Genomic DNA, 57,671 nt, shown 5'->3' with positions numbered 1-57,671 from the left:
CCTGCCCCAACCCCCGTGTCATCATCCCCCGCCGCATGATCCACGATATCGTGTGGTCCTCGGTGGACGTGGACGTGCGCAGCTTCGGCGTGCGTATGCCTCCCAACACCGCCGAGCATCCCACCTACGGCATTATGGGCCTGATGCACATCGTGCCTCCCGCCGTGGCCTGGCTGTGGCGTCTGGTGGCCCCCCGCGGCTATAAGAACCCCAGCATCAGCGGCGGCGGCGCCCTGGCCAGCGAGGGCGTGGGCTCCTACTGGCCCTTCGCCACCGGCCAGCGGGTCCGGCAGGCCAACCTCCTGCTGGAGCAGATCATCAACTGCCCCGCCACCCGCTATGTCCTTATCCCCAACCAGTATATCGGCGTGTGGAAGGTGGGCTTTGCCGCCGAGTGGATCTCCCGCGAATACCTGGCCCGCCGCGGCGGCGTCAACATGAAGAAGGACCGCCTGGTCCCCGCCCGCTGCCCCCTGGTGGGCTACGCCCTCAATGAGATGAAGGTGGACGGCCAGCACATCTCCCACGAATTCCTCCAGCCTGAGACCCAGGACACCCTGGGCATCAAGGGCTATGATGCCGGCGCTCAGATCCTCTACGATTTCTTCGCCAAGGAGCTGGCGGTGTACGACGTGGAGGAGCTCCATCCGGTGGGCAAGGAGATCCTGGAGTGCTTCAAGCGCAACGGCTCCGTGCAGGAATACTGCGACATCATTCCGCTGGGTCTGGAGTAAGACCTGCTTTTCAAACAATCACCGCCGGGCCCCCATCCGGGTCCCGGCGGTTTTTTTGCGCAAAAAAGAGCGGGCGGTCCGTACAGGACCGCCCGCTGGATGGTTTTTACTGCGGCAATATCGAGGGCTCCTCCCCGTGGGGATGGTCCCCTCCCTCGGCCTCCGGAGGAAGGATGATGACCCCTCCTCCTTCTCCGCCGTCATCCGGCGTCTCGCCGTTGGGCTCCTCCGACGTCTCCGGCCCCGTCACCACGGGCCAGGTGCTCTCGTCCTCAATGCTGAAGCCGGGCCACTGCTCCTGGGTGGGCCAGGTTGCCTCGTCCCCCGGATCAAAGGTGGCCGGGTCGTATTCCTCCGGCTGGGTGACCGCCTCGCCGGTGTGGACCGTACAGCTTCCCTGGGCTTGCAGATAGCCGAGGAAATAGGCGCTGTCGGCGCCGTATCCGCCGTCACGGCTGTAATTGAGCACCGCGATGGTCTTGACGGTGGATTCCAGCCCCTCTTCCGTTCCTCTGGGGCAGTATTCGCCGGCCAGATGGTAGAGGCCCTCCACACCCTCCACCGGGCAGGCGGTACACACCTCCACCTCCTGGTGAAGGTCGCAGCTCTCGCTGGGAATGTCGTCGGCAAAGAGATAGACCGTGGTCACACGGCTTCCTCTGGGATCGTTGGCGCAGGCGCTGGTGGCCCGCTTGCCGCTGTCGGCGCAAACCTGTACGCTCTGAAGGCCGGAGGGCTGGTCGAATTCCTTGTTTTCCAGTCCCTCGTGGATGGGCTCCATGACCAGCTTCCAGAGGGTGATGGCCGGGTTGCTGCCGCTGTAATAGATGCGCTCCGGCGTCTCATAACCGGTCCAGACGGCGGCGGTGTAGTAGGGGGTATAGCCCACAAACCAGCGGTCGTTGTTGCTGTTGGTGGAACCGGTCTTACCGGCAATGGTCATGCCGCTCCAGTTGGCCGCCGTACCGGTGCCGCCGCTCTTGGTCACCACGTCGGTGAGCATATCGTTGATATACCAGGCGGTGGTCTCCTTCAGCACGGTCTGCGGCTCGCTGGCGGTATTGTCCAGGATGACCTCTCCGTCGGCGTTCTCCACCCGGCTGTAGGTTCTGGGCTCCACATAGACGCCGTTGCGGGGGAATACCGAGTAGGCCGCCGCCATCTCCAGCACGCTGACGCCGTCGCTCAGACCGCCCAAGGCCAGGTTGCCCAGCTGGTTATAATCGTCCTCCTCCAGGGTGGTGATGTGGAAATTCTCTTCCAGGTATTCCGCGGATTTGCTCAGGCCCAGCAGCTGGAGGGCACGCACCGCCACCGGGTTGGAGGATTGCTTCACCGCATCGGCCACATCCATCAGGCCGTAATACTTGCCATAGGAGTTGGAGGGCCAGTTGCTCCCCCCCAGCCGCATGACGGGCGTGTCGTCAAAGGTGGTGGCTGGCGTGATGAGGCCGGTATCAATGGCGGGGGCGTACACCGCCAGGGGCTTGATGGAGGAGCCGGGCTGCCGGTGGGCCATGGAGGCCATGTTGTAAAGGGCGTTGCCCTCCTTTTCCCCCATGCTGCCCACCAGCGCCACCACATTGCCCTCCGTGTCGATGATGGCAATGGCCGATTGGATCTGCTGTCCGCTCTCCGACACCAGGGGGAGGTTTTCCCGGTTTTCGTAAACCTCCTCCGCCTTGGCCTGGATCTCCGGGTCCACACAGGCGTAGATCTTCAGACCGCCGCTGTAAACCATATTGCTGGCCAATTCATTGGAGTAACCCAGCTCTTCCACCAGGTCGTCGATGACATCGGACACCACCTGCTCCTCATACCAGGACAGGATATTGGTGGCCGCTTCACTCTCGCTCTCTCCCTGGGTGAAGTTCAGGCCGGCGTCTACCTGCGCCTTGGCCTGGTCGTATTCCGCCTGGCTGATCTTGCCCTGCTCCAGCATGGCGTACAGCACAAGGTTGGCCCGGTAGGCGTTGTTCTCCGGATAGACATAGGGATTATAGGCGCTGGGGTTGTTGGTGATGCTGATGAGGGAGGCGCACTCCGCCAGGCTCAGCTCCCCCACATCCTTGCCGAAATAATACTGGGAGGCCGTGGCCACGCCGTAGCACTTTTTGCCAAAGTAGATGTAGTTGAGGTACATCTCCAAAATCTCGTCCTTTTCGTGGTTGGCGTCAAAGTCCAGGGCGCGGAAAATTTCCAGGATCTTGCGTTTGACCGTTACGTCGTCATAGGTGGTCATGTTTTTGAGCAGCTGCTGGGTGATGGTGGAGCCGCCCTCGATCTTGGCGCCGGTAAAGAGGCTCAGCACCCCCTTTGCCGTGCGGATCCAGTCCACGCCGCTGTGGGTATAGAAGCGCTGGTCCTCAATGGCCACGGCGGCGTCCCGCAGGTATTGGGGGATCTCGTCAAAGGAGACCCACACCCGGTTTTGTGTGCCGTAGAGGCTTTGCAGCTCCACGGCCTGTCCGGTGGTCTTGTCGGTATAATAAATCGTGCTGGACAGGGCGGTGGAATAGGACTGGGCTTCCACATGGGCGTCGGGCAGAATCACGGTTTTGATATAAACTGCCGCAAAACAGGCCAGGAAAGCACAGGTCAGTATTCCAACAAGCAGCAAGGTGCCCACGACCTTACCGATTGCGGCCACCACGCCCCGTCCCTTCTTTTTTTTGGAATTTGTTGTTGCCACGCTGACACCTCCGAGTTTGCGCCTGGGCGGTGATCCGCCCGCAGAATACCTTCAAACAGTCCTATTATAAACATCTGTGCCCAAAATGTCCACCCTAAACCGGTACATTTTGCCGTACCTTTCGCCTTGGTAAAAAATTTACCCTTCCCATGTCTTGCAATTTGATCGGGAACGGGTTACAATAGGTCTGGAAACAAATCGCCCCGGCGGTTTGTATCGCCCCCTTCTCCGGGGCGCAGACCATCGGAAAGCGGTGAATACACATGAGCGAGGAATTCGGCGGCGACTTTATTACCCTCACCGACGAGGAGGGCAATGAGTTTGAGCTGGAGTATTGCAGTACCATCGAGTACAAGGGGCAGGTCTATATGTCCTTCCTGACGGTGACCGAGGGCGACGAGGATACCCCCGACTCCGACGAGGAGCGCGAGGACGAGGGCCTGGTCATCCTGAAGGTGGTCAACGTGAACGGCGAGGACCAGCTCGCCACCCTGGACAGCGAGGAAGAGCTGGCTGAGGTCTATGACCAGGTCATGGAGGACCTCTTTGCCGAGGACGAGGAATAATCCGCCCGTACACGGCATACCATCCCATCGTACCGTTTTCCTGCTCGGTGCGTGACGGGCCTTATTTAAACCCACATCTCTTAAACGGGATGTCGCCCTCACAGCGTGGTTTGCAGGCCTCCCGGCCCTTCAGGGTCGGAAGTTGGAAGCAATGAAACACTGTGGAGACAACCCACCTGCCTTCATTGTGCAGGTTTTAAATGGGTTCGCACGGCCAGAGCGGGGCTCTCCCCACGGACGTAAGTCCGTGGGGTTCTTTTTTACCCTTCTTTCTCCGCCGGGCAGAAAAGCCGGGCAGCCAGCAGCGCGCACACTCCGCCCGCCAGCTTGGCGCATACAAAGGCCGCCACCACCTCTCCCGGCTCCACACTGGCGATAAAGGCCATCTGTCCCCCCAGCGCAAAGGCGCCCGACACCGAAAAGGCCGCGTTCATCACCCGGCCCCGCCGGTCCATCCGGCCAAAGAGAGGGAGCATGGACAGGCTGGTGGCCAGGCTGAGGATCAGCCCCACCGCCGCCTCCTCCCGCACCCCCAGCCAGCGGGCCAGCGCCTCAATGGGGCGGCGGCACCAGGCCAGAATGAGCCGCGCCGCCACCATGGCCCCGCACACCACCGCGGTGATCTTGACCACGATGAGCAGCGCCTCCTCCACCAGCCCCTGGCTGCTCAGCGCCCACGCCGGCACAAACAGCCCCAGCACCACCACTCCGAAAAGGACAAAGCTGGCCAGCCGGATCCCATTGCCCACCGCCAGCAGCACCCGTGTGGCGGGCCGCCGGGCCTTGACCAAGGCCAGGCAGAGCAGCGCGCACACCACCACAATGGGGGCGCAGCACACCGCCAGCTCCCCCGCCGGGACCCCAAGCAGCACGCCGCCCACCGCCAGCGTGGCCGGAAGGGTGATGATTCCCACCACCAGACCGGCCATCAGGTCGGAGCGCGCCTCCTCCCCCACCGCCGCCAGGGAGAGAGGGAGCACAAAGCTCACCGCGCACCCCAGGGTGGAGGAGACGATCACGCCGGAAAAGCGCCCCACCGCCTCCCCGGCTGCCATGCCCCTGGCGATGGACCAGCCCCCCAGATCGGGCGCCAGCACACAGCCCACCAGCACCGACGGGTCAAAGGGCAGCACAGCCTCCAGCGCCTCCACCCCCGCCGCGTTGGCCTGGAGGGCGGTGATACCCAGACAATAGATCCCCACCAGCGATACCGCCAGCCCGCCCATGGAGGCGAGCCCCTGTCCAAAGGGCTCCGCCAGTCCCAGCCTGCCGCCGGTCCCCTGGTCCAGCAGCCCAAACGCCGCCAGAAGCAGCAGCGCCCCAATCAATCCGTTCACACTTCTTCCTCCTCCGGACAGCAAGAAGGGCCTGCCGCGAACCTTCCGGTTCACAGCGGGCCCTTGCAGCCTTCTTTTTCTTATTTGGTGCCGAAGATCCGGTCGCCGGCGTCGCCCAGGCCGGGCACGATGTAACCGTGGTCGTTGAGCTTCTCATCCACCGCGGCCACATAGATGTCCACGTCGGGATGGTCCCGGCGGACCCGGGCAATGCCCTCGGGTGCGGCGATGATGTTCATGAGCTTGATGCGCTTGACATCATAGTTCTTGATGAACTGGATGGCCGCGGAAGCGGAACCACCGGTGGCCAGCATGGGGTCCAGGATGATGACGTCCCGCTCGGCGATGTCGTTGGGCATCTTGCAGTAGTACTCCACCGGCTCCAGGGTGTCGGGGTCGCGGTAAAGGCCGATATGGCCCACCTTGGCGGCGGGCAGCAGGTTGAGAATGCCGTCCACCATGCCCAGACCGGCGCGGAGCACCGGCACGATGGCGACCTTTTTGCCGGCCAGCGCCTTGAACTTGCCGGTGGTGATGGGGGTCTTGATCTCCACTTCCTGCAGCGGCAGGTCGCGGGTGGCCTCGTAGCACATGAGGGTGGCAATCTCGGTGACGACTTCACGGAACTCCTTGGAGCCGGTTCTCTCATCCCGCAGGATGGAGAGCTTGTGCTGCAGCAGCGGATGATCCAGAATGTGTACCTTTTCCATATCCATGGTTAATCTTCCCCTTTATCTTGGTTTGGCCGCCTGCGCGGCCTGCTGACGGGCCAGCCGCTCCCGCTCCGCCTGCGAGAGGCGGTGATAGAAGGGCGTCAGGCCCTGAGCGTCGGTCAGCTGTCCCTTCCGGGCCTGCTCCAGCGCGCAGCGGGCCACCCCCCAGGCTGTCTGAAAGCGGAGATGGGGAGGCGCCAACATCACGTCTATCCCCTGTTCCTTGAGGGTAGTATAACATAAATCCGCGCCGTCTCCAACTAAAATTTGCGCCGTTCCCGCCTTTTTTAATTCCTCCGTCAGTTCCTCCAGGGCGATGGCCCGGTCGGGCGCCAGACGGGTGAGGCCGCCGTCCGCCGTCGGGGCAAAGCGGGCGTTATAGACCTGATGGCGGCGGGCGTCCATCACCGGGCAGATCTCCCGCCCCGTATGGGCCGCCGTCCAGGCCATGGCCTCCAGAGTGGACACCCCCGCGCAGGGCTTGTCCCCCGGCCAGGCCAGCCCCTTGGCGGCAGACACCCCAATGCGCAGCCCCGTAAAGGACCCGGGACCCGCCGCCACCGCGATCAGGTCCACCTCCTCCAGGGAAACGCCGGCGGTGGCCAGCATCCCCTCCAGCATGGGCATCAGGGTGCGGCTGTGGGTCAGTCCGCAGTGTTCAAAGCTCTGGGCCAGCAGGGCCTCGTCCTCGCACAGCGCCACCGAACAGGCGGTGGCCGACGTTTCCAGCGCTAAAATCTTCATGCTTCTCCCTCCGGTCCGGTGATGCGGATGATCCGCGTGTCTTCCCCGTCGCCGCGGCGCAGGTCCACCCGGACGGTATTTTCCTCCAACGCCTCTTCGATGTTCTCGCTCCACTCCACGGCGCACACGCCGCCCCTGGCGAGATAGTCCTCCCAGCCGATGTCGTACAGCTCGTCCGCCGAGCCCAGCCGGTACATATCAAAATGAAACAGGGGCAGTCTCCCCCCCTCGTATTCGTTGACGATGGTGAAGGTGGGGCTGGTCACCCGCTGAGCAATTCCCAATCCCCTCGCCATTCCCCGGACAAAGGCGGTCTTGCCCGCTCCCAGGTCGCCGGTGAAGGCCACCACCGTCCCGGCGGAAAGTCCGGCGGCCAGACGGGCTCCGATGGCCTCGGTCTCCTCCGGACTGTTGGACTGGTATTCCATGGCGCAGCGCTCCTCTCTTGGGCTCAAATCAATGGGACTTGATTATAGCACATCCTACCTCAAAACGCAAAATGTGTTTACGCCGGCTTCAAAAGGTGATATGCTATTACATGTATGTTTTCCCGCTTTATGATATGAAAGGAGGTCCCTTCCCTGTCCTGGTTCAGTGATTCGTTCAAAGCCTTTCTCCGCAAGGGGGATCTGGTGCTGCTGGGTCTGTGCCTGGCCGCCAACAGCTTCGGCCTCTTGCTGGTTTTCAGCGCTACCCGGTATCTGTCTACCAATGCCAATCCCAACCGCAGCATCATCATCCAATCCATCTGTATGCTGCTGGGCGTCCTGGTTTACATCGCCATGTCCTCGGTGGATGTGGAGCTGTTCACCGAAAAATCCTGGAAATTTCTTCTTATCTTTAACGTGCTCTTCAACCTGGCGGTGCGTGTGCCCGGCCTGGGGGTGGACAACGGCAGCGGCAACCTGAGTTGGATCCATATTCCCGGCTTTCCCATGGACATCCAGCCCGCCGAAATCGTCAAGCTGACCTTTATCTTCCTCCTGGCCTATCAATGCGCCAAGCTTCAGGAGCCGGATATCAGCCGTCCCTCCTCCGTCTTTTCCATCGCCGGCCATACCCTCCTCATGGTGGGCATCATCGCCGTGGCCTCCGGCGACTTCGGCATGGCCCTCATCTACTTCTTTATCTTCGTGGTGGTGGCCTGGTCGGCGGGCATCAAAAAGCGCTGGTTCCTCCTGGCCTTCGTGCTGGCCGCCCTGGCCATCGGCGGCGTGGTGGCCCTCCTCATCCTCAAGCCGGAATTGCAGGAGATTTACTTCATCCGCCGGGTCAAAGTGGTCATTGACCACCTGACCGGCAACCAGGAGACCCTGCTGGAGCAGACCCAGGGCATCGGGATGCAGCAGACCCGCAGCATCCTGGCCATCGGCAGCGGCGGACTCACCGGCATGGGCTTCCTCCAGGGCCTCCAGACCCAGAGCTCCTCCAACTGGGCCTTGAACGCCCGGTCCACCGACGAGATCTTCGCCGTGTGCGGAGAGGAGTTCGGCCTCATCGGCTGCCTGGTCCTGCTGGCCCTGCTGGCCGGCATCATCCTGCGGTGCATTTGGGTGGCCCGCCGGGCGTGCAGCATCCAGTCCGGCCTGCTGGTCATGGGCGTGGCCGGGATGCTGCTGGCACAGGTATGCATCAATGTGGCCATGTGCCTCTACATTTTCCCGGTGGTGGGCATCACCCTCCCCTTCGTCAGCTACGGCGGCTCCTCCCTCATCACCATGTACGCCTCGGTGGGGGTGGTGTCCAGCGTCAAAATGCGTTCCCTCCCCAGCTGGCTGAGAGACCGCAGCAATCTCTGAGTGCTTCCGCGCATAATCTCCTTGGAATGGACAAGACTAGGGACATCCCACTCTTTCCTTCCAAGGAGGTTTTTGCTTTGAACGCTATTTTCTCCCCCCGCCGGGCCGCCGCGGCTCTTTTGGCCGTTCTGGCCCTGTCCCTCCCCGCCGTGGCGCTGGCCGCCTCCGGTGAGACTTCCTCCGGCGAGGCGTCGGTATCCGCTTTTGCCAAAAACGCCGTGGGGATGGACGCCATCACCTTCTCCGCCGACGACTTCCGGGTGGATGCCGCCGAAGGAATCGCCCTGGACGCCATCGTCCTGGACAGCCTGCCCGACCCGGCCGCCGGCGTCCTCACCCTGGCCGGCTCCCCCCTCTCCGCCGGGGAGACGGTGGCCATGTCCGCCGTGGACAGCCTGCTCTTTACCCCCTCCGGCGGAGCGGAACAGGCCGCCTGCTTCACCTTCACCCCCGTCTTTTCCAACGGCAGCGCCGGTGAACCGGTGACGGTGGACCTCTACCGGCTGTCCAGCGCCAACGGCGCCCCGGTGGCCCAGGACCTGACCCTCTCCACTTACCGGGGCGTGGCCCTCACCGAGCGCTTTTCCGCCATTGACCCGGAGGGCGACCTGCTCACCTTCCAGCTGGTCAAAAAGCCCGCCCGGGGCGCTGTGACCCTGCCGGAGGATGGCTCCGACACCTTCACCTACACCCCCTACGAGGGCAAGACCGGCAAGGACACCTTCACCTATATTGCCATGGACGCCGTGGGCAATACCTCCGCCCCCGCCACCGTCACCATTCAGATCCAAAAGCCGGACACCAAGGTCACCTACGCCGACATGGACGGCCACCCGGCCTATAACGCCGCCCTGTGTCTGGCCGCCGAGGGCGTGTTTGTGGGCGAATGTATGGGCGACACCTACTTCTTCCAACCAGACGCCGCCGTCACCCGGAGCCAGTTTGTGGCCATGGCCATGGATGCTCTGGACGTGGAGACTTTGGAGGATGTGACCACCACCGGCTTTGCCGACGACACCTCCATCCCCCTGTGGGCCAAGCCCTATGTGGCCTCCGCCCTCCGGTCCGGCCTGGTTTTGGGCGCGCTGGACAGCGACGGCCAGGCCGTCTTTCAGGCCGATTCCCCCATCACCCGGGCGGAGGCCACCGTATTCCTCAACCGGCTTCTTAATATCACCGACGTGAGCACCGAGACCTTCGCCGCCGCCCCCGCCTGGGCCGCCCAGTCGGCCGCCAACCTGGCCAGCTGCGGGATGCTGGACGACGACGCCGTCCTCTCCGACACCCTCACCCGGGCCCAGGCCGCCCAGCTGCTGGCCGACGCCATGGCCGTGGAGGAGGAGAGGGACTCCGGCTGGCTCTCCTTCTTCTCCTGGGGTTAAAGCCCCTTCGTGCAGCGGCCCGGACGGGAACTTTCTCTCCGTCCGGGCCGCAAGCTGTCGAAGAAGTGAAACGCAGTGCAAGGGGAAATGAAGTGCTTGCATAAAAGCGGGCGACCACAAGGGTCGCCCCTACGAGGTAAGTCGGCGTACCTGGGGGAAGTGCAGAAGGGGGGGTATCCCCCCTTCCCGCGTAGGGCCGCCCCCGCGGGAAATCGAAAAACAATTCTAGTGACGACGGACTCTTTCCACAAACTGCGGCCCGGACGGGAAGTTTTCTCTCCCTCCGGGCCTGTTTTTTCGTTTCTTCCCCTTTGCCGCCGTTTGTGCTATACTACTGCCAAATCCATCTTGTGAGGTCCCTTTATGAAAGAATACGTCATCTCCAAAAACGACGCCGGGCAGCGTCTGGACCGCTGGCTGGCCAAAACCGTCCCCCTGCTCCCCGGTCCCCTGGCCCAGAAGTATATCCGCCTCAAACGGGTCAAGGTCAACGGCAAAGGCTCCAAGCGGGACGTGCGCCTGCAAATCGGAGACGTGCTCCAGCTCTACATCAACGACGAATTTTTCCAGCAGCCCAGCGAAGAAAACGCCTTCCTCTCGGTCTTTCAGCCCCGGCTGGATCTGGTCTATGAGGACGAACACCTGCTGCTGGTCAACAAACGCCCCGGACTGGTGGTCCACCCCGACGAGACCGAGCGGGTCAACACCCTTATCACCCACATCCAGGCCTATCTTTACCAAAAAAAGGAGTGGAGCCCCTATCGGGAGCACTCCTTTGCCCCCGCCCTGTGCAACCGCATCGACCGCAACACCGGCGGGATCGTCATCGCCGCCAAGGACGCCGAAACCCTGCGCATCATGAATCAAAAAATCCGGGACCGGGAAATCTCCAAATACTATCTGGCCATCATCCACGGCAAAATGAACCCCCCCAGCGGAAAACTGGAGGGCTTTCTCCTCAAAAATGAGGACAAAAAGCAGGTCAAGGTCTTTGACCACCCCATCTCCGGAGGCAAAAGCGCCGCCACACTCTACCGCACCCTCCAGAGCCGGAACGGCCTTTCCCTGGTGGAGTGCGAGCTGCTCACCGGACGCACCCACCAGATCCGCGCCCAGTTCGCCGCCGCCGGCCACCCTCTGCTGGGGGACGGCAAGTATGGGCGGGAAAAGGACAACAAGCGCTACGGCCGGTCCTTCCAGGCCCTCTACTCCTACCGCCTCTCCTTCGATTTTACCACCGACGGCGGTATCCTGGACTATCTGAACGGAAAATACTTCCAGGTGTCCCAGGTGGACTTTGTGGACGAGTATTTCCCCAACACCTGAGCGCTATCAGCGGCGCTCAAAGAGCTTTTCCACCGGCACCCCCAGCGCGTCCGCGATGTTCAGCAGGGTGGGCAGGCTGGGAATGGAGTGCGCCGTCTCGATCCGCTGCATATGCTGCTGCGTAATGTCGATGATCTCCGCCAGATTTTCCTGCGTTAACCCCTGCTGTTTGCGGTAATACAGGATATTCAGCCCAATTTGGACATAAGTTTTATAATGCTTCGTATCCATACCCGGTCCTCCAGTCTGTTATGATTAGTGTATCGGGTATGGCTTTTTTCTTGCACATTTTGAAATATTCTAAATACAACTTATTATATTGTATTTAGAATTTATATATGGTATTATTCAATATGAGGTGATGTACCATGGATGAGGAAAAGCCCTACACGGCAGCCGGTTATATGAAAAAATACGCCCACCTCTTCTACCCCGAACCCGCCTTTGAGCACTACCTTCAGGAGAACCGCCTGGAGCCCCGGGACGAGGAGGAGCGCCGCCACCTCTATCACGCCTTTTACCAGGGCTGGCACGCCCACGCCCACCGGCTCCTCCACCCCACGGAGCGGCACGACGGCTGGCTGATGCTCCGCTGAAGGCAAAAACGGTAAAAAAACGGATTCATATTGACAATCACCGCAGAAAAAGATATAGTTGTTCTACAAAAGGGCGTACCCTGTCACAGCCGTGGGTACGCCCTCCATTTTCGCCGAAATGGGGGAGGAGCTATGGCAAAGGAGCTGATTCGTCTCTCGGATCTCTTCATGCAGTTTGATGACGACATCATTTTGGACCATATCAACCTTTATATCAACGATCAGGAATTTCTCACCCTCCTGGGGCCCAGCGGCTGCGGGAAAACCACCACCCTGCGCATCATCGGCGGGTTTCAGACGCCCACCTCCGGCGACGTCTTTTTCGACGGCCAGCGGATCAACGACGTGCCGCCCCACAAGCGCAAGATCAACACCGTCTTTCAGAAATACGCCCTCTTTACCCATATGAATATCTTTGACAACGTGGCCTTCGGCCTGCGCATCGCCAAGGTGCCCGAGGCCGACATCCGCCGCCGGGTGGACGAGGCCCTGGCCCTGGTGAACCTGTCGGGCTACGGCAAGCGGAGCGTCCACTCCCTCTCCGGCGGCCAGCAGCAGCGGGTGGCCATCGCCCGGGCCATCGTCAACCGCCCCCAGGTCCTCCTGCTGGACGAGCCCCTGGGCGCTCTGGACTTAAAGCTCCGCAAGGACATGCAGGTGGAGCTCAAACGCATCCAGCAGCAGGTGGGCATCACCTTTATCTACGTCACCCACGACCAGGAGGAGGCTCTCACCATGAGCGACACCATCGTGGTCATGGACAAGGGCAACATTCAGCAGATCGGCTCCCCCACCGACATCTACAACGAGCCGAAAAACGCCTTTGTGGCCGATTTTATCGGCGAGTCCAACATCATCGACGGCATCATGCTGGCCGACGGCGTGGTGAAGATGTACGGCAAGAAATTCCCCTGCGTGGACAAGGGCTTTGCCCCCAACGAGCCGGTGGACGTGGTCATCCGGCCGGAGGACATCGACATCGTCCCCCCCGCCGAGGGGCAGATCACCGGCACCGTCACCGACGTGACCTTCAAGGGGGTCCACTACGACATCATCGTGGATTTCAGCGGCTTCAAGTGGCTCATTCAGACCACCGACCTCTCCCCGGTTGGGTCCCGCATCGGCGTGAAAATCGACCCGGACGGCTTCCACATCATGAAAAAGAGCGCCTATTCCGGCCGGTACGGCGATTATAGCTCGTACAGCGCCGAATACGACGCCCTCAACGACGCCCCGGCGGAAGAGGAGGCGCGCCATGAAGAATAAGCTGCTGGCCTGGCTGTCCGCCCCCTATATCCTGTGGATGGCCCTTTTTGTGGTGGCCCCCCTGGTGGTGGTGGTCATTTACGCCTGCACCACCGCCGACTGGGACCTCACCCTCCAGAATTTTACCGGGATGTTCAACTATGTCACCGTGTTTGGCCGGTCCTTCCTGCTGGCCGCCATCGCCACCCTGGTGTGCATCCTGGCGGGCTACCCCGCCGCCTACCTGCTGGCCCGCAGCCGCCCCGGTTTCCGGCGCATCGCCAATATGCTCATTATGCTGCCCATGTGGATGAACTTCCTCCTGCGTACCTACTCCTGGATGTTCCTCCTGGAGCGCAACGGCCTGGTCAACACCGTTTTGCGCAATCTGGGCGTTTTCTCCCTGATAAACGGAGTCAATGAGGGACTCAACGGCCTGCTGGGCACCGCTCTCCCCACGGACGTGGCCTATTTCGGCTTTCTCGGCTCCTACGGCACCGTCATTTTGGGCATGGTCTATAACTTCCTGCCCTTTATGATTCTGCCCATCTTCTCAGTGATCGAAAAGATTGACCCCAAGGTCATCGAGGCCGCCCAGGACCTGGGGGCCAACAGCCGCCAGGTCTTTTCCAAGGTGATCTTCCCCCTCAGTCTGCCGGGGGTGCTCTCCGGGGTAACCATGGTCTTTATCCCATCGGTGTCCACCTTCGTCATCTCCCGGCTGCTGGGCGGCGGCAAAACCACCCTGCTGGGCGACCTTATCGAGATGCAGTTCACCGGCAGCGCCTACGACCCCCACGTGGGCTCGGCGGTCTCCCTGGTGATGATGGTCATTGTGCTGGTATGTATGGGCATTATGAACCGCTTCGGCGAGGGTGAAAGCGAGGCGGTGCTGCTGTGAAACGCAACGGTATCGGAAGCCGGCTCTTTTTGGGTCTGGTCTTTCTCTTCCTCTACGCCCCCATTCTGGTGCTGGTGGCCTTCTCCTTCAACGCCGCCAAGAGCAGCACCGTCTGGACCGGCTTTTCCCTCCAGTGGTACGTGGAGCTTTTCCAGGACTCCTATGTGCTGGAGGCCCTCCAGACCACCCTGCTGGTCTCTCTCCTGGCCACCGCCGTGGCCACCGTGGCCGGCACCGCCGCCGCCATCGGCTTTGCCAACCTGAAAAAGCGCTTCCGCTCGGTGTGCCTGACGGTGAACAACATCCCCCTCACCAACGCCGACATCATCACCGGCGTGTCCATGATGCTCCTCTTCGTGGCGGCGGTGGGCGCGTTTTCCGACCTGTTCGGGGTGAGCATCCAGCTGGGCTTCGGCACCCTCCTCATCGCCCACATCACCTTTGACATCCCCTACGTCATCCTGTCCGTCATGCCCAAGCTGCGCCAGCTGGACCCCAACATCTATGAGGCCGCCCAGGACCTGGGCGCCAGCGGGTTTTACGCCTTTCGCAAGGTGATCCTGCCGGAAATCATGCCCGGCATCCTCAACGGCGCGCTCATCGCCTTTACCATGAGCATCGACGACTTCGTCATCAGCTATTTTACCGCCGGGTCCGGGGCCAACACCCTGTCCATGGTGGTCTATTCCATGGTGCGCCGCCGCATCAGCCCGGAAATCAACGCCCTTTCCACCATCATGTTTACGGTGGTCATCGTGCTGATGGTGGTGGTCAATCTCCGCCAGAGCCACCAGGACCGGCGTCTGGCACAGGCCATCCGCGCCGAACGGCAGGCGGCCGACAGCCGGAAAGGAGGATAACGCCCTTGAAACGTGTTCTTGCTCTGGCCGTGGGGACGGCCCTGCTGGCCCTCTCCCTCTCCGGCTGTACCGGCACCGCTGACGCCCCCTCGGCCAATGAAGTCAACGTCTACAACTGGGGCGAGTATATCGACCAGTCCGTTCTGGACGACTTCGAGGCCCAGACCGGTATCCACGTCAACTACCGCACCTTTGACAGCAACGAGACCATGTATTCCGTCCTCAGCGGCGGCGGCGCAAACTACGACGTGGTCATCCCCTCCGACTATATGATCTCCCGCCTCATCGACGAGGATATGCTGGAGCCCATCGACTTTACCAACGTGCCCAACTTCGCGGACATCGACCCGGCGCTGAAAAATCCCGACTACGACCCGGAAAACCTGTATTCCGTCCCCTATATGTGGGGCTTGCTGGGGGTCATCTACGACACCACCGTGGTGGACGAGGCCGACACCGGCAGCTGGGACCTCATGTGGAACGAGAACTACGCCGACGATATTCTCATGTTTGACAACTCCCGGGACGCCATCGGCATCGCCCTCAAGCGGCTGGGCTGCTCCTACAACACCACCGACCCCAACGAGATCACCGCGGCGGTGGACCTGCTCATCGAACAAAAGCCCATCTTGCAGGCCTACTGCATGGACGATATCTTCGGCAAGCTGGAGGGCAAAAACGCCTCCATCGGCGCTTATTACTACGGCGATTACCTGACCATGGCGGAAAACAACCCCGCTCTCGCCTTCTATATCCCGGAAGAGGGCACCAACCTCTATGTGGACGCCATGTGCATCCCCAAGGGCGCGCCCCACAAGGAAAACGCGGAGCGTTTTATCAACTTCATGTGCTCCACCGAGGCGGGACTCAAAAACTGCGAGGAGATCTGGTACTCCACCCCCCTGCTCTCGGTGCGGGAGGCGCTGGACCCGGAGGTCTCCGGCGATCCCCTGGCCTATCCGGACAGCTCCATTTTGGAGCAGTGCGAGTCTTACACCAACCTTCCCGCCGACATCCTGGCCCTCTACACCACCGAGTGGCTGAGGCTGAAAACATAATAGAGGAAGCTTTCTTTTCAGGACTTACCGGCCGGGCGCTTGATGAAAGCTTTCTTTGCCTACTTTCTTTCTCGAAAGAAAGTAGGGAGAAAGAAAGTAGGAGAAAGTAGTTGCGTTTTGGCGGGAATTGTCGTACACTTGCCTTAGAATTTCTGAAACAAAGGAGCGTTTTTTTATGGAACTCACCGTGGGCATGCAGGGCCATGCCGAAACCGTCGTCGTTCAGGAGAACACCGCCGCCGCCATGGGCAGCGGCCTTCTCCCTGTTTTTGCCACGCCCGCCATGGTGGCTCTGATGGAGGCCGCCGCCGTCAACGCCATCGAGTCCAAGCTGGATGAGAACTCCGGCTCGGTGGGCATTCGCCTTTCCATCACCCACGACGCCGCCTCTCCCATCGGCGCCCACATCCGGGCCGAGGCCACCATCACCGCCGTGGAGGGCCGCAAGCTCACCTTCGCGGTCAAGGCCTTCGACGACGCCGGCCAGATCGGCGGCGGCGTCCATGAGCGCTTTATCATCTTCCCGGAAAAATTCATGGCCAAGGTCCAGAACCGGGGGGCGAACTGACCATGTCCATTCAAAAATGCCGGGACTATTTCCGGTCCCTGGGTCTGGAGGACCGCATCCAGGAGTTTGACGTATCCAGCGCCACGGTGGAGCTGGCCGCCCAGGCTGTGGGCTGTCCTCCGGAACGCATCGCCAAAACCCTCTCCTTTCTGGTGGACGACAAGTGCGTGCTCATCGTAGCCGCCGGCGACGCCAAAATCGACAACCCCAAATTCAAGGCCCAATTCCACACCAAGGCCAAAATGCTAACTCCGGAGCAGGTGGTGGACTTTACCGGCCACGCGGTGGGCGGCGTGTGTCCCTTCGCCCTGCCGGAGGAAAGCGAAACCACCGTCTATCTGGACCGCTCCCTTCAGCGCTTTTCCCTGGTCTACCCCGCCGCCGGCAGCTCCAATTCCGCCGTGGCCCTCTCCCTGGACGAGCTGGACCGCTGCGCCCACAGCGCCGGCTGGATCGACGTATGTAAAAATTGGTCCGCGGTTTGATCGCTTCGGATGGTGTTATACTCAGGAGGTAAGGAGGTCTGTCCAATGTGGGCGTATTTGAAAAATCTTAAGCTCAACTTTATTCTGGCTTCCGTCTTTTATCTGATCCTGGGGGTGGTACTGGTGGTCTGGCCCGCCACCAGCAGCCTGGTACTCTGCCGTCTGTTGGGCGGCGCGCTGCTGCTGTACGGGCTGTTCAACCTGGTGGGCTTTTTGGTCCGGGACTCCGGCATGGGCGCGTTCCGGCTGGAGCTCTTCCTGGGGGTGGTGGCCACCGGCGTTGGCATCTTCTTTTTGGTCCAGCCGAAGCTGGTCCTCTCCTTCCTGCCCATCGTCATGGGCGTCTATGTGGTCATGGACAGCGCGGTGGCCCTGAAACGGACCTTGGAGCTCTACCGCATGGAATATCCCCGCTGGTGGCTCTCTCTGCTGCTGGCTGTGGTGGGGATCATTCTGGGTCTGGTGCTGGTCCTCCGCCCCTTCTCCGCCACCACCGTCTTTTTCCGGATGGTGGGCGTGGTGTTCCTCTATCTGGGCGTCTCTGATTTCTGGTCCCTCTGGCGGGTTAACGCCCTGGCCCGGGAACTCCGGAAACGGCGTCCCATCGACGTGGACCCCATCGACATTTCCTAATCGAAAACGCGCGTCTCCTCCCGTCCGGGCAAGGGGGGCGCGTTTTTTCTTTCCTTCCACACCATTCCGTTGTTTTTTTCCAAAACCGGCGCTATACTGAATCCTGACCATCCACCCTGTACCCTGATATGAAAGGAGCCGTTATTTTGGCAAAGAAGAAAAAGCTGCGCCTGCCCACCTCCCCAGTGGGCAAAATCTGCTTCAATCTGGCCGTCACCCTGCTGGTGGGGTTCATTTATTTCTATGTCTCCCTCCCGGCAATCAACCTGCAATCGGAAGAGTTTTACGTCTTTGTGGGCATTCTGTGCTTTGTGTACAGCCTCTGCGCCCTGGTCACCTCCGGCTTCGGCCTGACCGCCCAAAGCGACAGCGGGAAAAGTATGCTGCGCCTCTATCTGGGCTTTATCAAAAAGCAGTGCCTGCCCATCGGCATTCTTTTCCTGCTGCTGCTGGCGGTGGCCCTCATCGGTCAGCTGGTGTCCCTGCCCCTCTTCCGGGCCGCCGATTACCGCAATCTGCTGACCGTCTCCAACGGGGATTTTGCCACCGACATCGCCGAGATCTCCTTCAACGAGATTCCCACCCTGGACAAAAATTCCGCCGAGTACCTGAGCGACCGGCAGATGGGCACCCTGAGCGATATGGTCAGCCAGTTCGAGTACTCCTTCGACTCCTCCCAGATCAACTACCAGGGCCGGCCCGTCCGGGTGGCCCCCATCGCCTACGCCGATTTCATCAAGTGGTTCACCAACCGGGAGCAGGGTCTGCCCGCCTATGTGATGGTGGACATGGTCACCCAAGAGGCCACCGTGGTCCGGCTGGACGAGGGAATGCACTACTCCTTCTCCGAGCCCCTCAACCGCAACATTTACCGCCACCTCCGGTTCCAGTATCCCACCTATCTCTTCGGCACCCCCCAGTTTGAAATCGACGAGGAGGGCCAGCCCTACTGGATTGCCCCCCGCATCGTCAAAACCATCGGTCTCTTCGGCGGCGAGGATATCAAAGGCGCGGTGCTGGTAGACGCCGTCACCGGCGAGAGCCAATACTATGACCTGGCCGATATCCCCACCTGGGTGGACAACGTCTACACCCCCGACCTCATCTCCCAGCAGTACGACTATTACGGCACCATGGTCCACGGTTTCTTCAATTCCATCTTTGGACAGAAGGACGTGACGGTCACCACCTGGGGCTCCAACTACATCGCCCTCAACGACGACGTCTATATGTATACCGGCGTCACCTCGGCCAACGCCGACCAGTCCAACCTGGGCTTCCTCCTCTCCAACCAGCGCACCAAGGAGACCCGGTTCTACCAGGCCCCCGGCGCCACCGAGTCAGCCGCCATGGCCTCCGCCGAGGGCGAGGTGCAGGACCTGGGCTATACCGCCACCTTCCCCCTGCTCCTCAACATCTCCAACCAGCCCACCTACTTCATCCCTCTCATGGACGCCACCAACCTGGTGAAAAGCTACGCCATGGTCAACGTGGCCCAGTATCAGATCGTGGTCACCGGCTCCACCGTCTCCCAGTGCGAGCAATCCTATATCCGCACACTGGAGGAGAGCGGAGTGGTACAGTCGGAGGACCTGCCCCAGACCGAGGCCTCCGGCGTCATCGCGGAGATCCGTTCGGCGGTGCTGGACGGCAACACCTGGTACTATATCCGCCTGGAGGACAGCCCTCTCTTTTACGCCATCCAAGCCAAGGACGACCAGAACGTGGTCCTCCTCAACGTGGGGGATCCCGTCACCATCCAGCACGAGCTGGGGGAGGAAAACGCCGCCATTTTGAACGGCGTATCGGTCACAAAGCAATAACCCTTATCCCCGGGAGCGGTCTTTTTGGACCGCTCCTTTTTTGCGCTCTGTTGACAATATCGAGGGTCGATGTTATAATATCAATAGACGATATCGAAGAATGATATTAGAGACGAGAGGTGAATTGCCATGGGACGTAAAACGCTGGAAACCCTGTCCGAGGGGATGTTCTATGTCCTGATGGCCCTCCTCCACGCCCAGCGGTGCGGCACCGAGATCGCCGCCTTTGTGGAAGAGCGGACCGGCGGACGGGTCCGGCTGGGGCCGGGGACCTTATACACCATTCTGGGCAAATTCGAGGAAGAGGCCCTCATCCGGGAGACGGCGGTACAGGGCCGCAAACGCACCTACCAGCTGACCGGGGAAGGAAAGGAACGCTATCAGGCGGAGGTGGACCGTCTGCGCCGCTGCCTGGCCGACGCGGAGGAGGAATCCCTATGTTAGAAAACTTCTACGCCTATCGTCTCATGGTTTCCGTTACGCCGGCGGATCTGGAGTACTACACCGGCTGGCTCAACGAGATGGCCGCCAAGGGACTCTATTTTGTCAAGGCTCAGGGTGAGCTGGTCACCTTTGAACGGGATACGCCGGCCCAGGTGCGCTACCATCTGGAGCCAAATTCCCCCTTTTCCCATCCGGAACGGGAGGAGGATTACCGGGAACAGGGCTGGAAATGTCTGGGGCCTGTGGGCCGTGATTTCACCCTGTATCTGTCCAAAAACCCGGACGCGCCTCCCTTTCACACCGACCCTGTGGCCCAGAGCTATACCCTGGATCGCCTCATAAAAATATGGACATCCTGGTTTTTGCTCCTGGTCCTCCTGATCGCGGAGGGAATCTTCCGTGATCTCTGGCGGTACCATTTCTACCACTTCACACTCTTTGATCCGTTGATCCTGTGCTCTGCCGGCTATTCCCTTTTCAAGGTCCTGCGCCTGCGTAAACGGCTGCGGATGGGCATTCCCCCATCCGACGGCACCGACTGGCGGCGGGCCTCCCTGGGGAGGCGGCTGCTCCTGCTGGCCTGGCTGGCGTACCTGGTCTATCTCGCCGTCTCTCTCTGGCTCTGAACCGCTTTGACTTCCACACCGAAAGCGGGTATACTGAGAGAAAAAGGGGGCGTCTATCATGGACCGGGTGATTTTGCACTGTGACCTGAACAGTTTTTACGCCTCGGTGGAGCTGCTGGACCACCCGGAGCTGCGGGAACAGCCCGTGGCGGTGTGCGGCGACCCGGAGAGCCGCCACGGGGTCATCCTGGCCAAAAACGAGGCCGCCAAGGCCTTCCGGATCAAGACCGCCGAGACCGTGTGGCAGGCCCGGCGAAAATGCCCCGGTCTGGTCCTCCTCCCCGCCCACCACGAGAAATACCGCCATTACTCCCAGGTGGTCAACGCCATTTATGAGCGGTTCACCGATCTGGTGGAGCCATTTTCCATCGACGAGAGCTGGCTGGACATGACCGGCTCCCTCCACCTCTTCGGCGGCGACGGAAAAGCCGTGGCCGATGAGATTCGCCGCCAGGTACGCGCCGAGACGGGGCTCACCGTATCGGTGGGAGTGTCTTTCAACAAGGTCTTTGCCAAAATGGGCAGCGACTACAAAAAGCCGGACGCCACCACCGTCATTACCCGGGAAAATTTTCAGGAGCTGCTCTGGCCCCTGCCGGTGACCGAGCTGCTCTTTGTGGGCCGCACCGCCGCCCGGACGCTGGCCGGTCACGGGGTCCGCACCATCGGCGACCTGGCCCGGCTGGACCGGCAGACCCTGACCGAGCTGCTGGGCAAGCAGGGCGGGACGCTGTACGACTACGCCGCCGGGCGGGAGCACGCTCCGGTGGTGCCCCGCCGGGATCTGCCGCCCCCCAAAAGCGTGGGCAGCGGCGTCACCTTTCCCCAGGACCTGGTGGGCTGGGCGGAGCTGCGCTCCGGCGCGGCCATGCTCTCCGACCATGTGGCCTCCCGGCTGCGGGAGGCGGGCATGAAGTGTACTACCGTGCAGATCACCATCCGGGATCCGGCCTTTCGGGACATCTGCCGCCAGAAACGGCTGGCTGCCCCCACTTATGTCAGCCGTGACATTCTGGACGCCGCCTTTGCCCTGATGCAGGCCTCCTGGAACCCCGCCGCGCCGGTACGGGCGCTGACCGTCACCGCCCAAAGCCTTTTGCCGGAAGGAGAAGCCGCCGAGCAGCTGGACCTCTTTGACGCCGGCGCCGCCCGGCGGCGGGAAAAGCGGGAGCAGCTGGAACGGACGGTGGATCAGATGCGCAAAAAATATGGGCAAAACGCCCTTTCTCCCGCCTCCGCCCTGGAAAAGGATAAAGATGGTTCAATAAAGAAACCGCGCCTCTGAAGCGTCCAGAGGCGCGGTTCCGTTTGTCTCTTCGTGTCATGGTTTCGGGCAAAGCGCGTCCAGCAGTCCCCGGCAGCCCGCCGTCACATCCTGCCAGGTGGCCTCAAAGTCCCCCGTGTACCAGGGGTCCGCTACCTCCTGGCCGGGACGCTGGGCGTAATCCAGCAGCAAGTGAATCTTATGCGCCTCATCTCCGCCGCAGATGCGGTTCATATTGCGGATATTGGCGTGATCCATTCCAATGAGCAGGTCATACCGTCCATAATCCTCCCGGCAAAGCCGCCGGGCGGCGTGTCCCTTGCAATCGATCCCATGCTCCGCCAGCTTCCGCCGGGCGGGCGGGTAGACGGGATTGCCGATCTCCTCATAACTGGTGGCGGCGGAGGCAATGTCAAATTGCTGCTCCAGCCCCGCCTTTTTGACCAGATCCTTCATCACATACTCGGCCATCGGGCTCCTGCAAATATTGCCGTGGCACACGAAAAGCAGTTTTCTCATCTTCACCTGTCCCCCTCGAAAGCGCTCAATACCATCGGATATCCTATTTTACCACACCTGGCCCCTTGTTACAGCATACTTTTTATCTTTCATAGCGATATCGTCCTTGTGGCCACCGCATTCCGAAACGCCTGGTCATGCTCCACAAAAATCATGGTGGGGGAAAACTTCCGGATCAACTGTTCAATTTGTATGCGCGAATCAATGTCGATATAGTTGAGAGGCTCGTCCCACACATAGAGATGGGCCTGCTCACAGAGGCTTTTTGCAAGCAGCGCCTTCTTTTTTTGCCCGGCCGAAAAATCCTCCATCTTCTTCTCAAACTGTACGCGCGTAAAACCCATTTTGCGCAGAATCGCCTTGAACAGACTTTCGTCGATGTGATGCTCCGCCGCGAAATCCGATAAAAGCCCCCTTAACCCCGATGTATCCTGCGGCACATAGGACAGGATGAGCCCGGATCCGATCGTAAGCGTCCCACGGTATGCGATGGGCTGTTTCATCAGCAGCTTCAGCAGGCTGGTTTTCCCCGCCCCATTCCTGCCGTCCAGTACGATGCGTTCTCCCCGCTTTATCTCAAACGATACCGGACCGCAGATCCCCGCTCCGTCATAGACAGGCTCAACCTGGGCAAAGGTGACCAGCCGATCCGAAACGTAGGTCAGCGGAAAGAGCTTTAACTCCTCCGCCGTTTCCGCATCCTGAAGAAGTCCGGCCCGCTCCTCCGCCGCACGCTGCCGCCGCGCCTCAATGGACTTTGCCCGTTTCATCATCTTGGCCGATTTGTGCCCGATAAAGCCCCGGTCAACCGGACTTGTCCCATATTTGGAGGCCTCGATTTGCTCCGACCACCCGGCGGTCCTTCGGGCCGCCTTTTGCAGCTCGGCGATCTCTTTTTTTCGCTTCTCATTTTCCCCGCGCTCAAAGGCCTGCCGGCGTTCAAAATTGGTAAACCAACTGGAAAAGTTGCCGCTTTGAACTTCAATCTTGCTCCGGTTGATGGACAGAATGTGGTCCACACAGCCATCCAGGAAGCAGCGGTCATGGGATACCAAAATAAACCCCTTTTTGCGCTTCAAATACGCGGATACGATCTCTCTGCCCCTTGCATCCAGGTGGTTGGTCGGCTCATCAATGAGCAGGAAATGACGGTCCTGCAAAAAAAGGGCCGCAAGCAGTACCTTCGTCTGCTCACCGTTGGAGAGGGTGGAAAAGGGCCTCCAAAGCGCCTCCGCGCTCACCTCCAGACCGGACATCTCCCGCAGCAGCTCCCACTCCTCGGCCTGGGGGCAGACCTCCGAGAGCACCTCCGCCGTCATCCTGCTCTTGTCGGAAACGGGATAGGGAAAATAGTCGAAGGCTACGCTGGCCTGTATCCTTCCCCGGTATTCATACTTCCCCAGCAGCAGGTGGAGAAAGGTCGTTTTCCCCCTGCCGTTCCTCCCGATGAAGCCCAGCTTCCAGTCCGTATCTATCTGAAAGCTGACCTCCTCAAAGATATTGTCATAGCTGGACGGGTAAGAAAAGGTGAGATTCTCAACGCGAATCAGTGACATGGCGCATCCCTCCATCGTTCCGTACAAACGGACATAAAAATAAGAGCCGCAAGAAGGTCAATTCTTGCAGCTCTTTCCGGCATGACAGCGCCGCCCCGTCAAACGGGCGGTCCGGTACAGCAGAGCGGTCGAACAGACAATTCCTTTCTTGCAATGGGCGTAATAACGCCGTGACATCACCGCGTTATTGCATCTTCCAATTTATCTGCAAGAAATGGAAATCATTCTTTCACCTCACCCGCCAGACTTCCCTGTCAGCATATCACAAACACGTCCGATCGTCAACCCAGCTGTTTCATCCTTTCCATCAATAGCCGTTGACCAGGGCGTCCAGCACCTGGGCGGCCACGTTTCCCGCCGTATCGGCGCCGCTGCCGCCCTCTTCCACCAGCACCGCAAAGGCATAGGGGGCGTCCTCATTGCGCAGAAAGCCCGCAAACCAGGCGTTGGGCGCCTTTCCGCCCCCCACTTCTCCCGTACCGGACTTGGCGCAGAGGTCCATATTGGGAAAGCGTCCGCTGCCGTAGGTCTGCCGGACGTTATTGGCCATAAGGTCGGCCAGCGTCCCGGCGGTGCCGGCGTCAATGAGCGTGCCGGTCTGCTTCTCCACGAAAAGCTCGGGCAGCATTCCGCCCTCCGTTTTGAGCACCAGCCGCGGTACCGCCGCCGTTCCGCCGTTGCCGATGGCTCCCATCCAGACCATCACGCCGCAGGGGTTGACCAGGTCGTTATACTGCCCCACCCCCGCCCAGCCCAGCTGGTTGTCGTCCGCCCCGGTCAGATCAAAGCTGCCGGCGGCGGTGGAGATGCCGTCCACATCATAGCGGCTGGTGAGCCCCGCCTTCTGCACATAGGCGGTCATGACATCGCTCCCCAATTCGGCGGCCAGCTGGGCAAAGACCCCGTTGCAGGAGTTGGCGAAGGCCCCGCCAATGTCCATCTCCCCATGGGCATGGGGACAGGTCACCGCCTGCCCCCCCACCTGGGTGGAGCCGGTACAGGTAAAGGTCCGGTCAAAGAGATCGGGGATGTTTTCAATGGCCGCGGTCAGGGTTACGGTCTTGAAGATAGAGCCGGGGGTAAAGACGCCGGACAGGGCGCGGTTGAGATAGACCCCGTCATAGGCCGGGTCGTCGTCCGAAATGACAGGAGGATCGGCCGGGTCATAGGTGGGGGTGGACATCAGGCACAGGATCTCCCCCGTCTTGTAGTTATACACCGCCACCGCGCCCTTTTTGCCCCCCATGGCCTGGTAGGCAATGTAATTGAGACGGGCGTCAATGGTCAAATAGAGGTCGTTTCCCTCCCCGGTCAGGCTGTACGCCCCGGTGAGCAGATTGTAGCCCGACAACCGGTCGGCAAAGGCAACCAGCGCACCGGTGCCGATCTTGCCCTGGGCGTCTCCCACCACGTGGAGGGTGGCCTTGCGCACCGTGGCGTTTTCATAGTAGCGCCGGTTCCCGTCCTCATCCACCCAGGAGAGTACGTCCCCGTCCCGGTCCAGTACCCGGCCCACCGAAAGCTGGCCGCTGCTGTTATAGAGATGCCGGTTGGCCGCAAAGGAGGCCCACTGTCCCCCGTAGAGGGCAAAGCGCACCACAAACAGCAAAATGCCCGCCGTCAGCAGGACCACCAGCGCCAGACAGATCACCGCCCGCTTTTCGATCTTTTTCATGATTCGTCCTCCCTTACGTCAGCGGCGGTTCCCGGCGGCGGGAAAGCTCCTCCCCCTTCTTCCTGTCCTTCCGGCTGGGCAGGCGAATGGCAAAGCTGGCATTCTGCCGGGTGTCCGTGGCCTTCAGATAGGCCAGCAGCCCCCAGGCCGCCATCATGGCCGAGCCTCCGTTGGATACAAAGGGAAAGGTCACGCCGGTCAGCGGCAGAATATCCACCGCGCCCAGCACGTTCAGACTGGTCTGAAACACCAGCAGACTGGTGGCGGCGCAGGCCGCGATGACATAGAAGCTGGACCGCCCCGCCCGGCAGGAGCGCACCGCGAATACCGCCAGCGTGATGACGCACAGCACCGCCAAAAGGGCGATAATCAGCCCCCACTCCTCACAGAGCATCCCGAACACCAGGTCGGTATCCCCCGCTCCCACGTTGTGGAGCCAGCCGTTGCCCGGTCCGACCCCCACCAGCCCGCCGGACGCCGCCGCCGACATGGTGCGGCTCTGCTGAAAGCCGCTGCCCTCGGTGGTGGTCTGCCAGGCCTTGCCCCAGCTGGCAAAGCGCCGGAGAATATAGGGCTTCATGGACAGGATCACAAAGACGCCGAACACCGCCCCGCCGCAGATGAGGGCCAGCGTGGCCCAGTCGCCGGAGCGCAGATAGGCAATGACCAAAAAGGTGACAAAGAAAATGGCCGCTGTACCGAAATCGCTCATATAGGCCAGACAGAGCAGGCTTGCCCCGGTGAGCACCATGAAAAGGCCCAAATTTCGTTTGCGGAACAGCCGCTCCAGCGTGGCCGCGCCGGCAAAAATATAGCAGATTTTGGCAATCTCCGAGGGCTGGAAAGAAAACCCGCCGATGGAGATCCAGTTGGTGGCCCCGTGGTTCACCGCTCCGAACAGACAGCTCAAGAGCAGCAGGAAAACCGCCGCTCCGGCCATCAGCCAGCGGATGCGCTGGACCCGTCCCAGGTTGCGCATGAAAATGCCCAGCACCAAAAAGAGGATCAGACCCAGCACCAGGGCCAAAAACTGCTTGAAAAGCGCGGCGGTATTGGAGGAGGACGTCACCGCCAGCGAGAGGGTGGAGAGGAAAAAGGCGATGATCTCCATCTCAAACCCCACACGGCGGGCCGCCCGCAGCACCAGAAAATAGACCCACATCAGCCCTGTCAGGCATAAAAAGGTCATGGGAATCACGGCCGACGCCTCCGCTCCCTCGCTGACGATGAGCTGAATGGCCGTCAGCACCTGAAACAGCGTCAGCAGCACCAGCGCTCCCCATGGGGAGGCCGGCCGCTCCTCGGCCTGACGGCGGCGGCGGCGCTCCGCCTCCTCCTCCGGCGACACCGAGAGGAGCACCGTCTCCACACCGCCCAGGCCGATCACATCCCCGTAATCCACCCGGGCCTTGCCCGCCACCGCCTTTCCGTTGACGGTGACCCCGCCCTTGGAGTCCAGATCATGAACGGTCCAGCTCTCATCCTCTCCACGGATCAGGGCCGCGTGCTGCCGGGAGACCACGGGATAGTTGAGCACCACGTCGGAAGCCCCGCTCCGCCCCAAAATGTTCTCCCAGTGGGTCAGCGGCTCCTCCCCGCCGTTGGGCAGGGTCAGATAGGCCCATACCTCCGGCACATGGGTCACCCGCAGCATGGAACGAATGGCGCCCGCCAAAATCCCTACCGCCAGAATCGGAAATATAAAGCGTACAATGGCCGTATACCAGGCCCACACCATGGGATATTGGCCCAAAGCGGCGGTGAGCTGGTCCATCAGCGGCTGAAATGCCGAAAATACGCCGTCCATATCGTCCTCCTTTCCGTATGCTTCAGGAGAGCCGCGCCTCCTCCGTCCGGCGGCGGTGCAGCGCTCCCCTCCAGCACGGCGGATAGAGGAGCAGCAGCATGGGGAAGAGCTCCAGCCGGCCGGCCAGCATATCAAACATCAGTATATATTTGCTCAGGGGCGAAAAAAGCCCGAAATTCCCCGTGGGTCCCACCAGCTCCAGACCGGGGCCGATGTTGTTGAAGGTAGCCGCCACGGCGGTAAAGTTGGTCACCAGATCCTTGCCCTCCAGACTGAGGCCCAGGACCGAAAAGCTGAAGATCAGCATAAAGGTAATGAAAAATACGTTGATGCCCCGCACCACCTCATGCTCCACCGGCTTGCCGTCAATCTTGATCTTCCGGATGCTCTTGGGAAACACATAGGTGTGGAGCTCTTTGAACATGGTCTTAATCATCACCACGATGCGGGAAACCTTGATGCCGCCGCCGGTGCTCCCCGCGCAGGCGCCCACAAACATCAGCAGCACCAGCACCGAACGGGCCGTCTGGGGCCACTGGTTGAAGTCCACCGTGGCAAAGCCGGTGGTGGTCATGATGGACACCACCTGGAAGGATGCGTGGCGCAGCGCGTCCCAGAAAGCAAGCCCCGTGTCCCGCAGGTCAAAGAGCACCAGCAAAATGGCCCCCAGCAGAATGAGGAAATACTTGCGCACCTCCTCGATCTGAAAGGCCTGCTTCCATTTGCGGAAGAGCAGCAGATAATAAACGCTGAAATTCACCCCGAAAAGGGCCATAAATACCGTTACCACCCACTGAATATAGGGGCTGTAACTCATCATGCTGTCATTCTTGATGCCAAAGCCGCCGGTGCCCGCCGAGCCGAAGGCCGTGGTCAGCGCGTCAAAAAGCGGCATACGGCCGGCCAGCAGAAGGAGCACCTCCAGCACGGTCAGCGCCAGATAGATGAGATAGAGGATGCGCGCCGTCTGTCCCACCTTGGGCCGCAGCTTGCCCACCGACGGCCCCGGGCTCTCGGCCTTCATCAAATTCATGTGAGAGCCGCCGGGCATCTGGATCACCGCCAGCAGAAAGACCAGCACACCCATGCCGCCGATCCAGTGGGTAAAGCTGCGCCAAAAGAGCATACAATAAGACAGGCTTTCCACATCGGAAAGGATGCTGGCGCCGGTGGTGGTGAAGCCGGAGATGGTCTCAAACAGGGCGTCGGTAAAGGACGGGATCTCCCCGCTGAGCCAAAAGGGCAGACAGCCGATCAGACTGAGCACAATCCAGCAAAGGGCGGTGGATACACAGCCCTCCCGAATATAAAACACGTTGCTGGACGGACGCCGCCGGGTGATGAGCAATCCCAACAGCAGCGCCGCCGCCACCGCCGCGAAATACCAGCCCTCCCCCTCGCCGTAGACAATGGCCACCGCGCAGGGCAGCGCCATCAGCAGACCCTCGATCACCATGACCCATCCGATCACATAGCGGATGATGGACGTATTCATGTTGTTCTCCTCCCCCTCAGGCCAGAATGTCCGCCAGGTCCCGCAGACCGGTATGGGTGGTAACCACGATCACCGAGTCTCCCACCCGGATGCACTCGTCACCGCCGGGAATGAGGGTCTTGCCCGCACGGTTGATGCAGGCGATCAGGAGGTGGTCCTTGAGGGGCAGGTCCTTAAAGGGAATATTGACCAACCGGGAGTCGGGGTGGGCCACAAACTCGATGGCCTCCACCCGGTTGTCAAAGAGATGGAGCAGAGTCTCGATATTGCTCCCCCGGGAGGCCATGCGGGAGCGGACATAGGCCACGATGGCGTCGGTGGTGATGAATTTGGGACAGACCACGCTGTCCAGATGGAGCCGCTCGATGGCCTCGGGGAACATGATGCGGTTGATTTTGGTCACTACCTTGGCGTTGGAGATGGCTTGGGTGTGCAGGGTGAGCATGATGTTCTCCTCATCAATGCCGGTGAGGGGCACCACCGCCTCCACCTGCTCCACGCCGGACTCCCGCAGCACGTCCGAGTCGGTGCCGTCGCCGCAGATGATGGTGGCCTTGGGCAGCAGGATGCTCAGCTCCTCGCACCGGCTCCGGTTGGACTCGATGATGCGCACCTCCACCCCCAGACGCAGCAGCCGCTGGGCCAGATAGTAGCCCGCCTTGCTGCCGCCGATGATGAGGGCGTCCCGCACCTGATGGGTCTGAAAGCCCACCCGCCGCAGGAACTGCCGGGAGTCCCGGGAGGGACAGATAAAGCTGACCACATCGCCGGTCTGGAGCTGGAAGGAGCCGCCGGGAATGTAGACCTCTCCCGCCCGCTCCACCGCGCAGATGAGCACCGCCCCCGCCAGCTGCTGGCTGAGCTGATAGAGCTTTTTGCCGTGGAGCATATTCCCCTTGGGGATGCGGATGCGGATCATCTCCGCGTGCCCCCGGGCAAAGCTGGTCACACCCACCAATGACGGCGCATTCGGAGGACCGCTTGGCCACAATGCAGCAAAGCAGGTTCAGTTCGTCCGAATGGGTCACCGAAATGAGGATATCCGCCTGCTCCACCCCCGCCTCGATCTGGGTGCTGAAGCTGGCGCCGTTGCCCACCACTCCAATGACGTCAAACAGATTGGTCACGGTTTGGATCTTTTCGGGATTTTTATCAATGACGGTAATATCGTGGCCCTCTTTGCTGAGCTGTCCCACCAGGGAGATGCCCACCTTGCCGCAGCCTACGATAATGATATTCAGTCCCTTTTTCTGTTTGGACGGTCTGGCCATAGTCGACGCCCTCTCTCTTCGATTCGTTCCGGTCCCCGCTTATGGTATAGCGTAGCACATTCCGCGCCCGGTTACAATCATTTTTCACGTCGGAATGGATTTCCAGCCTGTCTGCGGCTCTTTTTGCGCACACTAAGGACAACTCTCAACGGAAGGAGCCCATCCGCCATGCACACATTCTGGAACCGCCGGCGCGGTCGGGTGCTGGCCGTCAGCTTTCTGACCGCGGCCTTCGCCGTGGCCATCGGCTGGGCCGTGCAAAGCCACCACAAAGCCGCCTACTATCAGCGCCTGCTGGCCCTGGACAGCCAGCGGGCCTTCGCACAGCTGTCCACCGCCGTGGGTGAGCTGGATACCGCCCTGCAAAAGGTCCGCTACGCCTCCTCCTCCACCCTCTTCTCCGCCCTCTGCGCCCAGGCCTTCGCCCAGGCCACCGCCGCCCAGACCGCCCTGGGTCAGCTCCCGCTGAGCTATGTGGAGCTGGAGCAGACCGCCTCCTTCCTGGCCAAGGCAGGGGACTACGCCATGTCCCTGGCCCAGCGCGGCGACAGTCCCTCCGACGAACAGCGGGAAACCCTGGCCGCCCTGTCGGACGCCGCCGCCGGCTTGGATGTCCTCCTGCGCGATCTGGAAAGCGACCTGCTGGGCGGTGCCCAGACCCTCTCCTCGCTGGAGGAGGTCCAGGAACGCCTGGCCCAGGCCACCGGTGACGAAGCCGCCGCCGCCGGCTCCGCCTTCCAGACGGTGGAGTCGGAATTTCCCGAGGTGCCCACCCTCATCTACGACGGCCCCTTCTCCGATCACCTGTCCCAGCGGACCCCGCTGGCCCTGGAGGGTCTGCCCGAGGTGGGCCGGGACGAGGCCCGGGCCATTGCCGCCCAATTTCTGGGTCTGGACCCTATGCTCTTCGCTCCCGTCTCCCAGGGGGAGGGCGCCCTTCCCACCTGGGGCTTTGAGGCGGCGGTGGACGGCGGCTCCCTCTATGTGGAGGTCACCCGCCAGGGCGGTCAGGTCCTGGAGGTGCTCAGCGCCCGGCCGGTGTCCGACGCCGCCCTCTCCCCCCAGGAGGGCGTGGCCCTGGCCAAGGATTTTTTGACCAGCCGCGGCTTTCCCGGCCTTTGTGAGACCTATTATTTCATCCAGGACAATACCCTCACCGTCCATTTCGCCTATCAGGACGGGGACGTCCTCGCTTACCCCGATCTCATCAAGGTGGCCGTGGCCCTGGACAACGGGGATGTGGTGGGCTTCGAGTCCCAGGGCTACCTGATGAATCACACCCAGCGCAGCTATGAGACCGACCTCCTCTCCCGGGAGGAGGTGGAACCCCAGGTGGACCCGCAGCTCACGGTATTGGCCCACCGGCTGGTCCTCATCCCCACCGGCGGACAGGATGAGATCCTCTGCCACGAGTTCCGCTGCGAAAACCAGCGGGGCGAACATGTGCTCCTCTATTTCAACGCCGTCACCGGCCGGGAGGAGCGTATCCTTCTGCTGCTGGAGGACGAAAGCGGCACGTTGGTGCTGTGAAAAAACGCAAAGCGGGCAGCCTTTCCAAAAGGCCGCCCGCTTTCCAACTTAAGCGTCAAACGGGGGGAGATCCCGGGGCTGGGCGATGGCGTCATCCTCAAAGTCCAGCTCCTCCGGCACCGGCTCCGCCGCCATGGGGGAGGCGCCGGACGGCATGTGCTGCTTATATTGCATCTCCTGCCACTGGGCCTTGGTGATGAGCACCTGCCGAGGCTTGGAGCCCTCGAAGGGTCCCACCACGCCCTTTTCCTCCATCTGGTCCACCAGACGGGCGGCCCGGGAGTAGCCCAGCTTCAGCCGCCGCTGGAGCATGGACACGCTGGCCATACCGGTCTCCACCACCACCTCAATGGCGTTGGGCAGCAGCTCGTCGTACTCGTCCTGACCATCGCTCTCCGGGGCGGGTGCGCCGCTCTTCTTGTCCTTGGCGGCGGCGTTCTGCTCGATCTCGTGGAGGACCGCCTCGTCGTAGTCGGCCTGGCCGCCCTTTTTGACGAAATCCACCACTGCCGCCACTTCTTCGTCGGTAATCATGCAGCCCTGCACCCGCTGGGGCTTTCCGCTGCCCAGGGGGAAGTAGAGCATATCGCCCCGGCCCACCAGCTTCTCCGCGCCGGTGGTGTCCAGAATGATGCGGGAGTCCAGGGAGGACTGGACCGCAAAGGCGATGCGGGAGGGAATGTTGGCCTTCATAAGGCCGGTAATGACGTCAGCGGAGGGACGCTGGGTGGCAATGATGAGGTGCATCCCGCTGGCACGGCCCATCTGGGCCACCCGGCAGATGGATTCCTCCACCTCTTTCGCGGCCACCAGCATCAGGTCGGCCAGCTCGTCGATGACCACCACCACCGACGGCATGGTCTCCATCCCCTCGGTGCGCTTAGCCAGGGCGTTATAGGACTTCAGATCCCGGACCCCTACCTCGGAAAAGCGCTTATACCGCTTCATCATCTCGGTCACCGCCCATTGGAGGGCGCCGGCGGCCTTTTTCGGGTCGGTCACCACCGGGATGAGCAGGTGGGGAATGCCGTTATAAATGCCCAGCTCCACCATCTTGGGGTCCACCATGATGAGGCGTACCTCTTCGGGGCTGGATTTATAGAGCAGGGAGACAATCAGCGAGTTGGTACAGACCGACTTACCGGAGCCGGTGGTACCGGCGATGAGCAGATGGGGCAGCTTTGCGATGTTGCACACCACGCAGCGGTTGCTGATGTCCTTGCCCACGGCAAAGGAGACCTTGGAGGGGCTCTCCCGGAACTCCCGGGAGTCGATCACGTCCCGGATGGGCACCGGCGCCACCAGCTTGTTGGGCACCTCGATACCCACCATGGAGATCTTGTCCGGAATGGGGGCGATGCGCACCCCGGTGGCCCCCAGCGCCAGGGCGATGTCGTCGGTCAGGTTGGTCAGCTTGTTCATCCGCACGCCCTGGGCCAGCTCCAGCTCGTAGCGGGTCACCGAGGGGCCCCGGATGGCGTCCACGATGGTGGCGTCGATGCCAAAGGAGTGGATGGTATCCGAAAGGCGGATCTGGTTGGCGTTGAGCTCTCCCGCCACGTCGTTATCCGACAGTCCGGGGCTCTGGGTCAGCAGATCTACCGGCGGATATTGGTAATCCTGGCCGCCCTGGGCCAGCCCCGCCGACAGATCCCGGCTCACTTCCTGCGCCGCCTGGGCCTTCTCTTCCTTCTTCCCCACCGCCGGCTCCCGCTCGATGGGGATGCCGGCCAGCGTGTCGCGCTGAGGACGGGTGGGCGCGAAGGGCGCCGGCGGGGGGATCACCGGATCAAAGGGCAAAGACTCTTCCTGCTCCTCCGGCGCTTCGTCCTCCTCCGATCTCGCGGGAGACGCCGGCTCCTCCCGGTGCGCTTGTTCGGCGCGCGCCTCCTCCGGTTCGGGCTCCGTGGGCAGATCCCAGTCGTCCTCTTCCTCCGTCAGCGGTACGCGGGTCTCTTCCTCCTCCGTCTCGTCGGGACGCAGCAGGGCGTCCGGCGCGGGTACCGACGCTTCATGGTTGAAAAAGGAGGATTCCTTCCGCTGGAACAGAGCGGCCGCCCCCTTCGCCTTCGGTTCGCGGTCCGGCTCCGGTTCCGGCTCCGGCTCCGGGCCGTCATCCACCGGGATGTCGATCTCACTGCGGCGGACTTCCCGCTTCTTCTGGGGCTTCTGCGTCCGGCGGGGACGCTCGGGAAGGGGCTGCTCCTCATATTCCGGATGGGGCATTTCTCTGAAATAATCCACCACATCGCTGAAGGACAGCCTGCACGCCGCCAGCACCATCAAAGCGCCCGCCAGAACAAAGAAAATGGTGGCGCCGATTTTGCTGAACAACCCGGAAAAGGCCAGTCCCAGCAGGCCGCTGAGCACGCCGCCGCTGGACATCTGACCGCCCTCCCGCCAAAGAGTGGGGATCAGCGACCAGCTCCAGGCGTATTCCCCCTTGGCTACAAACATCTGAAGCACCGCGCCCAGCAGCACCGGCAGCAGCAGGATGCACCACACCCGCAGGCGTACCGGCCGTCCGCGGTGGAAAAAGAGCACGAAGCTGGCCCACAGCAGCGCCGGCGGAAGGAAGTAATAGCCGTAGCCGATGAGTCCCTTGGCCAGTCCGGTGAAAAAGTCGATGAACAGGGCGCTGACATTGAAATAGCCCAGCGCGGCAAAAATCGCCAGCAAAAAGCAGATCAGCGCCCCTACCTCCCGCCGAATGGGGGTGGCGCCGCTGGCTGACGCGCGCTTGCCGGCAGTGGAGCGGGTGGTACCGCCGCTCCGCTTTCCGCCGGAGGCGCTTTTCCGCGAGGGACTCTTTTTTGCTGTCGCCATAGGCAACTTCCTTTCTTCTCTCTATTGTCGCGGCAAAGGCGGAGCCGCACCATGGCCGCTCCGCCTCCCGCCGCTATGCCGTTTCTTTCCGCCGGTTCAGCCCTTGATGAGGGGCAGCACCAGGCTGGTGATGAGGGCAGCCAGACCGACCACCCAGCAATAATAGGCAAACATACCGAATTTGCCCTTGTTAGACAGGATATTGACCAGCCGTATGGCAAAATAGCCCACCACAGCCGCCACCACGACGCCCAGCAGATAGATGGGCAGCATCCCCGGCTCCACGCCCCGCTCTATCGCGTCGGAAATCTCAAGCACATTGGCGCCCAGCACCGCCGGGAGCGACATCAAAAAGGAAAAACGTACGGCAAATTTCCTGTCATATCCCCGCAGGAGACCGGCGGAGATGGTGATGCCGGAGCGGGAGATGCCCGGAATGGTGCCCACCGCCTGGGCACAGCCCACCAGCAGCGCGTCCAGCACCGTGGCGGTCTTTTCGTTCTTCCGGCCCTTCGCCATTCTGTCCGAGAAGAACAGAATAAAGCCGGTGGCCAGCAGGGCCAGAGAGACCAGAATGCTGCTGCTGAACACCTGCTCCAGCAGATCCTTCACCGGCACGATGAGAAACAGAGGCAGAGTGGCTACGATAATGAGAAGCACCATCCGACGGGCAGGCGGGATCCGGGTGGTTTCCCGTTCCTCCCGCAGCGGCTCCTTCCCCATCAGTCCGCGGATACCGTCCCGGGCAATCTGGATGAGCTCCCACAAAAGCAGGAAAAACTCCCGGATCATATCCAGCACATCCCGCCAATAGTACACACACACCGACAAAAATGTGCCGAAGTGAAGCAGCACGGTGAAAAACATATTCTGGCTCTCCACATTCTCCATACCGAAGAAATTCTGAAAGAGCGTCAGATGGCCCGAGCTGGAGATGGGCAGAAACTCCGCGATCCCCTGCACGATGCCCATAAGTACTGACATGACAATATCCAATCTGGTTCCCTCCATGGCCTGAAATGCGGGGGTCCTCCCCCCAGGGATACAATTACAGATTATTATATCATGTCAAAGTAGAAATTACCATCCCCATCTCCACACAAAAACCGCCCTCTCCGGCCCTCCGCTTTGTGGGAAAAGGGCGGAAACCGCCCCCTTTCTCCCCTATGCCTCGCCCTTCATCATGGCGTGGAGGCAGGACAGCGCGTCGCCCAGTCCCCCCATCTGGTCGATGAGCCCCAGAGCCACCGCCTCCTCCCCGTAGAGCACGCTGCCCACATCGGCCGCCAGCTCCCCGGTGCGCAGCATCCGCTCCACAAAATCCGCCCGGCTGACCCGGCTGTGGCGGGTGACGAACTGCAAGATCCGCTCCTGGATGCGGGTAAAATAGTCAAAGGTCTGGGACACCCCGATCACCAGTCCGTTGAGCCGTACGGGGTGGATGGTCATGGCCGCCGACGGGACGATAAAGGACCGGCGGGCCGACACCGCCAGGGGCACCCCGATGGAATGGCCACCCCCCAGCACCAGAGAGACCGTGGGCTTGCGCATCCCGGATATAAGCTCGGCAATGGCAAGTCCCGCTTCAATGTCCCCGCCCACCGTGTTGAGCAGCACCAGCAGGCCGTCCACGTCGTCGCTCTCCTCCACCGCCGCCAGCAGCGGGAGCACATGCTCGTACTTGGTGGTCTTGGCGGTGGGTTCCAGAATCTGGTGGCCCTCAATCTGTCCCACAATGGTCAGCGTGTGAATGGTCCCCCGGGCGGTGCGGATGGTAGACGCCCCAAAGTCGGTGATCTGTCCCGCCATGGGGTCCCGCTCCCCGCTGTTCTCCTCCGTCTTGGCCTGGCTCTGTTCCTGATCCATACCTCTGCCTCCTTGTCCGTTTTTCCCCTATTGTCCCCCGTTTGCCAGCGTCATATTCCCGTCTTGACTTTCCCATCGTCCGGTCTTATACTATTATTAGTTTGAATGCAAACCAATATGAAACGACAGAGGAGCTCCAGCCATGAATGACCGGGATCTTCACTATCTGCTCCTGCTGGGTCACCAGCGGACCAATAAGCGCATCTCCGCCCAGACCAGAAAAGAGGGACTTATGCCGGGACAGCCCAAAATTCTGGAATTTCTTCTGGAGCACAATGCCTGCAACCAAAAAGAGATCGCCCTGGGCTGCGCGCTGGACAAGTCCACCGTCACCAGCCTGCTGAGCCGCATGGCGGAGGAGGGGCTCATCACCCGGGCCACGCCCTCGGAGGACCGGCGGCGGGCGCTGGTCTGCCTGACCGAGAAGGGCCGGCGGTGTGCCGTGCGGGTACGGGACATCTGCGCCCAGGTGGACGCGCTGGCCTGGCGGGATATTCCGGAGCAGGAGCGTGAGGTCTTTTTGCAGGTCTTTCGCCGGCTGCTGGCCAACCTGGAGGAGCCCTCCGCCCGAAAGGAGTCCGCGGAAACACAATGAAATCTATGGTCCAGCGTTATTTTTGGTTCTTTATCGGGGTCGCCATCAATTCCTTCGGCGTGGCCTTCATCACCCAGGCCGCCTTGGGCACCTCCCCCATCTCCAGCGTGCCCTATGTGCTGAGCCTCAAATTCACGCCCACACTGGGACAGTTCACCTTCGTCTTTAATCTGCTGTTCATTCTCATCCAGTTTTTGCTGCTGCGCAAGCGGTTCCCGCCCATCCAGTTTTTGCAGATTGTGGTCAATCTCTTTTTCAGCGCCTGTCTGGATGTGAGCATGGACCTGCTGGCCTTTCTCCAGCCCGAACACTTCCTGGCCCGGCTGGTATGTCTGCTCATCGGCTGCGCGGTGCTGGCCCTGGGAATCTCCATCGAGGTAGCCCCCAACGTGCTCATGGTCCCCGGAGAAGGAATCGTCAAAGCCCTTGCGGTGGTTACCGGGAAGCGTTTCGGGTCGATCAAGGTGCTCTTTGATGTCACCCTTATCCTCATCGCCGTGATTCTCTCCCTCCTTTTCTTCCATCGCCTCAACGGCCTGGGGCTTGGCACCATTGTCTCCGCCCTCATCGTGGGCCAGATCGTCAATTTCATCAACCGGCATTTCCCCGCTATCAGCCGCATTTCCGCCTTGGCGGAAGCCTGACGCCCTTTGCCGCTGAAAAGCCCCGGACCATTTTGCCCAATGGTCCGGGGCTATCGTCTTTCTTGCCCGGCAAACGCTCTATGAGAGCTTTCTTTGCCTACTCTTCCGGATTTGTAGCCAATTGCCTGGCAAGCGCTCTATGAAAGCTTTCTTTGCTGACTTTCTTTCTCGAAAGAAAGTCAGGCGTTGTTCAGTGTCTCGTCAAGGCCCTCCAAAAAGGCCTGGCTGCCTGGGCCGCCATCGCCGGGAATCCGGCTCTCCAGGAAGGTGCGGGTACCGTCGTCATTTACGATGCACACCAGATAGGGGTATTCCAGATAGAAACCGCCCACCCAGCCGTCCTCCAGGACGTAGATGCCGCCGGCCAGCACCACGCTCTCCGGTTTGATGCTGTGGACCTCGAAGCTAAGGCTGTACACCTCCACCTCCGGTCCGTCCCACTGCCAGCCATATTTATACGGAGAGCAGCTTTCGATCCGGGTGATGCGCCAGTCGTCAAAGCCTTCGCCGATTACATAAGCGTCTTGGCCGAGCATGACGTCATAGCTTTTTTGTCCCCATTCTTTGGCTTTTTGTATGATCTCCTCCGGGGCGGTAACGTCCTCCAGCAGGTGGTCCTCTGTCTCCCGCTCATCCCGGTAGACCCGTACGGCCTCTCCGTCAAAGTAGAGGCTGCGGGCGAAATTGGCCTGGCCGCTTCCGTTGGCCCACTGATCCGCCGTCATGAACCCGGTTACCCAGAGCGACCTGGCATAGGGGTCCAGGATGGCATAATCCCAGAAGGTGAGCGCCGGCCAGTTTTCTTCCAGCAGTTCCTTCAGGTCGGCCTCGTAGACCTGGCCGTCCCGCTGGAAGAAGAACTGCCACTCTCCGGCCAGCTCGTTGGTCCCGTCGCCGTCCAGGTCGATGACCTGGCTGTCCACGCCATAGGTCCGGGCCAGCAGAACAGGGACGCCGTCATCGGTGAGGTAGTAATAGTCATAAAAACAGGTGCCGTAAGATTCGGTTATCTGTCCGTTATAGCGGATAACGATGCCGTCATGGCCGAAGAGATCGGAGAAGAAGGAAACGGTGTAGTTTTCCTCCACCGTGGGCAGGGTAAGAAAACACCCCACGTCCCAGGCGGACATATCGCCGTTACTTCCCGCTACCTCCTCATAGACCACGGCGGCGTAATAATTGCCGTCGGTGGACAGATAGAGCCGGACGGTGTAGTCTCCCACACTGAATCCGCCGAATCGTTGGGCGCAGTCGTTGGTGTGCCGCTCCACGGTGACGGCGGGGGCTTCATAGGGGGCGAGGTCGTCTACGGGAATGGTAAGCTCCGGCTCCCAATCGGGGTAGGCTGTGGCGATGTCCGGCTTTTCGCATGGCATATTGGAGCGGAACTGATAGGAGCCGTCCCCCATATCCTGCAAGGTGACGCACTTCCAGCCGTCGCCCATAAAGTCGTCCTGATAATAAAGGGAAATTTGGTCGTCCTCTCTGGTGCCGGCGGAGAGCTGCACCCAGCCGCGGTAATTGGTGTCGCCGTGGGTGTGGCAGTAGAGGTCATAGGTCTTGTCATACCGGAAGTGGGAGAGGTTCACCTGGTTGGTCTCTTCCAGGGTAAGCCCGGTATAGCGGGAGAGAACCTCGTCCATCTGGGCGGTGGTGAGCATAACCGTGGGGCAATCAGTGTTGTCCAGATCAAGGGCCGCGCTGAGTTCCTGGGGATCGATGCCCTCCGGGGTCTGGGTGCAGTCGGAACCGTCGCCGTTATAGAAAAGCGAGAAGAGATCAATGTCCTTTGGGTTTTCATAGTGGGAGGACAAAAACTGATTGCGGATGTTCATATAGTCCCCGTTGAAGAAATCCTCATTGAAATAGCGCAGCTCTTCTCCGGTGAGGGACTGGGCCGCGTCGGGGGTGGTCTGGGGCGCGGCAAAGGTGCAGGCCCCCGCCAGTCCGGCCAGCAGGGCGGCGGCCAATACGGCGGCCACGATGGGCTTTGGATGATGAGAAATGCGGGTGATGCGGTCCTTGAGCTGCTTTTTGCCCGCGGTCATGGTGGTGGCGGTGAGCAGCGGATTGGCCGGGAGCTTTTTCACCGGCACCAGGGCCAGCAGGGTACGCCCGTAATCCAGCCGCTGGCCGTCGCCCAGCCGCGCCAGCGCCCCTTCGTCACAGGCCAGCTCGCAGTCGGTGCGGGACACCAGGGCGGCAACCCAAACCAGTGGGTGGAACCAATAAATGGTGAGGCACACGCAGCGCAGGAAAGACCAGAGTGGGTCCAGATGACGGGCGTGGGTCTCCTCATGGGCCAGCACATGGCGCAGCCGCTCCGGCGCGGCCACCGCCGCAGGGGTGAGATAAATGGCCGGCCGGAAGAGGCCAAAGAGGCAGGGCGAGGTCAGATTTTGACAGAGATAGACAGGGTATCTGCTCCCCTCCATCGGATACGCCGTCCGGTCCCGCCGCAGCGTTTGCCAAAAGCGCAGGTTGGCCGCCAGGAAGAAAAGGCCCATGGCCGCCATACCGGCTTTCCAGATCCAGTCCAAAAGCACCGAGACGGTGACCTTTTGGGCGTATTTGGTGACGGTCTGACCGTCGCCGGACAGCACCGGGTAGCCGAAGCTGTCCGAGGTGGCCACCGGGCCGCCGGGCTGGGCCTTTTCCGCGCTGGGCACCTCCGCCGCCGGCGTCCGCTGGACGGGCACCAGATATACCGGCTGCTCCATGGTGACGGCCACCGCTTCCCGGGCCTCCTGCCCCGCGTTGAGGACCGACACCGGCAGAGCGGGCAGCTCCACCGGCACCAGAAGCCGCAGCAGCACCAGGCCCCACAGGGCATACTGGACCCGGCGGGGAATGCTCCTGCGGAAGAAAAACCGCAGGACCAGCAGCGCGGCAATGAGCACAGAAGAAGTAAGCAAAATCTCTTTCATCACGGTTCTCCCTCCTTTGCCTGTTCCAAAATGGCGGATAACTCGTCAATGTCCGCCTGAGACAGGGCCCGGCTGGACACCATGGCGCTCATCATCAGCCCCAGGCTGCCGCCGTAGACCTTGCCCAAAAAGTGCTCGGTGGCCGAGCGGGCCGCGTCGGTCCGGGGCAGCGCCGCCGTATAGCGCTTGGCTCTCCCGTCCTCCGTGTGGGTCACCGCCCCCTTTGCCTCCAGACGAGCCAGCATGGTGATAATGGTATGCTTGCTCCAGCCGGTCTCCTGCCGCAGGGCGTGGGTCAATTCGGTGATGGTGCTGTTCTCTTGGTCCCATAGGACGTTCATCAGCGTCCACTCTCCGTCGGACAGATGGACTTTCATGCTGCATCCCTCCATTCGGTATACAATTGTCTACCTCTTTCTGCGTACAGTTTAACAAATTGGTAGACAAGTGTCAACCACAAAAGGGTTACAATCCGATCACAGCCGCGCTGGGGGTGGAAATCAGGGCACGGATGTGGTAAAATGGGACCGCTGCCGGGAAATCCGGCGGCAAGAGTATGGTTTTGTAAGGAGGACTTCCCAATCATGGAAGAAAAAAAGAAAACCGCAGCCGACCTGCGGCGCGAGGCGCTGTTCTACCGGCCCAAGAACGGCTGCGACCGCCTCAGCGAGCAGGATGAGGCCGCGATGGAGTCCTATTGTACCGCTTATAAGCAGTTTCTGGACGCCGGTAAGACCGAGCGGGAGTGCGTGGACGAGGCCATCCGCCAGGCGGAGGCCGCCGGCTTCAAGCCCCTGGTCCGGGGCATGGCCCTCAATCCCGGCGATAAGGTCTACCGCTGCAACCGGGGCAAGGGCCTGATGCTGGCCGTGATGGGCCGCCGCTCTCTGGCCGACGGCGTCAACATCGGCGCGGCCCACATCGACTCCCCCCGCCTGGACCTCAAGCCCAATCCCCTCTACGAGGACAGCGAGCTGGCCTTCCTCAAGACCCACTACTACGGCGGCATCCGCAAGTATCAGTGGGTCACCATCCCACTGGAGCTCCACGGCGTCATCGCCCGCACCGACGGCACCGTGCTGAAGGTGGCCATTGGCGCGTCCGAGGGCGACCCCCTCTTCACCGTGGACGACCTGCTGCCCCACCTGGGCGCGGAGCAGTCCAAAAAGCCCCTGGGCGAGGCCATCCCCGCCGAAACCCTCAATCTGCTGGTGGGCAGCCGTCCCTTCAAGGATGACGAGGGCTCCGACCGGGTAAAGCTGGCCATTTTGGATATCCTCAACCGCAAGTACGGCATCACCGAGGAGGACTTTATCTCCGCCGAGTTGGAGGCCGTCCCCGCCTTCCACGCCGCCGACATCGGCTTTGACCGCTCCCTCATCGGCTCCTACGGCCACGACGACCGGGTGTGCGCCTTCGCCGAGTTTGCCGCCCTGCTGGAACTCCAGGTCCCGGAGCGCACCGCCGTGTGCATCCTGGCCGACAAGGAGGAGATCGGCTCCGAGGGCGTGTCCGGCATGCAGTCCGCCGCCTTCGATACCTTTATGAGCGACCTGTGCGACACCCAGCAGGTCCCCCTGAAGGCCTGCTATGAAAAGTCCTTCTGCCTGTCCGCCGACGTCACCGCCGCCTATGACCCCAACTTCCCCGAGGTCTATGAAAAGCGCAACAGCGCCCGGGTCAACTATGGTATGGGTCTCTGCAAGTACACCGGCGCCCGGGGCAAGTCCGGCGCCTCCGACGCCGCCGCCGAGGTGGTGGCCTACCTGCGCCGCACCCTGGACGAGGCCGGCGTCATCTGGCAGATGGCCGAATTGGGCAAGGTGGACGCCGGCGGCGGCGGCACCGTGGCCTGCTACATGGCAAACCGGGACATCGACACCATCGACGCCGGCGTGCCCGTCCTCTCCATGCACGCTCCCTTCGAGACCGTCTCCAAGCTGGACTGCTACATGACTTATAAGGGCATGAAGGCCGTCTACGAGGCCAAGTGATTCTTTTCCTTGCAAGAAAAAGAATCAAAAAGAACGTCCGCCCCGCTTCGGGCCTCTGAGGCGCAACCGCCTTTCGGCCCTATACCGGCAGCGGAAGCATACAAAAAACACCGTTCCTGTGGGGACGGTGTTTTTTGTTGCAAATGGGGAAGGCACGGTGTCTAATGGTTGAAAGGAGGAGATTCGGATGGAAGGAGAACTGGATGCCGTGGCTCTGGTGGAGCAGTACGGCAACCATCTGCTCCGGCTGTGCACCCTTTATTTAGGCGACCGGATGGGGGCCGAGGACGCAGTGCAGGAGACTTACTTGCGGGCTTTGCGGGCGTGGCCGTCCTTTCGGGGAGAGTGCAGCGAGGAGACATGGCTGATACGAATTGCAATCAACATTTGCAAAAATACATTGCGTAGCCCATGGCGGAGAAAACAGGCGCCGCAAGAGGCGCTGAACAGACTGACCGAGGGAGAACCCGAGCTGAAAGACGATACTGTTGCCCGGGCGGTAATGGAACTGCCGCCAAAATATCGGGCGGTGGTGATTCTCTGCTACTACGAGGAACTGGACAGCGGCGAGATCGCCAAAATACTGGGCCTTTCGGTGTCGGCGGTAACCATGCGTCTGAGCCGGGCGCGGCAGAAATTAAAGGGCAGATTGGAGGGGTGGTACTATGGCAAAACGTGAAATAAAAGAAAGTCTGGATCGTGAACTGGAAGCGGTCCGGCTTTCGGAGGAACGAAAGGCGGCAATCTTGGCCGCGATGGAGGAGGAGAAAGGAGCGGTTCCTGTGAAGGAGAAAAAGCAGATGTTCCGGATGGTCATTTTGGCGGCGGCGATGTGCGTGCTGCTGAGCGCGGCGGCGTTGGCGGCCTCTCCCTCTCTGCGGGCGGCCCTCTCCGCGGCGCTGGCGGGGTTTGAACCATACAGCCAGGAGATTCAGGACGTGTCTGATGAGGATCAGGGAATCGAAGTGCGGGTAGTACGCACTCTGGCAGATGAAACGGGGGGCACGGTCTATCTGGAAGTAACGGACCAGACAGGGCACAGATTGACCGAGAAGAGTATGCTGGAAGACGCTGGGATGTGTCTTGCCTATGAAAAAGAGAGCCATACGGCACTTTTTGCGCAAAAATTGGATGAAAGGGATGTGGCGTCGGAGCAACAAACACTGACTTATTCCTGCCTGCTGCCCAGTGTGCAGTCAGTGGATGGGATCACGCTCCCTTGGGACCTGCTGACGGCGGAACGGCTGAAGACAAAAACACTCACAGCGGAGGAGTGTGAACCATCCGACATGGGAGAACCGGAAGAGGCGAATACGGTTTTGGAGCCGGAACAGACACCGGCGGATCTGGATACGGACCTGCTTCGCCTTTCTTCCATGGGATTTGACGAGGCAGGAGAATTTCATCTTCAGCTGGCATTCTCCGAAGGAGTAGGTATCATTCCGGGAACCGACCTTTATACCACCTGCCCTGAAATTTCCTGGCAGAATATGTTGTCTATCAACGAGCGGCACACAGTATTTGTCCAAAACGGGGTGCGCTATTTTGACCTCTGTATGCCTGCGTTGACGGATCAGTATTTTGGGTCTTTTTCAATCAAAGGATTATTGGGTAAAATCGTCGTGGGAACGCCGGTTCGGGGAGAGTGGACACTGCAGTTTCCACTTCAAAAAGTTCCGCAGAGGGAAATTGCTCTGTCTGGGGATTTGAATGGACAGATTTTAAAGTCTGTTACCATATCAGCCACCCGTGTTCGAAAGTATGCAGCGTTTGCAGACAGCAGCCAGCGGACTGTCTTGGGATATCCCCTTTCGGTATATCTGGATGACGGCACAGTAATGACCATCCCATATGATTCGACGGGAAGAAGCGCGGATACCGATGGAGAAGAAATTATATGGGAATTTCCCTACGCCATCGATCCGGCTCAGGTGGAAGGGATTGCAATCGGCGCCTGGTATATCCCCATCCACGAAGACAATACCGCCGGACCGGGTCGCTGGCTGAACGAAGCGCCTTAAACCAAATCCGGAGCGGCTCCCATCTGGGAACCGCTCCGGATGTTTTTTCTGCCCGTTTATTCGCCCATCTGGCAAAGGCGCATGAGGATCACGGCCGCCTGAGCGCGGTTGGCCGAGCCCACGGGGGCAAGGGTCCCGGCGCCGGTGCCGGTGATGAGGCCCGCGTCCACCGCCCAGCCCATAGCGGTGCTGGCGTAGGACGAGACCTGAGCGGCATCGGAATAGCCGGTCAAATCGGCCTGCCCGCTCACGTCGCGGCCCAGATAATGGGCGTACCGATAGAGGATGGCGGCCATCTGCTCCCGGGTGATGACATCGGTGGGACCGAAGCGGCCGTCACTGTATCCGGTGACGATGCCGTTGGCGCTGGCCCACTTTACCGCGTCGGCGTACCACTCGCCCGCCGCCACATCGGGGAAGCCGCTGCCGCCGGTCACTGCGGGGCTGTTCTCCATCCGGTAGAGGATGGTCACGATCATGCCCCGGGTGGTGGTCACCTCGGGTGCAAACTGATCGGCGTTTACACCGGTCATCAGGCCGGACTCATAGACATAGCCCACCGCGTCATAGTACCAGGCGTCGGCGGCCACGTCGGCAAAGGGCAGGACCTGACCGGCGCTCTCCAGCGCAAAGACGGCGGAAACCGTCACCTGCGCGGCAGGCATGGAGAAGGTATACCGGCCATCTCCCAGTTCCTTGAGGGAGAGCGCCGCGCCGGTGGCGTCCTTGACGCTCAGGCTTTTCAGCACATAGCCGCTGTCGGGAACGGCAGTGACGGTCACCGTATCCCCCTTCTTTGCCCGGACCACGTCCGCGGAAAGGGCGCCGTTGGCCGCCTTGTTCACCTCGACCGCCCAGCGGCTCGACGAGGTGCCGCTGCTGGTGGTGGTACGCTCCACCACCGAAACGCTGTCATAGACAGGGGTCTCGGTTAGGGTGTCATCCACCAGCTTGAGGCCCCCGGCGCTGACCACCGTAAAGGTCTTGTCGCCGGCGGACAGCTCCCCCAGGGTCAGCACGCCGCTCTGGCTGAGCACGCCCGATCTGACCGTCACATAGACCGTCACCTCCGCCCCACTCTGCTGGGCGGTGGCATAGAGGCCGGGACGGTCCAGCGACTCGTCAGGGGTAAAGATATAGGACGCGTTGTCATCGGAAAGGGTCAGGGTCACCTGAAGGCTCTGGCAATCGGCGGGCAGTCCGCTGAGGCCCACGGTCTGGGTGGTCTGGGCCTGAACAGAGGACACCGTGATCTGGGGGGCGCCGGCCGCGGCGGCGGGTGTCACAACGAGACCCGCCGCCAAAGTCAGGGCCAGCAGGAGAGATAAAAATGAACGTCTCACGCTGCTTCTCCTCACTCTCGTCTCAATCTTGGGCAGTGCTGCCGGTCAGCTCAATGGAGGGCAGAGAATCCTCCGAAGGGAAGCTGATCCACAGGGTCTGGCTGGTGGTGCGCCGGCTGTCGGCGCTGTCGGGGTCGTCGGTACGGTAGAAGTTGACCCGGATCTCCAGGGGATAGTCGTCGGTAACGCCGCTCTGGGCATTCAGCGCCTTCTCAGCCTCCAGGTCGGGGACGAAAAGGAAGAAACCGTCGCTGGTGTCGCTCACCGCCCCGTCGTCGGGAATTTCGGCAAAGAGCAGGCCATAGCCGTTCATGGGCCGGGTAATGGTGGTCACACCGTTGGCCTCGGCGGCCTCGCCGGTGGTGTTGTACACCGCCTCGATCTCCACGGTGTTGTACATCGGGTCGCCGCGATAGGTGCCCAGAATCACCAGGGTGCCGGCCTTGATGACCTCATCCGTACCGTCGCCGTAGACATAGTCCTTGGCCAGGATGCCCACGGCGGCGCCCTCGTAGAAGTCCACCCGGTCGCCGGGGTAATCCAGCAGCTGGACGGCGGCGTCCTGGGGAATGCCGCTGATCTCCACCACGGCGGCGTCATAGGTCCAGATGCGGGTATCGGAGGGCTCTGCTCCGGGCTTATTGAAGTAGGCCACCACTTCCTCGCCGGAGAGGGTGCCGGTCTTGGCGGTGGTCCACGCCTCCGCACCGGTCTCGGCCTTCACCTTCACGGTGTAGACGCCGCTGAGACCGGCGCCGGTGACCTTGATGCCGGTCACGGGAACGGAGACGCCGCTCTTCATGGCAATGGTGACGACGCCGTCCTCACCGCGGGTCAGGGTGTAGAGCGCGGAGTCGATGGTCTTGTCATAGGCCACCCGCACCTCGTCGGCCTGGGCCTCGGTTCCCTGGTTGCCCAGCTTGTCCACCGGCACCACGGAGTAGGTGTAGGTCAGATTGTTGGCCGCCCCCAGATCGTCCACATAGGTGGTCTCGGTGGTGAAGCCAATGGCCACGCCGTTGCGGCGGATCTCATAACCCAGGATATGGGCGCTGTCGCTGTGGCTGATGTTCAGGGTCACCTTGGACGCCTCCACGGAGGCGGTGAGGCTGGCGGTACCGCTGGCCGCCTGGCCGGTGCTGAGGCGATAGGTGCGGGAGGCGTCGTTCAGGTACCAGATGGCCCGGGTCTCGGCGGTGTAGTCGTCCAGGATGTCCTTCACCCCGTCGCTGAGGGTCATGCCCCAGCGGGTGAAGAATTCGGTCAGATTCCGGTCGGCCACCTGGGAGGCGATGAGCGCCACCCGTTCGTCATAGGAGTAGCCGCTGTACGCGCTGCTCTTCCACAGCCGGAAGAACTGGTTATAGAAGGCCAGGGGATCGGACCCGTCGTCGTAGGCCAGATGGAGCTGCCAGTACATACCCAGCTGCACGAATACATTGTTGGCGCTGCCGGGACGGCTCTGGGCCGTTTTGTTAAAAATGTCCGTCCAGCGTCCGTCAACGGTGAGCCGGGTGTCCACCGCCATGGAGGAACCGTCCCAGGCCTGGAGGAACAGGGAGTAAATGTTGTTGGTGCATTCGGTCTTGCCCAGCTTGTCCATGTTGTGGCCGATCTCGTGGGCAATGCCCCAGCCGAAGAGGCCGTTGGTCTGGCCCGCGCCGGTGGCGGAGGTGGGCACGCCCTGCACCAGCGCGGAGGCGGAGCCGTACTCCACGCCCACGTGATTGCCCGCGGCGTACATGAAGGCGCCGGCAAACATGCGCATATAGCGGATGTTCTGGCGGGTGGTCATGGGATAGGTGTAATCCTCCAGGGCAGCGTCGGAACTGATGATGCCCTGTACCTTGTTGGCGATGAAGAGCTCCTCCTCCCAGGCCAGGACATTCTGATACATGGTGTTCACCATGGCGTCCTCGTCGTTGTTGACCCCCTTCAGACCGGCCAGCACCTGGTCGGCGGGAAGGGAGAGGAGCACACTGGGCGTGGAAATCTCGGTGGCGTTGCGGATGTCGGTCTTGTAGCTGGCGGCGGACAGGCCGGAGACATAGGCGGTGAGCGTCTGGACATAGGTCCGGATGGCGTCCTTGCGCTGGGTCTCATTCATGGTATACCAGCCGGACAGCTCCAGGACCGGCATTTCCCAGGCGTTATCCAGCACCCGCACCTGAAGCTTGATGGCCTTGGCGTCGCTGCCGGCATAGGTCAGATAGAGCATACCGCCGCGGGTATCGCTCAGGGAGCCAATCTGCTCAATGGTCAGATAGTTGCGTCCGTTGTGCAGGGCCACAGGAGTGCCCTTCCACACGCCGGACTCGCCGTAAAACTGGGTGGGCACCACATAGACGGCCGCGTCATCGGACAGCTGGGCATAGATGGCTACGGTAGCGCCGGCCTTGGCGGTAATGCCCAGGGGCTGGAGGTCGCTGGCGGTCTGGCCGGCGGTCACGTCGGCGGAAGCGCCGCCGCTGCGGCTCTGGAAGTCGTTCTTCACCAGACCCAAGGCGTTTTCGTCCTTGTCCAGCAGGGCCTGGGCCAGGTTCAGCTCGTCGTTGAGCCGCTTTACGTCCAGATAGAAGCTGCTCAGCGCGGTAAGACGCTCCTGCAGCGCGGTGACCTGGGACTGCTCCACCGTGCCCTTCAGGGCGGTAAAGCTGCCGTCGGTGAAGAGGCCGGCAATGTCATCGGCCAGTGTGTCGCTGTTATAGAAGGCGATCTCGGAGATGCTCACCCGGGGGCCGCCCAGCTTCTCGCCCAGCGCCAGGGTGACGCTCTTGACGCCCTTGGTCTCGGGGAAGGAAAGGATATAGTAGTTGCTGCTGTTGACGTTCACACCGTCCCGGTAGTAGGTGGCCAGCACCTGGCCGTCCTCTCCCTTCAGGGTGACGGTGTAGTTGGCGATGCGGTTTTTATAGGCGCTGTCCAGATAGGGCACCACCAGCAGGTAGTTCATATCGTGGACGCTGCGGAAGGTGTAGGTAATGCTGCTGTTGTTCCAATAGGTGGCGGCCACCCAGTAAGTATTGGGGTCATTGTCGGTGAGATGGGTGGTCACGTCAAAGTTGGGGCACAGGCTCCAGTTCACGTTGCTGCGGTCCGCCATGACGATGGAGGAAATCTCCCCGTTGTCGATGCGGCCGTCGGTGGGCAGCGCGGGCATCTCAAAGCTCTCCCGCTTGGGCGTGCCCAAAGCAATGGAGGAGTAGGGACCCACGCCGCGGCTGTTGCCTGCCTTCACCGCCACCTCATACTCGGTGCCGTTGGTGAGGCCGGTGATCACCGCGCTGGTGGCGGTGGTGTCGCTGCCCCAGCGCTGGAACTCGGAAGCGCCCTTTTCCCGGTAAAAGACCTGGTAATAGGTGGCGTTCTTGGTGGAACCCCAGGTCAGACGGAGCGCGCCGTCCGCCGCCTCCGCCATAATGTTGGAGGGCGCGCCGGGTGCGCTGTCAGGCACCGGTACGGCCGACAGAATGGCCGAGGGGGTGCCGATCCAGCCCTCGCTGGTGGCCACGATCTGGAAGTAATAGGTCTTGTTGTTGGTCAGGCCGGAAACAGTGGCCTTGTTGGTATTCACCGCCAGGCTCTGGTTCAGGCTGCCCTTGTCCGTTCCGTAGTAAACGGTGTAGCCGGTGACGTTGGACACGCTGTCCCACACCAGGGCGATCTCACCGTCGCCGGCGGTGGCGGCCACGCCCTTGACCTGGGTGTCCGCCTGGATGGCGTCGGAGACAATGTCCTTCAGGAATTCGATCTGGGTGACGGCGGCATACTCCGGCGTCTGACCGGTCTGTCCGGTCACCTTGGTGACGGTAATGGTAACCTTCTTGACCGCCACCTTCTTGCCCAGATCAATGGTCACCGCGTTCTGCACGGCGGCCCGGCTGATGGCGTGGACCCCCGCCGGCATGCTCACGTCAAAGGGGATGGTGATCTCCTCGTCCTCCTCCGTCAGCACGGTGACCGTACCCGCCTCAATGGCGCCGTCGGCGCTGGGGGTGGTGATGGCGATCTCGCTCATCTCGGTGGGCTGCTCCAGCGTGATGGGGATGGACAGCTCCTCCTGGCCGGCGGCAGGCGCCACCGTGACGGTGCTCTGGCCGCTGAACAGGTCCGTCAGGCTGCCCTGGGTCACGCTCAGGGCGCTGTCGTCCACCGCGGCGGAGACGATGGCGGCGGTATCCAGCAGTCTGGGCGTTCCCTCCAGATCCATCACCTTATTGATATAGGACAGATCCACAATGTCCACCACCCCGTCGCCGTTGAGGTCGTAGGTGCTGATGGCGTCGCTCTTGCCCAGCTGGGCCTCCAGGGCTCTCAGGTCCTGGCCGTCCACCACATGGCGGCCGTCGGTGTTGTCCACATCGCCCAGGGAGAAGGTGCCGTTGCCGGTGTTCATAATGACATGCTGGGAGTAATGCTCCAGATGCACCTCGGCGGTACAGGAGGCGTAGCCCTTGCCCTCCAGGCGCAGGGTATAGTCGCCCACCGGCAGGCCGGTGAGCTTGATCTCATAGTAGCCTACCTGCTGCTCGGTGGTCATGGGGACGCCCTGGGCGTTTTGCTTTTCCATGCTCACCTGACCGGCGGTCAGAATGCTCTCGCCGGTAACGCTGCCGCTCTCCAGGTCGATGACGGCGCTCTGACCGCTGCTGTTGGTCAGGGTGAGCTTGAGGGCCCGGCTGGCCACCTCATCCGCCCGCTGGGGCAGTCCGAAGCCAATGGTCAGCCCGATGGAACCGGTCTGCTGGCTCACCTGCTGCACCGATACCCCGTCGCTTACGGAAGCGGCGGCAACGGAGGGCAGCCATCCGGAGCAAAGGGAACCGGTTACGGCAAGGCTCAGTAAACCGGAAACAACTCTGCGGAACTGGTACAATGTACTCATCCTCTCTGTCACTTTCATGCTGGCGGGACCTTCGGCGGGGCCGTCGGTCTCTGCCGTTCTCTGTCTGTCATTATAGCGGGGCCGCCTCCCAATTGCAAGAGGTTTTGGTTACTTTTTTATTTTTGTTATTATAACTTATAAATGTTTTGTAACTTCATTTTCTAAAGTAACTTTGCACAATTCCGCCTTGCACCCCCTTGTCCGCTCTCAAAGGGGATTTTCCTTTGACCCGCTGTATATGGACCAAATACCATTGCTTTTTCCACAAAAATAGCCTCTATTCGTCTTATTTCTTTCCGGTTTTGTTTTGATTGTCAGTTAGTATTAACTAACTTATGCCCAAGATTCCCTCCCATTTTCCCCCTTTCTTTGTGCGTTTTTACAGTTATCTTTTGCTAACCATTGCGTTATACTGGTACACGTCACGCGCAGGCTTACAGACGACCGGCCTGAAGCCCGCGCACTTTTTCTATCCGTTAGTTAGCCTTAGCTAACTATAAAAATCACCGCAGCTAGGAGAAATCCTTATCAAAGCATCGAGATCCACCCTTCTTTTGGGAACACTGCTGGTTCTTTGTTCCATCTGTTCTCTTTTCGTCGGCGTCATCGATATCACACCCTCAGACCTGCTGTCCGGTGACGCGCATCTGTGGAACGTCTTTCTGATCTCCCGCCTGCCCCGCCTGCTGGCTATTTTATGCACCGGCGTGGGGATGAGCGTGGCCGGACTCATCATGCAGCAGCTTTGCAGCAACAAGTTCGTCTCCCCCACCACCGGCGCCACCATCTCCTCGGCCCAGCTCGGTATTCTGCTGGCCCTTCTCTTCCTCCCCAACTCCACCCTATGGAGCCGGGCTCTCTTTGCCTTTGCCGCGGCCATCCTGGGGACCTGGCTCTTCGTCTGGTTCATCCAGCGCATTCAGTTCAAGGATGTGGTCATGGTTCCCCTGGTGGGCATCATGTTCGGCAACGTCATCGGCGGCGTCACCAGTTACCTGGCCTACCGGTATGAGATGACCCAGGCCCTCTCCTCCTGGCTGGTGGGACACTTCTCCCTGGTCCTCAAGGGCCGGTATGAGATCGTCTGGCTCACCGTCCCCCTGGTCCTTCTGGCCTTTGCCTTTGCCAATCACTTTAACATCGTGGGCATGGGCAGGGAGTTTTCCAGCAACCTGGGCGTCCCCTATCAGGCGGTGCTCTTTCTGGGGCTGAGCATTTCCGCCATGATTACCGCCTCCATCGTGGTGGTGGTGGGGTCCATCTCCTACGTGGGCCTGATTGTGCCCAACGTGGTGTCCATGTGCAAGGGGGACAAGCTCCGGGGCGCCCTGGCGGATACCGCCCTTTTCGGCGCGCTCTTCGTGCTGGTGTGCGATATGATCGGCCGGGCGGTCCTCTATCCCTACGAGCTGCCCATTGAGCTGATCGTGGGCATTCTGGGGAGCTTCCTCTTCATCGGCCTGCTGTTCTACCGGCTCAAGTACGGCCGGAAGGCCATTCGGTTCAGCGGTTCCGGGACCGGCTGCTGCTCCGCCGCACCCATCCGGGAGGGAGGCGAACATCCGTGCATCTGACCGCCATACGGTCCAACCGCCGCAAGCTTTTCCTCCTGGCGGTCCTTGTCCTGCTCTGCGCGGCCGGCTATCTGCTGGCAGAGGTGAATTTCTCCAACCCCAGGCTGTTTGCCTACGCCATGAAGCTCCGCCTGCCCAAGCTGGCCGCCATGCTCCTCACCGCTTTTGCCATCGGCGGCGCCTCTCTGGTGTTTCAGTCCGTCATCAACAACACCATTGTGACCCCCTGCCTGTTGGGCATGAACGCCCTCTACACCCTGATCCACACCTCCGTGGTCTTTTTCCTGGGCTCCGGCAGCCTCATTGCCGCCAACGCCAATCTGTCCTTCGCGGTGGATGTGGTCCTCATGGGTATAACCGCCACCCTTCTATACAGCTGGCTCTTTCAAAAAACCAACCACAACGTCCTCTATGTGCTGCTGCTGGGCACCGTGCTCACCTCCTTTTTCGGCAGCATCCAGACCACCCTCACCCGCGTCATGGACCCCAACGAGTACGATACCCTCCTGGGCACCCTGGTGGCCAGCTTCAGCAATATCAACGCGGAAATCCTCCTCTTGGGCGCCGCCCTGTTCGGCATGCTCGTGCTGGTGGGGGGACAGCTGATCGCGGAGCACGTCTATTCCTATGCCGTGCCGGTGAGCGTTTTTATCACCGTGGGCGGCGGACTCTATTTCTTCTATCTCCTCCTGACGCGAAAGAAGGTATGACCATGCAAATTACGCAGCTGACCAAACAATACGACGGTAAGACCGTGGTGGACGGGGTGTCCTTCTCCATCCCCAAGGGAAAGGTGATCTCCCTCATCGGACCCAACGGCGCCGGTAAATCCACGGTGATGGGAATGATCTCCCGCCTCATCGCCCATGACAGCGGGCTGGTGGATTTTGAGGGAAAGGACATCGGCAAGTGGAAGAGCAGGGAGCTCTCCAAGCGCCTGGCCATCCTCACCCAGTCCAACCGCATCCAGATGAAGCTTACCGTCCGGGAGCTGGTGGCCTTCGGTCGCTTCCCCTATTCCGGCGGACGCATCACGGCGGAGGACGCGGCCATCATCGACCGGGCCATCTCCTATATGGAGCTGGAGCGCTTACAAGACCGCTTTATCGACGAGCTCTCCGGCGGCCAGCGCCAGCGGGCCATGATCGCCATGGTCATCGCCCAGGACACCGAATATGTCCTGCTGGACGAGCCCACCAACAATCTGGACATCTACCACGCCACCAATATGATGAAGATCGTCCGCCGCCTGTGCGATGAGCTGGGCAAGACGGTGATTCTGGTGCTCCATGAAATCAACTACGCGGCCTTCTATTCCGACTATATCTGCGCCTTCAAGGACGGAAAGATTGCCAAATTCGGCACGGTGGAGGAGGTGATGACCAAAGAAACCCTCTCTCAGATCTACCAGGTGGAGTTTGAGATCCTCACCATCGCGGGCAAATCCCTGTCCGTCTATTACTGACCCGCTGTTTTCGGTACTTTTTAGAAAAGGAGTTCTTTTGCCATGAAAAAGCTTGCCGCCCTTGCCCTGTCCGGCATCCTTGCCCTCAGCCTCACCGCCTGTTCCCCCGGTTCCGCCGCCCCGCCCTCCGCCCAGGTCTCCCAGGCCGCGGAATCCCCCCGGACGGTGACCATCTCCTCCCTCAACGGCAGCAAGGAGGAGGTGACCGTGGAGGTCCCCTATGATCCCCGGCGCATCGCCATTTTGGATATGGCCTCCCTGGATATCCTGGACGCCCTGGGTGTAGGCGACCGGGTGGTTGGGACCGCCGACACCAGCCTGGACTACCTCCAGAGCTACCTCCGCGACGACGTCGCCAATCTGGGCACCATCAAGGAGGCCGACCTGGAGGCCGTCATGGCCTGTGAGCCCGATGTCATCTTCATCGGCGGCCGTCTGGCCTCCAGCTACGACGCTTTGTGCGAGATCGCTCCCGTGGTCTATCTGGCCACCGACCCCCAACTCGGCGTGGTGGAGAGCGTGCGCAAAAACGCCGTTGCCGTGGCCTCCCTCTTCGGTCTGGAGAACAGGGCGGAGACGTTGATGGCCGGCTTTGAGCAGCGCGTCACCGCCTTGCGGGACTTCTCCGCCGGCAAAACCGCCGTCATCGGCCTGGTGACCAGCGGCAGCTTCAACGTGCTGGGCAACGATGGCCGCTGCTCCCTCATCGGCGTGGAGGCGGGCTTTGACAACATCGGCGTGGATGCCAACATCGACACCTCCACCCACGGCAACGAAGCCTCCTTCGAATTCCTGGTGGAGAAGGACCCCAACTACATCTTCGTCATGGACCGGGACGCCGCCATCGGCACCGACGGCGCCCGGCTGGCCCAGGAAATTATGGAAAATGAGCTGGTCATGGGGACCGGCGCCTATCAAAGCGGCCATATCGTCTACCTGGCCCACCCGGCGGTGTGGTACACCGCCGAGGGCGGCATCACCGCCCTGGACCGGATGCTTCAGGACCTGGAGCAGGGATTGGGCCTATCATAAAAAAGCGGGCGGCCGTCCGCTGTCCCTCCGGCTAAGCGCAGCTCTGCCCGGGGACGGCGAGACGGCCGCCAGTCCTTCATGGCCTCCCTTTCCTTTGTCCTGGGGCTTTCCAACGAGGTCCGGTCCCCCGGCATCCGGCCGGAAGCCACGTCTCCGAACGGAAAAGCCGCACGATAAGCAGAGCGTTGTCACCAGGGACCGGCAGGGCGGCAGTAAGGTCGAGATACGGGGCTGAGACATTAGAGCCCCCTTTTTCTCTCTTCCTCTGCTGCCATCAACTTCTGGGTAAGTACAGCGCGTCTTTTCTCAAATTGGCGGATTCGATCATATCGCGCCGATATTTTGTTCTTCAAATAGACCCTATCCTCTGTGCTCACTGTACTGGATGCGAGTTCTTTTTCCGCTTTTCTGATATATTTTTCGCTTCTTTTGATGGCAGCATTGCATATTTCAATTTCATTTCTCAAAACAGCAATCCATACGCCGCTTTGCACCTGTCTGACCTTTTGGGGATCGTCATCAAAAAAGCAGCAATAGGAGGCAATGTTTGGGTCATCTGTCCTTTTTCCCTTTTTATGTACACAATGTCCCCCATAAAAATATGCACACTGATGGCAGGTTTGACTGCGCCTTTGTGACTCTTGGAAAAAACGACATTTGTGGGCCGCACAAATGCTATAGCCGCTGTTAAATAGACCGCATACGTTCCCCTTTATTTTAATATAGGGGCATTGCGTTTTTTCATCGATAAATCTATAATCATCGTTTTCCTTCTCGACGGCGTATTTATAAAAGATATCTTCAATATGAAAAGGACTCCCGCTGAGTTTACCGTGGCGTGCCATTTTCAGTCCTCCTTCACCCACAAGTCTAGGAAAAAAGGCCCCTCTCTCATGAAATTGTTATTTTTTATTATATACCATCTTCTTTCCATATTTCCAGTTTTATTCCGTTCGACGACAAAAGGCGTTACTGGCTCAAAAAGCAGCGTATGACCGGATCACAGAAGATAAGCGTGAAGAGAGAGAAAACGGCATGAAAAATGCTCCGTCCTTTTTCGTTTGAAAGGACGGAGCATCTTTTATTTTATAAAACTCACTCAAACTCCACCGTGGCAGGGGGCTTGGAGGTGATGTCATAGAGCACCCGGTTGACGCCCGGCACCTCGTTGACGATGCGTACGCTGATCCGGTCCAGCAGCTCATAGGGGATGCGGGCCCAGTCGGCGGTCATGAAGTCGTCGGTGGTCACCGCCCGCAGGGCAATGGCGTAATCATAGGTCCGGCCGTCGCCCATGACGCCCACCGAACGCATGTTGGTCAGCGCCGCGAAGAACTGGCTCAGCCGCCGGTCCTCTCCGGTCAGCGCCGCCTCTTCACGGAAAATGGCGTCGGCCTCCCGCAGCATGTCCGCCTTTGCCTTGGTCACGTCGCCGATGATGCGGATGGCCAGACCGGGGCCGGGGAAGGGCTGCCGGCTCACCAGATACTCGGGCAGGCCCAGCTCTCGGCCCAGCTGCCGTACCTCGTCCTTGAAAAGAAGGCGGAGCGGCTCGATGATCTCCTTGAAATCCACATGGTCGGGCAGCGCGCCCACATTATGGTGACTCTTGATGACCGCCGCGTCGCCCGCGCCCGACTCGATCACGTCGGGGTAAATGGTGCCCTGGGCCAGATAGTCCACCGCGCCGATCTTCTTGGCCTCTTCCTCAAAGACCCGGATAAACTCCTCGCCGATGATCTTCCGCTTGTGCTCCGGCTCGGTGACGCCCGCCAGCTTGATCAAAAACCGGGTCTCGGCGTCCACCCGTATAAAGTTGATGTCCCACGGGGCAAAGGCGCGTTCCACCTCGTCCCCCTCGTTCTTGCGCATCAGGCCGTGGTCCACAAACACGCAGGTGAGCTGACTGCCCACCGCCTCGGCCAGCAGCGCCGCCGCCACCGACGAGTCCACCCCGCCAGAGAGGGCCAGCAGCACCTTGCCGTCCCCTACCTTCTCCCGAATCTGGGCAATGGCGGTGTTTTTATAGTCCCCCATGGTCCAGTCGCCGGCGGCGTGACACACCTCATAGAGGAAGTTCCGGATCATATCGGTGCCGTGCTGGGTGTGGTTCACCTCGGGATGATACTGCACACCGTAAAAGCCCCGGGCTTCGTCGGCGATGGCCACATTGGGACAGGCGTCGGAGTGGGCCGCCAGCCGGAAGCCCTCGGGCACCTTGGCCATATAGTCCCCGTGGCTCATCCACGAGACCCCCTGCTCCGGCAGGCCGTGGAAGAGCTTGCACCCGGTATCATAATAGGTGACCGTCTTGCCGTACTCCCGGGCGGAATCCTCCTGGGCCTCGGTGACCTGACCGCCCAGGGTGTGGGCCATCAGCTGGCAGCCGTAGCAGATCCCCAGAATGGGCACCCCCCAGGTGAAAATCTCCGGGTCCACATGGGGAGAAGTCTCCAGATAGACGCTGTTGGGGCCGCCGGTAAAGATGATGCCGATGGGGTCCATGGCCTTGAGCTGCTCCAGCGGGGTGGTGTAGGGCTTGACTTCGCAGTAGACGCTGCACTCGCGCACCCGCCGGGCAATGAGCTGGTTATACTGCCCGCCGAAGTCCAGGACGATCACGGTCTGATGGGACATGCTGTTGCCTTCTTTCTCTTAGGATACATTGGGATTTTTACAAGATAGGATACCATACTCCCGGCCAAAGCGCAAGCCTTGCCTCAGCTGTGGTGATCCTCCTTGTGTAGGAGTACAATACATGTTGGACAGTTGAATAAAAAAGGATGAAGGATAGGGCCTCATCGGTTAAAGTTGAGTTGCGACACAACAACTTGACGAGAGGGGGCCATA

At 60.9% G+C, this 57,671-nt stretch carries 48 protein-coding genes, 1 other RNA gene and 1 pseudogene (1 of these 50 running past the window's edge); 28 read left to right on the top strand and 22 right to left on the bottom strand.

Annotated features, from left to right (window positions below):
- Positions 1 to 734, top strand: the final stretch of a protein-coding gene (locus H7U37_RS01620) for a DUF4914 family protein (RefSeq protein WP_204873076.1). The gene continues 1,141 nt to the left of window position 1, outside the view; 734 of the gene's 1,875 nt are visible here — the last part of the coding sequence; its start codon lies off the left edge, out of view; its stop codon occupies positions 732 to 734.
- Positions 735 to 840: 106 nt separating this feature from the next.
- Here the strand turns inward: H7U37_RS01620 and H7U37_RS01615 are convergent, their stop codons facing one another.
- Positions 841 to 3,426: a transglycosylase domain-containing protein gene (locus tag H7U37_RS01615; RefSeq protein ID WP_338049740.1), complete on the bottom strand. Its 2,586-nt coding sequence runs from the start codon at positions 3,424 to 3,426 to the stop codon at positions 841 to 843.
- 263 nt (positions 3,427 to 3,689) lie between these two features.
- On the opposite strand from H7U37_RS01615, the gene H7U37_RS01610 reads away from it, so the two are divergent.
- The gene (locus H7U37_RS01610) at positions 3,690 to 3,992 is read left to right on the top strand and encodes a DUF1292 domain-containing protein (RefSeq protein ID WP_204873075.1); all 303 of its coding nucleotides are present in this window, start codon (positions 3,690 to 3,692) and stop codon (positions 3,990 to 3,992) included.
- 34 nt (positions 3,993 to 4,026) lie between these two features.
- Positions 4,027 to 4,222, top strand: a non-coding RNA gene (gene ssrS / locus H7U37_RS01605) — 6S RNA.
- A gap of 30 nt (positions 4,223 to 4,252) precedes the next feature.
- On the opposite strand, the gene eutH is transcribed toward ssrS, so the two are convergent.
- The 4 genes from eutH to tsaE form a co-directional block, all read right to left on the bottom strand.
- Positions 4,253 to 5,329: an ethanolamine utilization protein EutH gene (gene eutH / locus H7U37_RS01600; RefSeq protein WP_204873074.1), complete on the bottom strand. Its 1,077-nt coding sequence runs from the start codon at positions 5,327 to 5,329 to the stop codon at positions 4,253 to 4,255.
- 80 nt (positions 5,330 to 5,409) lie between these two features.
- On the bottom strand, positions 5,410 to 6,039 hold the full coding sequence (gene upp / locus H7U37_RS01595; protein WP_204873073.1) for a uracil phosphoribosyltransferase: 630 nt from the start codon (positions 6,037 to 6,039) through the stop codon (positions 5,410 to 5,412).
- Positions 6,040 to 6,060: 21 nt separating this feature from the next.
- On the bottom strand, positions 6,061 to 6,786 hold the full coding sequence (gene tsaB / locus H7U37_RS01590) for a tRNA (adenosine(37)-N6)-threonylcarbamoyltransferase complex dimerization subunit type 1 TsaB (protein WP_204873072.1): 726 nt from the start codon (positions 6,784 to 6,786) through the stop codon (positions 6,061 to 6,063).
- Positions 6,783 to 7,214, bottom strand: a complete 432-nt coding sequence (gene tsaE, locus H7U37_RS01585) for a tRNA (adenosine(37)-N6)-threonylcarbamoyltransferase complex ATPase subunit type 1 TsaE (protein WP_204873071.1) — start codon at positions 7,212 to 7,214, stop codon at positions 6,783 to 6,785. Before tsaE ends, tsaB begins: the two co-directional genes overlap by 4 nt.
- A 204-nt stretch (positions 7,215 to 7,418) precedes the next feature.
- Here tsaE and H7U37_RS01580 point away from each other — a divergent pair, with 204 nt between their 5' ends.
- The 3 genes from H7U37_RS01580 (at position 7,419) to H7U37_RS01570 (ending at position 11,293) form a co-directional block, all read left to right on the top strand.
- Positions 7,419 to 8,585 carry an FtsW/RodA/SpoVE family cell cycle protein gene (locus H7U37_RS01580; RefSeq protein ID WP_338049738.1) on the top strand — a complete coding sequence of 389 codons (1,167 nt, stop codon included), beginning with the start codon at positions 7,419 to 7,421 and terminating at the stop codon, positions 8,583 to 8,585.
- 77 nt (positions 8,586 to 8,662) lie between these two features.
- Positions 8,663 to 9,967: an Ig-like domain-containing protein gene (locus tag H7U37_RS15975; protein ID WP_272873455.1), complete on the top strand. Its 1,305-nt coding sequence runs from the start codon at positions 8,663 to 8,665 to the stop codon at positions 9,965 to 9,967.
- A gap of 363 nt (positions 9,968 to 10,330) precedes the next feature.
- Positions 10,331 to 11,293 carry an RluA family pseudouridine synthase gene (locus H7U37_RS01570; RefSeq protein ID WP_204873067.1) on the top strand — a complete coding sequence of 321 codons (963 nt, stop codon included), beginning with the start codon at positions 10,331 to 10,333 and terminating at the stop codon, positions 11,291 to 11,293.
- A 6-nt stretch (positions 11,294 to 11,299) separates the two neighbouring features.
- On the opposite strand, the gene H7U37_RS01565 is transcribed toward H7U37_RS01570, so the two are convergent.
- Positions 11,300 to 11,524, bottom strand: coding sequence for a helix-turn-helix transcriptional regulator (locus tag H7U37_RS01565; protein ID WP_204873066.1), 225 nt, complete (start codon positions 11,522 to 11,524; stop codon positions 11,300 to 11,302).
- A gap of 137 nt (positions 11,525 to 11,661) precedes the next feature.
- On the opposite strand from H7U37_RS01565, the gene H7U37_RS01560 reads away from it, so the two are divergent.
- From H7U37_RS01560 to dinB, 12 genes are all read left to right on the top strand, one after another.
- A complete protein-coding gene (locus H7U37_RS01560) occupies positions 11,662 to 11,889 on the top strand; it encodes a hypothetical protein (protein WP_204873065.1) in 228 nt (75 codons plus the stop codon).
- Between the two features lie 132 nt (positions 11,890 to 12,021).
- Positions 12,022 to 13,155 carry an ABC transporter ATP-binding protein gene (locus tag H7U37_RS01555; RefSeq protein ID WP_204873064.1) on the top strand — a complete coding sequence of 378 codons (1,134 nt, stop codon included), beginning with the start codon at positions 12,022 to 12,024 and terminating at the stop codon, positions 13,153 to 13,155.
- The gene (locus H7U37_RS01550; RefSeq protein WP_204873063.1) at positions 13,145 to 14,035 is read left to right on the top strand and encodes an ABC transporter permease; all 891 of its coding nucleotides are present in this window, start codon (positions 13,145 to 13,147) and stop codon (positions 14,033 to 14,035) included. The genes H7U37_RS01555 and H7U37_RS01550 overlap by 11 nt, the downstream gene beginning before the upstream one ends.
- Entirely contained in the window at positions 14,032 to 14,895 is an 864-nt protein-coding gene (locus tag H7U37_RS01545) for an ABC transporter permease subunit (protein ID WP_204873062.1), read from the top strand. The genes H7U37_RS01550 and H7U37_RS01545 overlap by 4 nt, the downstream gene beginning before the upstream one ends.
- A 5-nt stretch (positions 14,896 to 14,900) precedes the next feature.
- Positions 14,901 to 15,953 carry an ABC transporter substrate-binding protein gene (locus H7U37_RS01540; protein ID WP_204873061.1) on the top strand — a complete coding sequence of 351 codons (1,053 nt, stop codon included), beginning with the start codon at positions 14,901 to 14,903 and terminating at the stop codon, positions 15,951 to 15,953.
- 175 nt (positions 15,954 to 16,128) lie between these two features.
- Entirely contained in the window at positions 16,129 to 16,521 is a 393-nt protein-coding gene (locus H7U37_RS01535; protein ID WP_204873059.1) for a thioesterase family protein, read from the top strand.
- A 2-nt stretch (positions 16,522 to 16,523) separates the two neighbouring features.
- Entirely contained in the window at positions 16,524 to 17,006 is a 483-nt protein-coding gene (locus tag H7U37_RS01530) for a YbaK/EbsC family protein (RefSeq protein WP_204873057.1), read from the top strand.
- A 45-nt stretch (positions 17,007 to 17,051) separates the two neighbouring features.
- A complete protein-coding gene (locus tag H7U37_RS01525) occupies positions 17,052 to 17,639 on the top strand; it encodes an HdeD family acid-resistance protein (protein ID WP_204873056.1) in 588 nt (195 codons plus the stop codon).
- A gap of 146 nt (positions 17,640 to 17,785) precedes the next feature.
- Positions 17,786 to 19,462: a CvpA family protein gene (locus H7U37_RS01520; protein WP_243414193.1), complete on the top strand. Its 1,677-nt coding sequence runs from the start codon at positions 17,786 to 17,788 to the stop codon at positions 19,460 to 19,462.
- 129 nt (positions 19,463 to 19,591) lie between these two features.
- Positions 19,592 to 19,906, top strand: coding sequence for a PadR family transcriptional regulator (locus H7U37_RS01515; protein ID WP_204873054.1), 315 nt, complete (start codon positions 19,592 to 19,594; stop codon positions 19,904 to 19,906).
- Positions 19,900 to 20,532 carry a DUF2812 domain-containing protein gene (locus H7U37_RS01510; protein ID WP_204873053.1) on the top strand — a complete coding sequence of 211 codons (633 nt, stop codon included), beginning with the start codon at positions 19,900 to 19,902 and terminating at the stop codon, positions 20,530 to 20,532. Before H7U37_RS01515 ends, H7U37_RS01510 begins: the two co-directional genes overlap by 7 nt.
- A 58-nt stretch (positions 20,533 to 20,590) precedes the next feature.
- Positions 20,591 to 21,817, top strand: coding sequence for a DNA polymerase IV (dinB, locus tag H7U37_RS01505; RefSeq protein ID WP_204873052.1), 1,227 nt, complete (start codon positions 20,591 to 20,593; stop codon positions 21,815 to 21,817).
- A gap of 36 nt (positions 21,818 to 21,853) precedes the next feature.
- On the opposite strand, the gene H7U37_RS01500 is transcribed toward dinB, so the two are convergent.
- From H7U37_RS01500 to H7U37_RS16150, 7 genes and pseudogenes are all read right to left on the bottom strand, one after another.
- Positions 21,854 to 22,315 carry a low molecular weight protein-tyrosine-phosphatase gene (locus H7U37_RS01500; RefSeq protein WP_204873051.1) on the bottom strand — a complete coding sequence of 154 codons (462 nt, stop codon included), beginning with the start codon at positions 22,313 to 22,315 and terminating at the stop codon, positions 21,854 to 21,856.
- Positions 22,316 to 22,404: 89 nt separating this feature from the next.
- The gene (abc-f, locus tag H7U37_RS01495) at positions 22,405 to 23,871 is read right to left on the bottom strand and encodes a ribosomal protection-like ABC-F family protein (RefSeq protein ID WP_204873050.1); all 1,467 of its coding nucleotides are present in this window, start codon (positions 23,869 to 23,871) and stop codon (positions 22,405 to 22,407) included.
- Between the two features lie 307 nt (positions 23,872 to 24,178).
- Complete coding sequence (locus H7U37_RS01490; RefSeq protein WP_204873048.1) at positions 24,179 to 25,546, bottom strand: penicillin-binding transpeptidase domain-containing protein; 1,368 nt, start codon at positions 25,544 to 25,546, stop codon at positions 24,179 to 24,181.
- A gap of 13 nt (positions 25,547 to 25,559) precedes the next feature.
- Positions 25,560 to 27,353, bottom strand: a complete 1,794-nt coding sequence (locus H7U37_RS01485) for an FtsW/RodA/SpoVE family cell cycle protein (protein WP_243414192.1) — start codon at positions 27,351 to 27,353, stop codon at positions 25,560 to 25,562.
- A gap of 22 nt (positions 27,354 to 27,375) precedes the next feature.
- Positions 27,376 to 28,848 carry a TrkH family potassium uptake protein gene (locus H7U37_RS01480; protein WP_204873046.1) on the bottom strand — a complete coding sequence of 491 codons (1,473 nt, stop codon included), beginning with the start codon at positions 28,846 to 28,848 and terminating at the stop codon, positions 27,376 to 27,378.
- Positions 28,849 to 28,864: 16 nt separating this feature from the next.
- Complete coding sequence (locus tag H7U37_RS01475; RefSeq protein WP_338049736.1) at positions 28,865 to 29,803, bottom strand: TrkA C-terminal domain-containing protein; 939 nt, start codon at positions 29,801 to 29,803, stop codon at positions 28,865 to 28,867.
- Between the two features lie 76 nt (positions 29,804 to 29,879).
- Positions 29,880 to 30,119 (bottom strand): annotated as a pseudogene (locus H7U37_RS16150) (NAD-binding protein); the annotation flags it as partial.
- 168 nt (positions 30,120 to 30,287) lie between these two features.
- On the opposite strand from H7U37_RS16150, the gene H7U37_RS01470 reads away from it, so the two are divergent.
- On the top strand, positions 30,288 to 31,649 hold the full coding sequence (locus tag H7U37_RS01470) for a PepSY1/2 domain-containing protein (protein ID WP_204873045.1): 1,362 nt from the start codon (positions 30,288 to 30,290) through the stop codon (positions 31,647 to 31,649).
- A 48-nt stretch (positions 31,650 to 31,697) separates the two neighbouring features.
- On the opposite strand, the gene H7U37_RS01465 is transcribed toward H7U37_RS01470, so the two are convergent.
- From H7U37_RS01465 to H7U37_RS01455, 3 genes are all read right to left on the bottom strand, one after another.
- A complete protein-coding gene (locus tag H7U37_RS01465) occupies positions 31,698 to 34,475 on the bottom strand; it encodes an FtsK/SpoIIIE family DNA translocase (RefSeq protein WP_204873044.1) in 2,778 nt (925 codons plus the stop codon).
- A 96-nt stretch (positions 34,476 to 34,571) separates the two neighbouring features.
- Positions 34,572 to 35,459 carry an undecaprenyl-diphosphate phosphatase gene (locus tag H7U37_RS01460; RefSeq protein WP_204873043.1) on the bottom strand — a complete coding sequence of 296 codons (888 nt, stop codon included), beginning with the start codon at positions 35,457 to 35,459 and terminating at the stop codon, positions 34,572 to 34,574.
- A 180-nt stretch (positions 35,460 to 35,639) separates the two neighbouring features.
- Positions 35,640 to 36,341 carry a ClpP family protease gene (locus tag H7U37_RS01455; RefSeq protein WP_204873042.1) on the bottom strand — a complete coding sequence of 234 codons (702 nt, stop codon included), beginning with the start codon at positions 36,339 to 36,341 and terminating at the stop codon, positions 35,640 to 35,642.
- Positions 36,342 to 36,483: 142 nt separating this feature from the next.
- Here H7U37_RS01455 and H7U37_RS01450 point away from each other — a divergent pair, with 142 nt between their 5' ends.
- Together H7U37_RS01450 and H7U37_RS01445 are read left to right on the top strand one after the other, a co-directional pair.
- Entirely contained in the window at positions 36,484 to 36,936 is a 453-nt protein-coding gene (locus H7U37_RS01450; protein WP_204873041.1) for a MarR family winged helix-turn-helix transcriptional regulator, read from the top strand.
- A 5-nt stretch (positions 36,937 to 36,941) separates the two neighbouring features.
- A complete protein-coding gene (locus tag H7U37_RS01445; RefSeq protein WP_243414191.1) occupies positions 36,942 to 37,580 on the top strand; it encodes a YczE/YyaS/YitT family protein in 639 nt (212 codons plus the stop codon).
- 179 nt (positions 37,581 to 37,759) lie between these two features.
- Here H7U37_RS01445 and H7U37_RS01440 read toward each other — a convergent pair whose 3' ends face one another.
- Together H7U37_RS01440 and H7U37_RS01435 are read right to left on the bottom strand one after the other, a co-directional pair.
- A complete protein-coding gene (locus H7U37_RS01440; protein WP_204873039.1) occupies positions 37,760 to 40,507 on the bottom strand; it encodes a M56 family metallopeptidase in 2,748 nt (915 codons plus the stop codon).
- Positions 40,507 to 40,884: a BlaI/MecI/CopY family transcriptional regulator gene (locus H7U37_RS01435; protein WP_204873037.1), complete on the bottom strand. Its 378-nt coding sequence runs from the start codon at positions 40,882 to 40,884 to the stop codon at positions 40,507 to 40,509. Before H7U37_RS01435 ends, H7U37_RS01440 begins: the two co-directional genes overlap by 1 nt.
- Before the next feature lie 207 nt (positions 40,885 to 41,091).
- On the opposite strand from H7U37_RS01435, the gene H7U37_RS01430 reads away from it, so the two are divergent.
- From H7U37_RS01430 to H7U37_RS01420, 3 genes are all read left to right on the top strand, one after another.
- Positions 41,092 to 42,501, top strand: a complete 1,410-nt coding sequence (locus H7U37_RS01430) for an aminopeptidase (protein WP_204873036.1) — start codon at positions 41,092 to 41,094, stop codon at positions 42,499 to 42,501.
- Positions 42,502 to 42,688: 187 nt separating this feature from the next.
- Positions 42,689 to 43,180: an RNA polymerase sigma factor gene (locus tag H7U37_RS01425; RefSeq protein WP_204873035.1), complete on the top strand. Its 492-nt coding sequence runs from the start codon at positions 42,689 to 42,691 to the stop codon at positions 43,178 to 43,180.
- On the top strand, positions 43,167 to 44,522 hold the full coding sequence (locus tag H7U37_RS01420) for a DUF4179 domain-containing protein (protein WP_204873034.1): 1,356 nt from the start codon (positions 43,167 to 43,169) through the stop codon (positions 44,520 to 44,522). The genes H7U37_RS01425 and H7U37_RS01420 overlap by 14 nt, the downstream gene beginning before the upstream one ends.
- Positions 44,523 to 44,578: 56 nt before the next feature.
- Here the strand turns inward: H7U37_RS01420 and H7U37_RS01415 are convergent, their stop codons facing one another.
- On the bottom strand, positions 44,579 to 45,865 hold the full coding sequence (locus tag H7U37_RS01415; protein ID WP_204873033.1) for an S-layer homology domain-containing protein: 1,287 nt from the start codon (positions 45,863 to 45,865) through the stop codon (positions 44,579 to 44,581).
- A 22-nt stretch (positions 45,866 to 45,887) separates the two neighbouring features.
- The gene (locus H7U37_RS01410) at positions 45,888 to 50,750 is read right to left on the bottom strand and encodes a M60 family metallopeptidase (protein ID WP_204873032.1); all 4,863 of its coding nucleotides are present in this window, start codon (positions 50,748 to 50,750) and stop codon (positions 45,888 to 45,890) included.
- 554 nt (positions 50,751 to 51,304) lie between these two features.
- On the opposite strand from H7U37_RS01410, the gene H7U37_RS01405 reads away from it, so the two are divergent.
- Genes H7U37_RS01405 through H7U37_RS01390 form a run of 4 tightly spaced genes read left to right on the top strand, consistent with a single transcriptional unit; the run spans position 51,305 to position 54,821 of the window.
- The gene (locus H7U37_RS01405) at positions 51,305 to 52,324 is read left to right on the top strand and encodes an ABC transporter permease (RefSeq protein ID WP_207751916.1); all 1,020 of its coding nucleotides are present in this window, start codon (positions 51,305 to 51,307) and stop codon (positions 52,322 to 52,324) included.
- Positions 52,315 to 53,034, top strand: a complete 720-nt coding sequence (locus H7U37_RS01400; protein WP_204873031.1) for an iron chelate uptake ABC transporter family permease subunit — start codon at positions 52,315 to 52,317, stop codon at positions 53,032 to 53,034. Before H7U37_RS01405 ends, H7U37_RS01400 begins: the two co-directional genes overlap by 10 nt.
- Before the next feature lie 2 nt (positions 53,035 to 53,036).
- Complete coding sequence (locus tag H7U37_RS01395; protein ID WP_204873029.1) at positions 53,037 to 53,789, top strand: iron ABC transporter ATP-binding protein; 753 nt, start codon at positions 53,037 to 53,039, stop codon at positions 53,787 to 53,789.
- Positions 53,790 to 53,831: 42 nt separating this feature from the next.
- Positions 53,832 to 54,821, top strand: coding sequence for a siderophore ABC transporter substrate-binding protein (locus tag H7U37_RS01390; protein WP_204873028.1), 990 nt, complete (start codon positions 53,832 to 53,834; stop codon positions 54,819 to 54,821).
- A 239-nt stretch (positions 54,822 to 55,060) separates the two neighbouring features.
- Here H7U37_RS01390 and H7U37_RS01385 read toward each other — a convergent pair whose 3' ends face one another.
- A complete protein-coding gene (locus H7U37_RS01385) occupies positions 55,061 to 55,666 on the bottom strand; it encodes a hypothetical protein (RefSeq protein ID WP_204873026.1) in 606 nt (201 codons plus the stop codon).
- Between the two features lie 250 nt (positions 55,667 to 55,916).
- Positions 55,917 to 57,458, bottom strand: a complete 1,542-nt coding sequence (gene guaA, locus H7U37_RS01380; protein WP_204873025.1) for a glutamine-hydrolyzing GMP synthase — start codon at positions 57,456 to 57,458, stop codon at positions 55,917 to 55,919.
- Positions 57,459 to 57,671: the final 213 nt, after the last annotated feature.

Source organism: Pseudoflavonifractor phocaeensis, assembly GCF_016901735.1.
Classification (GTDB): domain Bacteria; phylum Bacillota; class Clostridia; order Oscillospirales; family Oscillospiraceae; genus Pseudoflavonifractor_A.
This window is presented reverse-complemented; position numbering and strand designations above follow the sequence as displayed.

What these genes read in the sequence shown, in the direction of transcription:
- H7U37_RS01610 (WP_204873075.1), top strand. Translation starts at nt 3,690, where the DNA reads ATGAGCGAGGAATTCGGCGGCGACTTTATTACCCTCACCGACGAGGAG.
- upp (WP_204873073.1), bottom strand. Translation starts at nt 6,039, where the DNA reads ATGGAAAAGGTACACATTCTGGATCATCCGCTGCTGCAGCACAAGCTC.
- tsaB (WP_204873072.1), bottom strand. Translation starts at nt 6,786, where the DNA reads ATGAAGATTTTAGCGCTGGAAACGTCGGCCACCGCCTGTTCGGTGGCG.
- tsaE (WP_204873071.1), bottom strand. Translation starts at nt 7,214, where the DNA reads ATGGAATACCAGTCCAACAGTCCGGAGGAGACCGAGGCCATCGGAGCC.
- H7U37_RS01570 (WP_204873067.1), top strand. Translation starts at nt 10,331, where the DNA reads ATGAAAGAATACGTCATCTCCAAAAACGACGCCGGGCAGCGTCTGGAC.
- H7U37_RS01565 (WP_204873066.1), bottom strand. Translation starts at nt 11,524, where the DNA reads ATGGATACGAAGCATTATAAAACTTATGTCCAAATTGGGCTGAATATC.
- H7U37_RS01560 (WP_204873065.1), top strand. Translation starts at nt 11,662, where the DNA reads ATGGATGAGGAAAAGCCCTACACGGCAGCCGGTTATATGAAAAAATAC.
- H7U37_RS01555 (WP_204873064.1), top strand. Translation starts at nt 12,022, where the DNA reads ATGGCAAAGGAGCTGATTCGTCTCTCGGATCTCTTCATGCAGTTTGAT.
- H7U37_RS01550 (WP_204873063.1), top strand. Translation starts at nt 13,145, where the DNA reads ATGAAGAATAAGCTGCTGGCCTGGCTGTCCGCCCCCTATATCCTGTGG.
- H7U37_RS01535 (WP_204873059.1), top strand. Translation starts at nt 16,129, where the DNA reads ATGGAACTCACCGTGGGCATGCAGGGCCATGCCGAAACCGTCGTCGTT.
- H7U37_RS01530 (WP_204873057.1), top strand. Translation starts at nt 16,524, where the DNA reads ATGTCCATTCAAAAATGCCGGGACTATTTCCGGTCCCTGGGTCTGGAG.
- H7U37_RS01525 (WP_204873056.1), top strand. Translation starts at nt 17,052, where the DNA reads ATGTGGGCGTATTTGAAAAATCTTAAGCTCAACTTTATTCTGGCTTCC.
- H7U37_RS01515 (WP_204873054.1), top strand. Translation starts at nt 19,592, where the DNA reads ATGGGACGTAAAACGCTGGAAACCCTGTCCGAGGGGATGTTCTATGTC.
- H7U37_RS01510 (WP_204873053.1), top strand. Translation starts at nt 19,900, where the DNA reads ATGTTAGAAAACTTCTACGCCTATCGTCTCATGGTTTCCGTTACGCCG.
- dinB (WP_204873052.1), top strand. Translation starts at nt 20,591, where the DNA reads ATGGACCGGGTGATTTTGCACTGTGACCTGAACAGTTTTTACGCCTCG.
- H7U37_RS01500 (WP_204873051.1), bottom strand. Translation starts at nt 22,315, where the DNA reads ATGAGAAAACTGCTTTTCGTGTGCCACGGCAATATTTGCAGGAGCCCG.
- abc-f (WP_204873050.1), bottom strand. Translation starts at nt 23,871, where the DNA reads ATGTCACTGATTCGCGTTGAGAATCTCACCTTTTCTTACCCGTCCAGC.
- H7U37_RS01490 (WP_204873048.1), bottom strand. Translation starts at nt 25,546, where the DNA reads ATGAAAAAGATCGAAAAGCGGGCGGTGATCTGTCTGGCGCTGGTGGTC.
- H7U37_RS01485 (WP_243414192.1), bottom strand. Translation starts at nt 27,353, where the DNA reads ATGGACGGCGTATTTTCGGCATTTCAGCCGCTGATGGACCAGCTCACC.
- H7U37_RS01480 (WP_204873046.1), bottom strand. Translation starts at nt 28,848, where the DNA reads ATGAATACGTCCATCATCCGCTATGTGATCGGATGGGTCATGGTGATC.
- H7U37_RS01470 (WP_204873045.1), top strand. Translation starts at nt 30,288, where the DNA reads ATGCACACATTCTGGAACCGCCGGCGCGGTCGGGTGCTGGCCGTCAGC.
- H7U37_RS01465 (WP_204873044.1), bottom strand. Translation starts at nt 34,475, where the DNA reads ATGGCGACAGCAAAAAAGAGTCCCTCGCGGAAAAGCGCCTCCGGCGGA.
- H7U37_RS01460 (WP_204873043.1), bottom strand. Translation starts at nt 35,459, where the DNA reads ATGTCAGTACTTATGGGCATCGTGCAGGGGATCGCGGAGTTTCTGCCC.
- H7U37_RS01455 (WP_204873042.1), bottom strand. Translation starts at nt 36,341, where the DNA reads ATGGATCAGGAACAGAGCCAGGCCAAGACGGAGGAGAACAGCGGGGAG.
- H7U37_RS01450 (WP_204873041.1), top strand. Translation starts at nt 36,484, where the DNA reads ATGAATGACCGGGATCTTCACTATCTGCTCCTGCTGGGTCACCAGCGG.
- H7U37_RS01445 (WP_243414191.1), top strand. Translation starts at nt 36,942, where the DNA reads ATGGTCCAGCGTTATTTTTGGTTCTTTATCGGGGTCGCCATCAATTCC.
- H7U37_RS01440 (WP_204873039.1), bottom strand. Translation starts at nt 40,507, where the DNA reads ATGAAAGAGATTTTGCTTACTTCTTCTGTGCTCATTGCCGCGCTGCTG.
- H7U37_RS01435 (WP_204873037.1), bottom strand. Translation starts at nt 40,884, where the DNA reads ATGAAAGTCCATCTGTCCGACGGAGAGTGGACGCTGATGAACGTCCTA.
- H7U37_RS01430 (WP_204873036.1), top strand. Translation starts at nt 41,092, where the DNA reads ATGGAAGAAAAAAAGAAAACCGCAGCCGACCTGCGGCGCGAGGCGCTG.
- H7U37_RS01425 (WP_204873035.1), top strand. Translation starts at nt 42,689, where the DNA reads ATGGAAGGAGAACTGGATGCCGTGGCTCTGGTGGAGCAGTACGGCAAC.
- H7U37_RS01420 (WP_204873034.1), top strand. Translation starts at nt 43,167, where the DNA reads ATGGCAAAACGTGAAATAAAAGAAAGTCTGGATCGTGAACTGGAAGCG.
- H7U37_RS01410 (WP_204873032.1), bottom strand. Translation starts at nt 50,750, where the DNA reads ATGAGTACATTGTACCAGTTCCGCAGAGTTGTTTCCGGTTTACTGAGC.
- H7U37_RS01395 (WP_204873029.1), top strand. Translation starts at nt 53,037, where the DNA reads ATGCAAATTACGCAGCTGACCAAACAATACGACGGTAAGACCGTGGTG.
- H7U37_RS01390 (WP_204873028.1), top strand. Translation starts at nt 53,832, where the DNA reads ATGAAAAAGCTTGCCGCCCTTGCCCTGTCCGGCATCCTTGCCCTCAGC.
- H7U37_RS01385 (WP_204873026.1), bottom strand. Translation starts at nt 55,666, where the DNA reads ATGGCACGCCACGGTAAACTCAGCGGGAGTCCTTTTCATATTGAAGAT.
- guaA (WP_204873025.1), bottom strand. Translation starts at nt 57,458, where the DNA reads ATGTCCCATCAGACCGTGATCGTCCTGGACTTCGGCGGGCAGTATAAC.